The organism is Actinophytocola sp. NPDC049390 (assembly GCF_044466355.1).
In the GTDB taxonomy this organism is placed as follows: Bacteria; Actinomycetota; Actinomycetes; order Mycobacteriales; family Pseudonocardiaceae; genus Actinophytocola.
The window spans coordinates 1-50822 of the sequence record NZ_JBITMQ010000027.1 but is presented as its reverse complement, the minus strand read 5'-3'; the positions used below and the strand labels follow the sequence as shown (position 1 = coordinate 50822).

Sequence of the window (50822 nt, the reverse complement as noted above, 5' to 3'; positions counted from 1 at the left end):
CTGTCGCGTCGTCACCTTCTGCTGGTTCGGCTGTGTCTGGTTTGAGGCCGCCGCCGCCGAAGTTGCCGCCGGATCCGCCGTTGCCATCGGGGGTGTTGAGTGTTGGTGGGGCGCCGAGTGCGCCGCCTGTCGCGTCGTCACCTTCTGCTGGTTCGGCTGTGTCTGGTTTGAGGCCGCCGCCGCCGAAGTTGCCGCCGGATCCGCCGTTGCCATCGGGGGTGTCGAGTGCTGGTGGGGCGCCGAAGTTGCCGCCTGTCCCGCCGCCACCTTCCGGTGGGGCTGCTGGTTCGGCCGCGGCGGGTGTAGGGCCGAAGGTGCCGCCTGTCCCGCCGTCGCCTCCGGGTGCGGCTGCCGCCCCTGGCCTGAAGCCGCCGCCACCCAGGTTGCCGCCGGAGCCGCCCGCGCCGGGGCCCGCGTCGGCCGCTTCCGGTCCGGCGTTGCCGCCCGCGGGTGCGCTGCCACTTCCCGTCGGGCCGAAGGACTCGTCGGTCGTGCCCGGGATGAAGCCGCCCGCCCCGCCGACACCCGCGGCATCGGGCGGTCCCGCGCTGCCGCCGCCCAAGCCGAAGGCCAGCGAGGCCGAGGCCGGCGAACTGGTCGCGCCCGTCACCGGCAAGGCGACCACGCAACCCGAGGCGGTCGTCCCCCAGGAGGCGCGGAAGAAGCCACCCCAGGTCCGCAAGCAGCCGCCGTCCAGGAAGCTCCAACCGGGCGACCTCGTCTGCGGGGAGTGCGGCGAGGGCAACGCGCCCACACGCAAGTTCTGCAGCCGTTGCGGCACGTCTCTCGCCGAGGCGCAGGTCGTCAAGACGCCGTGGTGGCGCAAGCTGCTGCCGCGGCGCGGCGCGAAGGTCCGCAAGGCGGGCGAACGGTCCACACGCCGCGGCCGGGCCGGCAAGAGCAAGCTCGCCGTCGCGGTCAGCGCCACCTTCAAGGTGGTCCGCAGGGTGGTCGCGGTCGCGCTCATCCTGGGTGGCATCGCGTACGGGTTGTTCGCGCCCTTCCGGGGCTGGGTGAACGAACGGGCCGCGGAGGCGAAGGGCACGTTCGAGCGCGTCGTGTTCCCGCAGTACGTGCCCGTGTCCGCCGCGGAGGCGCCGACCGCGTCGGCGGCGCTGCCCAAGCACCCCGCGAACCTCGCGGTGGACGGTGCCTCCGACAGCTTCTGGGCGGCGCCGGTCGGGCCCAAGGAGCCGAACATGGTCGTCACGTTCGACCGGACCGTCGACCTCGCGCGCATCATCGTCCACAACGGCGACGGCGGCGACTTCAAGGCGACCTTCCGCGCCCAGAAGCTGCACCTCGTGTTCTCCACCGGCAAGACCACCGACATCGACCTCCAGGACCTGCCCGATCCGCAGACGCTGGAGATCGAGAACGGTGAGGGCGTGAGCAGCGTGGAGATCCACGTGGTCGGCACGTTCAAGGCGGTCAAGGGCAACACGTTGGCCATCAGCGAAATCGAGTTCTTCGAGGAGGTCTGACGGCTACCGTCGCGGCATGATCCCCGTCGTGCTCCTGCACGCGCTGGGCAGCTCGGCCCGCACCTGGGAAACCTTCGCGGCCGGGCTGCCCCGCACGTCGATCGCGCTCGACCTGCCCGGGCACGGCACCGGCCCGCCCCCGCACGCACCCATGCCGCTCCCCGAACCACCCGCCCGGCCCGCCGAGCCGGTGGACTTCGACTGGGCGGTGGTCGAGCCCGTCTTCCGCACGGTCCGCACGCCCGACCCGGCGTGGTGGGCCGCCCTCGCCGACATCACGGCCGACACGCTGTGGCTGGCCGGTGGGCCGACGAGCCACGTCGACCAGAGCCGCATCCACGACGCCGCGGCACGCATGCCGTCCGCGCGCGTGGTGGAGGTACCGGCCGGGCACCGCATCCACAGCGAGGCGCCGGACGAGTTCGCGGCCGTCGTGGTGCCGTTCCTAACCGAGTAGCGCCCCCAGGTCGATCGCCGACCGCGCGAACCTGAAGCCCTCCGGTGGCACGCCGTCGGGGGAGTTGAGCCAGTCGCCCCTGCCCCGGGTGTGGAACTTCGCGTCGTCGAGCAGCAGGGACACGTAGCAGCCGTAGTCGATGGCGAACCCGTCGTACAGCGCGCCGGGGTGGTTCGGGTCGGCGATCCCCCGGCGCAGCAGGTGGAGCAGCCGCGCGTCGTGGAGGTCCTCGACGACCCCGGCCCGTTCGACGGCGAGCTGGTCCACGACGAACGTCCGCGCCCGCCGGTGCCCGACCACCTCGTCGACCAACGCCCGCAGCGCCGCGCGGGCGGGTTCGTTCGCGCGGATCGCGGTCTGCTTGTCGCGCAGGTACCAGTCGCGGGCCGCGCGGCGCACGTCGGCGACCGTGACCGGCTTGTCGTGCGCGTGCTGCGCGGCGAGCGCGGCGATGTTGATCGCGTCCCTCGGCACGCCCTCGGCGGCACGCACCAGCTCGGGGAACGCGGTGCGGCGGAAGCACTCGTCGACGAACGCGGTCACGTCGGCGGGCGGGTCCTTCACCATCGTCGCGAGCCACACCGCCGTGTGGTTGTGGAACAGCCGCGCGAAGAACTCCCGTGCCCGGGCCGGGCTGTTGTCGAACACGAGGAACTCGTCGAGGTCCACCGACGACGCCGCGTCCGACCCGACCTCGATGCCGACGTACTCGCCGGGCCCGGTCGGCACCGCGAACGCCGCCCGCCGCTCGATCGCGGCGATCTTGACCGTCAGGCCGCCGACCGGCAGCACCGCGCGCCGCAGCAGGTCGGCGAGGAACGGCTGCAGGTCCTTGGGCAGGCTGCTCCACTCGTCGAGCAACAGCCACAGCCGCGCGGGCGCGAGCGCACGCACGATCCCGCGCACGGCCCGCGACAGCGGCCCGAACATCACCTGGTGCCGCTCGACGCCGGTGCGCAGCAACCGGCTCTGCGCGGTGACCGACCGCCGGTGGTTCGCCGAGCCGCGGGCGCCCGGTTTGGGGGAGAGCGACACCTCCGCCGACCGCGTCGCCTCCTCCGCGCCGCTGACCGTGGTCTCCCGCTCGACCTCGCCGACCACCTTGACCGTGGTGGCGGCCTCGGCCAGCGCGTCCAGCTCGCGGAGCAACGCGGTCGGGTCGCCGACGTCCTGTTCCATCGCCACGGTCAGCAGCCCGTCGTGCACCTCCTCGAGCGCGTCGATGAGCAGCTGCGTGCCCCGTTCAGCCGCGGTGTGCGCGCTGTCGGCGTGGATGCCGCCCGCCGACCCGATGGTGCGCAGGTCGACGTAGACGGCCACGTCGCCCATGCCGGCGAGCAGGTCGGCGAGGTGCAGCAACGCGTGCGTCTTCCCGGTGCCGCGTCTGCCGTAGAGGATCTGGTGGTCACTGGAGTGCAGCAGCGCCGCGAACGAACCGGCCTCGACATAGGTCTTGGACACGGTGTGGCGTGCGGAGTTCTCGGCCCGCCGCGGGATCCGCAGCAGGGACTGGTTGAGGTGTTGCTGTCGGCCAGTGACCAATCGCGCTCCCGGGCAGGCTGGACGCATCGGCCTTCCAGCCTGCCCGCGGCACCCGGGTGCCGGGGAACCGCCACCCGGGTGAAGATCAGTTACGGATCACGAAGTCGGCCGGGCTGACGGACGGGGCGACGATCAGGACCGCCTTGGCCGCCTCGATCGGTGGGTCCGTGTCGTCGATGGTCGCGGTCACCGGGTACGTGCCGATCGCTGTCTTCGGCAGGACCAGCAGCATCGCGGTGAACCGGCCGTCGGTGCCCGGCACGGCGGTCGCGTTCTCCGCGAAGGCTCCCATCCTGACCGTCACCGGTTTGCCCGGGGCGAATCCGCTGCCGGTCACCGCGAGCACGCGTCCCGGTGGCGACACGCCCGGCGCCACCTCGATGGCCGGGACGGCCGCCGTGCCGGTCAACCCGATCAGGTGCGGTGTGCCGCCCGGCACGTCGTCGGTGAAGCGGAGCACCGCCGCCCTCGCACCCGACGCCCGCGGCGAGAACGTCACCGCCACCTCGCACGTCCCGCCCGGCGGCACCGGGGTATCGGTGCAGGTGTCGGACTCGATCGCGTAGTCGGCGGGCGCGAGCGGGGACACGACGCCGACACCGGTCACCGTCAGGTCCTCGCCGCCCGTGTTCGTCACCGTGACGGCCTTCGCGGGCGCCGTCGACAGGAGCAGCCGGTCACCGAACGCCAGCGGGTCCGGAGCAGCCGCGAACCGCGCGTCCGGCGGCGGCTCCTCCTCCTCGACACCGGTGCCACGCAACGGAACCGTGAACTCGCGGCCGTCACGCAGCCGCACGGAAAGCGTGCCGGTCCGTTCGCCCGCGTTCTCCGGGGTGAACACGACGGACACCTCGCAGCTCCCGGTCTGTTGCAGCACAACGGTTTCCGTGCCGGTGCAGGTCTGCGCGCCCACGGTGAACTCGGGTGCGTCGATCGTCAGTTCGGTCACTACGAGTGGGCCGAAGCCGACGTGGTCGAGCCGCACCACGCGGTCGAACGTCTCACCGATCGTCACCTCGCCGAACTCCAGCGGGGTCGGGTCGGCACGAAGGTCCGGGCGGAACGTCCGCACGTACACGTCGACGCCCGCGTTGTCGTCCACCGGCTCGGTGACCAGGTCGGCCGCCCACGAGTCGTACGCGATCGTGGAACCGTTGCGGGACAGGGAAGCCGCGGTCGAACTGTACGGCGGCGAGTCGTCGTCGCCGCCGCACGTGGCGTCCTCCGGCAGCGTCTCGGCGCAGTCCCCGCTCGTGCCCGGCGACGCGAGCGTGCCCGGCAACCGCGGCTCCTCGTCGACCAGCCGCTGCCGGTCGACGACCAGGTCCCGCACCACGACCTGGCACACGACCCGCCGGCCACGGTCCTCTGTGGGCGGCGGCAGATCGGCGCGCTTCAGGCCTTCCGACTCCGAGAACGTGCGGCAGCTGTCCGAGTCGCCGAGCGGGCGGTCGACGCCGTCGTGCGCGTTCGCGTTGTCGGTGACGAACGCGAGGAACCGGCCGTCCCCGGACAGCGCCGGGCTGAACCCGTTGACGACCTCGTTGTCGTTGTCCCGCGACATGATCGCGGAGTCGACCGGCGTGCCGTCCTCCTGGACCCGCACCACGTACACCACCGGTTGGTCGGCGACCGAGTACCAGCAGCTGGTCGAGGTGCACCCGTTCTCGTACGCCTCGGCCTCGAACGCGATCGTGCCGCCGTCGCCGGCGATCGCGGGGGCCGCGAGGTACACGGACTCGTCGATCGACAGCGGTGCCACGTCGTCCGGCGTGGTGTTCACGTCCCAGTCGACGCGGAGCACGGCGCCGGTGCTCATGTCCTTGCGGATGACCGCGTGGAACGGGACGTCGACGTAGAACTCGCCGCCGCCTTCGCGACGCACGTAGTCCGCGACCAGCACGACGAAGCGGCCGTCGGCCGACACGTCCGGCTGGCGCTGCGCGGTTGGTCGCAGGTCACCGAGGGTCGTGCCGAGCGCCGCGACCTCGCCGGGGCCGGCCGGGGTGAGCGGCGCGGTGCGCACGACCTGGCGGTAGCCGTCGCTGTCGTCGACGAACGCCCGGTCCTGCCACACGATCCGCGTCGCGTCGTCGGACAGCTTCGGCGTTCTCGGGCTGTCGATGCGGGCGACGTCGCCGTCACCCTGCTCCCACTGCGGCTCGTTCACCCGGAAGTACCGGTAGCTGAGGCTGCCGTCGTCCCGGCGCTCGTCGAACTCGCCGTCACCGTCGGGGTCGCGGTCGCACACAAGCAGGTCCCGGGACGTGTTGTCGTCCTCGACGACGATGTTGTCGGCCCGGGTCACGAACGCGACGTACCGGCCGTCCTCGGAGATCGTCGGTTCCGTGCTGCCCCGGGTGGGCGGCACCTCACCGAACCGCGGCTCCTCCTGCTTCCGCTTGCCGTTCAACGACAGCAACGGCTCCCCGGCCAACCGCGGCGGGACGTACGTCGGGGTCGTCGTGGTGATGGTCGGGGGATCGGGGCGCGTGAACTGGCCCCGGCTGATCATGGTCGTGCGGTTGTTCCTCAGGTCGCGCACGTACACGGCCTCGTAGCCGTCGTTGGACAGGGCGTCGAGCCGTGCCTCGCTCGAGAACACGACGGTCGTGCCGTTCGCGGACAGCTCCTGGTTCTCGCCGCCGCTTTCGGTGCCGTCCTCGCCGTCCGGGGCGGACGCGTCGGCGACGGACGCGCGTACGGTGGAGCCGGGTGCGGTCGCGGCGTGTGCGGTCGTGGTCTGACCGGACAGGGCCACCACGGCGGAAACGCCGACGACCGTCGCGACGACGGCCAGTGCGACGGCACGTTGGGTGCGGAGCGGGGACTCGGGCACGGGGTACCTCCAGATCTACCGCGCCCGACCGTATGGGGGATCGCGGTGCGCCGGTCCCGGCTCGCGGGTGGCGTACCGGACGCCTGGGTGCGCCCGATCGGGCAGTCCGGGCCGCCCCGCCATGCTCCCCGGCGCAAGCTGTCCCCGTCGCCTTTCCTGCCGACACTGCTTGCCCATGGGAGCTACCACGTCGCTGGCGAGCAGGCAGCTGTCCGTGACTCCGGGTCAGGCGGTCGAGGCGACGGTCCTGGTGCGGAACAACGGCACGCTGGTCGACCAGTTCACCTTGGACATAGTCGGTGATTCTCGGGAGTGGACCGAGGTCACGCCGCGCGTCATGAACCTGATGCCGGGGCAGGACGGTCAGGCCACCGTGCGGTTCGCGCCGCCACGGGACTCGTCGGTGCCCGCCGGTCAGGTGCCGTTCGGCGTGCGCGTGCTGTCCCGCGAGGACCCGCCGAACTCGTCGGTCGCCGAGGGGTCGGTCGACGTCGAGCCGTTCATGGACCTGCAGCTGGAGCTGTCGCCGAAGACGTCGCGGTGCCGTACCAAGGCCGTGCACGAGGTCGTCGTCGAGAACTCGGGCAACTACCCGATCCCGGTCGAGGTCGTGACGAACGACCCGGAGGAGCAGCTGAAGCTGTCGCTGGACCACAGCTCGCTCACCGTGCAGCCGGGCACGTCGGCGTTCCTGAAGCTGCGGGCCAAGCCGTACGACCGGTTCCTGCGCGGCGCCGACAAGCGGCTGCCGTTCGGGGTCACGGCGATCGCGCCGGACCAGCCGCCGGTCAACATGGACGGCACGGTCGTGCAGCAGCAGATGCTGCCGAAGTGGCTGCTGCCCGCCGCCGCGGCCGTGCTCGCCGCGGCCGTCGTGCTGGCCGTGCTGTGGTTCACGCTCGTCAAGCCGACCGTGCAGACCGCGGCGCGGGAGGCGGGCAAGACGGCGGCCGAGGAGGCACAGGCCGAGCTGAAGGACAAGGCGGACCTCGCCGAACGCCGTGCCGTCGCGGCCGAGGAGAAGGCCAACGCGGCGCAGAAGAAGGTCGACGACATGGCGGCCAAGGAGGGCGCGGGCGGTGGCGGCGGTGTCGGTGGCCGGGGCGCCACGACCGACGAGAAGGGCGTCGACATCTCGACCGGGTCCGCTGTGGACTTCCGCATCACGACCAGCGCGGACGCGCAGTCCGACCCCGCCGAGTTCGAGTCGTTCAAGGTGCCGGCCGGTGCGATCCCGCCGAACAAGACGCTGGTGCTGACCGACATCATCCTGCAGAACCCGCGCGGCGACAGCGGCACGCTCGCCATCAAGCGCGGCGACGAGGTGCTGTACGCGACCGGCCTGCAGAACTTCCGCGACATGGACTTCCACTTCCTGGAGCCGTGGACGTTCAGCCCGGACCAGCCGCTGACCGTCGAGGTGAGCTGCCAGCTGCCCGGCGCGCCGGAACCGGCGACCGGCAAGTGCACCCCGGCCGTGTCCTTCTCGGGCAGGCTCTCCGGCCCGGCACCCAGTTGACGGTCCGCTAGTCCTTTCGGGGCCCCCGGTTCGTTCGGGGGCCCCGTTGTGTGCCTGCCCGGGCACGGTCCGTGGTTCGGCCGTGCAAAACCGGGACACCGGTCCCATGTGCCTGGGACGCACGTTCGGGCAACCTTCTCCGTGCGCGGGTTCGACGTGCTGGGCGTCGAGTCGGGGGCGCGCTAGAGAGCGGAAGATTCGATGTTGGAGCAAAGCCGTATCCCGGTCGTCGTGCGTGCGACCGACCCCATCCTGCAGAGCGGCGTCCAGATGGCACTGCGCACGCGGCAGGAGGTGTGGCTGGTCGACGAGGACGCCGCGTCCCCGGAGTCCGTCGCGCTGGTGGTGACCGACCGGTTCGACGACCGGGGCGCACAACTGCTGCGCACTCTGCAGGTGCGCGGGTTCACGAGGGTGGTCCTCATCGCGGGGGAGCTGGAGGACACGGAGATCCTGACCGCCGTCGAGGGCGGGGTGTGCGCGGTGGCCCGCCGCGCCGACACGACGCCGGACGTCCTGGTGCGACTGGTCAAGGCCGCCGCCGCGGGTGAGGGCGCACTGCCGCCGGACCTGCTCGGCCGTCTGCTGAACCGCGTGTCCCGGCTGCAACGCCACGTCCTGGAGCCCCGTGGCCTGCACCTGGCGGGCATCACGAACCGGGAGACCGAGGTACTGCGCCTGGTCGCGTCCGGACTGTCCACGAAGGAGATCGCGGACAAGCTCTGCTACTCACAGCGCACCGTGAAAAGCATCCTCCACGACGTGACGAACCGCTTCCAACTACGAAACCGCTCCCACGCGGTCGCCTACGCCCTAAGAGAAGGCCTGATCTAAAACCCCGCGAGTCGCGCCCCCAAACAGGGCGAGTCGCGCCCCCGAGCAGGGCGAGTCGCGTTCTACAACACACCGAGTTGTCGGTCTCGTGCAGGTCATTGAGTTCAAGATCTGCACGAGACCGACAACTCGTTATGCCTGGGAACGCGACTCGCGGTGTCTGGGGGCGCGACTCGCGGTGTTTGGGGGCGCGACTCGCGGTGTTTGGGGGCGCGACTCGCGGTGTTTGGGGGCGCGACTCGCGGTGTTGTCAGTTGGGGGTGTTGCGTTCGCCCAGGCCTGCTTTGCGGGCTCGGACTATGGCCTGGGCTCGGTCCGCCACGTGGAGTTTGGTGAAGATGCTCGAGACGTGGTTGCGGACTGTTTTGGGGGACAGGCACAGTCTGCCGGCGATGGTCGCGTTGCTTTCGCCGTCCGCGATCAGGGCCAGGACCTCGCGCTCGCGGGACGTGAGCTCCGGGAACACCGTGTCCGTCGGGGTCGCCGGGCCGCTGTTGAAGAAGCCCAGCACGCGGGTCGCGATGTCCGGGCCGAAGATCGCCTCGCCACGGCCCACCGCGTGCACCGCGCGCACGATCTCCTCCTGACCGGACCCCTTCAGCAGGTAGCCCCGCGCGCCCGCCCGCATCGCCGCGAACACGGACTCCGTGTCGTTGAACATGGTCAGCACCATGACGCCGGTGCCGGGGCGTTCGCCGACGATCTGCCGGGTCGCCTCGATGCCGTCGATGTCCGGCAGGTGCAGGTCCATCACCACCACGTCGGGGCTGAACGTCCGGGCGGCCGACACGGCGTCCCGCCCGTTCGCGGCCTCGCCGACCACGTCCAGCGACGGCTCGGCCGCCAGCACGGTGCACAGCCCGAACCGGAACAGGGGATGGTCGTCGACCACCAGCACCCGCAGCCTCGGTTCCTGCGCCGACATCAACCGGCCTCCTTCGGCAGGGGAAGCGTCGCGAAGACCCGTGTCCCGCCGTCGGATTCCGCTTCCACCAGACACTCGCCACCCAGCTCCGTCGCCCGTTCCCGCATGGACGACAGGCCCACGCCGCCGTTCGTCACCGCCGGTAGCCCGACCCCGTCGTCGACGACCTCGATGTGCAGGTCGTCGTCCACCCAGAGCCGGACCGCGCACGAGCTGGCCGCCGCGTGCCGGGTCACGTTCGTCAACGCCTCACAGATGATCCGGTACGCCGCGACGTCCACCGGAGCCGGGAGCTTCGGCATCGCCGACGGCACCTCGAGCACGATCGTCACCCCGTCCACCGACGAGTCCCCGCCCGCGCTGCGGCTCGCGAGCGCGCCCGCGTACTCGCGGATCGCGGGGATCAGCCCGATCCGGTCCAGCACGGGCGGCCGCAGTCCGTGTGCGAGCCTGCGTATCTCCACGATCGCCGCCTGCAGCTCGTCCCGCAACCGGCCGAGCAGCTCACCGGTCGGCGACGTGTCACCGACGGTCCGCTTGCTCACGTCCAGCCCGAGCGCGACCGCCGCCAGCGTCGGCCCGACGCCGTCGTGCAGCTCGTGCAGGATCCGCCGCCGCTCCATCTCCCGCGCCCGCACCAGCCGGTCGCGGGACCGGCGCAGGTCGCGGGTGAGACGCGCGGTGTAGACGGCCGCGCCCGCGTGCCGGGCGACCTCCGCGAGCGCGATCCGGTCCGGCCGCGTCAGCTCCCGCTGCGACGACCGCCTGCCCACGACCAGGTTGCCGACCCGCTCACCGTGGAACGTCAACGGCATCCGGTGCAGCTCACCCGTCGGTGTCCCGACGCTCGCCGCGGTCTCGCTGCGGCCACGCGCCTGGATCTCGATCGCCATGTACGGCAGCCGCAGCGCCGCCGACACCGTCTCGACGATCTCCGGCAGCATCGTCGCCGCGGTCGGCGTGTTCTCCAGCCGCGACGCGAGTGCCGACACCACGCGGTACGGGTCGTCCCGTTCGCCGTAGAGCCGCCGGTTGATCAGCGCCTGCAGCCGCCTGCGCACCGGCTGGGACAACACGGCGATCGCGGCCACCACGACCGCCTGCCACCACACGTTGGTGACCGGCCCGAACACCGCGCTCCACGCGGAGACCACCGCGACGTACACGCCGATCGCGCCGATCGTCAGCGCCCCGTACACGACGGTCCTGCTGACCGCGACCTCGATGTTCAGCGCCCGGTACCGCAGCACGGCGGCCGCCATCGCGACCGGCACGGCCATGAACGGCAGCGCCTGCATCTCGTACGGCACCACCGGCGTGCCGGTCGCGATCACCGGCACCACCCAGATCGTGAGGTAGGCGACCACGCTGCCCACGAGCGCCACCAGCAGCCACAGGATGGGCTTGCGAGTCGGTTCCCCGCGCTGCCGGGCGTACTTGCGGACCAGCACGGTCACGATCAGCGGCGGGTAGGTGAACAACGCGGGCAGCACCGGCACCACGAGCACGTGGATCCGCTCGAGCGGCTCGCGCAGGACCACCAGCGTCAGCAGCCACACGAGCCCGTACAGCACCAGCGGCCCGGCGTACCCGGCGGCGATCAGCCACCGCTGCCCGCGCGTGACGGTCGACGCGGGGAAGGCGATCGCGAAGTGCAGCGTCGCGCCCCACAACAACGCGAACGCCACCTGCCCGGTGAAGTGCCGCCAGAACTGGTCCCCGGCGACGAGGTCGACCGCCATCAACGGGAAGAACCCGGCCCCGATGATCGCGACGATCCCGATCGCCGAGGTCAGCAACGTGGCGTGCGCGGCCGGATCGCGCGGCCGGGCCCAGAACACGGTGACACTCGTCGCGACGAGCAGCGTCGCCACCAGCAGCATCGGCCACCAGTCACCGACGGCACGCACGATGGGGAAGTGGTGCAGCGTGACGTCGACCGACAGCGTTCGCCCGGCACGGTCCACCAGGTAGGTCAGCGTGTCCCCGGCCTGCGCAGGCAGCCCGCCGGGCAGGTGCGCGGTCCGCTCGGCGAGCCGCTGCCCGTCGATCGCGAGCACCTCGTCCCCGAGCCGCAGCGCACTCCCCGGCTCCACATCGGACACGATGATGTGCCCGATCGAGACAGCACTGACCGAGGGGCTGACGGTGGCGCCGTCCGTTGGCGAGGTGGCCCTCGACCAGACGCACCAGCCAGCCACCCCGAACAGGATGAGGGTGAGCAGTAGGAGCGAGGCGGGTACACGCCGCGCGCCCGCCGGGCCGATCACGCCAGGATCATCCCGCACCGTTCCTGCTCACGACAGGGCATTTCGGCACCGCTGCCCGATCGTGCGCGATACCGTGACCGGCCGGTTCGTTACTTTCCGTTCTTGTCGTCCTCGGGGGACAGTTCGGGAGCCGGGGGAGCCGCCGGGAAGTCCGACAGCGCGCTCCGCTCACCGGGCACGCCGGGCACCGCCGGGGTGCTGACCGGCTCGGCGGGTGGCGGCGCCGTCTGCGGGTGTGGCGTGCTCGGCGGGGCGGTCTCGCCGGCCGGTCCGCCGGGCGATGTGGGGGCCGCGGGCTCGGGTTCGGTGGAAGTCGCCGGTGGCGTGGGTGTCTGTGGGGATGGTGTGCTGGCCGGTCCGGCGGGCGGTGTGGTGGGTTCGACCGGGGGAGTCGGTTCGGTGGTGGCCACGGGTGCGGAGTGCGGCGGCTGCGTGGCGGCCGCGGGTTCGGTGGAGGTCGCCGGTGGCGTGGGTGTCTGCGGGGACGGCGTGCTCGGCGGGACGGGCTCGCTGGCCGGTGCGGCTGGCGATGTCGCGGCGGGTTCGGCCGCAGGAGCCGGTTCGGTGGTGGCCACGGGTGCGGCCGGGGCTGCCTGTCCGGCGGAGGCGAGCGGAGGCTCGACGTCGGTGGGCTTCTCGGTGACTGGTGTGGCGGGCGGTGCCGCCGGGGGCTCGGCGATCGTGGGCTTCTCGGCGTCGGGCTGGAGCACCGGCTTGCTCGCCGGTGCCGTGGTCTGCGTGTCCGGCACCGACGTCGTCGCCGGGGTGATCGGGGCGGGCGGGGCGACCGGCGCCGGAGGCGTCACCGGGGCGAACGTGCCGCTCGCCGTCGCGCCGCTGACCCGCTGCGTGGTCGTCGCGTCGTCACCGGCGGGCTGCACGTCCGTCGGCCGTTCGGTCACGGGCATCTGCTGCGGCCGGTACCCGTAGGGCGCCGGGAACCCCATCCGCGGCGTGTTCGGCTCCACGCGGACGGCACCCGCCCGCTGCCCCACGTGCGCCAGCACGATCGCGACCAGTCCGAGCACCAGCCCGCCCAGCGGCAGCCACAAGCCGAGACCGGCGGAGAACTCCAGTGACTCGCCCGCTTCCAGTTCCTTCTCGTTGTACGTCGACATCTGGTCCAGCACCGCGATCAGATGCATCAGGGTCGCGCCGGCGAGCACACCGACACCGGCTGTGATCAGCGACCGCGCCCCGGCGACCGCCCCGGAAGCCCGGGAACGAGCGGCGGCGAACGCGAAGACGGCACCCACCACGAGCAGCGTCGCCGCCAGCACGAGCGTGAGACCCGTCAGGATGCTCTCGGGGTCCCGCGTGTTCGAGTCGCTGGTCTGCAGACCGAAGCTCCACCACGTCCGCGAGTGGCCGGACGTCGAGACGTCGCCGTCGATCTCGAACGAGTGGCGGTACGTCGAGACGTCGCCGAAGGAACCGCCGACCGCGAGGCCCGCCACCACCAGCGCCAGCAGGCCGGCCACCATGGTGGTGACACCGCCTCTCGGCGCCTTCGGCTGCGCGGGGGCGCCCATCATGGGCCTCATGGGCTGCTGGTACGGCGGATATGCGGGCTGAGTCACACGCGAATGATGCCAGTGCCCCAATGTGACGCTTTCGTCGCCCGAACGGTCTCCCGCGGCCCACTGCCGGGCGGTCCCGCGACCTGAACTACTGGGGCCATGACCGAGACCACCATCGTGCTCGGCGCCGCCATCGTCCGTGACTTCCGGCTGTTCGTGGCGCGCCGGTCGCAGCCGCCGTCGATGGCCGGGTTCTGGGAGCTGCCCGGCGACGAGCTGGCCGGCGACGAGCGCGGCACGCTGCAGGACCTGTTCACCACCGAGTTCGGTGTCTCGCTGCGCCCCGTCGACCAGATCCTGAGCGACCGGGTGCTGCTGAGCTGGCGGGACGCGCGGAGCAACGCGGTGGACGCGGCGTTGCGGGTGTGGCGTTGCCAGTTCCCGTCGGAGGTCACCTTCGACGAGGGCGAGCCCCGGCCGAACATGTACCGCTACGACGAGACCTGCTGGCTCCCGGTCGACGAGCTGGACGCCGTCGGGCCGTGGCGGGACGAGGCACGCATCGCGGCGGGCGAGGTCGTCGACTGGTTTCTCAGCGACGTGCCGTGGCAGAACGCCGACTGAGCGCAAAGAGTTGCGCGAGCAAACGTCACGTTTCGCGTTCGATGCCCTCTTCTCTGTCAGCGAGGTGAGCGGCCCGAGCGAGGGCCGGGCCGCTCACCCGCCTTCCACCCTCGGCCGGTTGGCGAACTGGTCCAGCACCAGTGACTTCCACTCGGTCAGCAGCGCGGTCCGGCGCTTGGCGTCGCCGCCGATCATGGCGTCCAGCGCCAGCCCGCGGATCAGGTTCACGGTCAGCAGGAGGAGTGTCTCGGCGCGCTGTTCGTCGAGGTCCGGGCCGACGATCTGGCGGTAGAACCGCAGTGTCGCGTGGCCCAGCGCGCGGTCCACGGGCAGCAGGCTCTTGCGCAGCTCGGGGTCGGTGCGGGCGGCCACCCACAGCTCGACGGCCGCGGTCGACAGCGTCCCGGAGTAGGCCGACCACAGCTGGTCGATGCCGACCTCGATGCGCTCCGGCCCGGGCGGCAGCTCCGCGGTGGCGTTCAGTATCTGTGCCGACAGGCGCGCGAACAGGTGCTCCAGCGCGCTCGTCATCAGCTCGGCCTTGGTCGTGAAGTGGTGCTGCTGCGCGCCCCGCGACAGCCCGGCCCGCTGGCAGATCTCCTGCACCGTGGTGTGCGCGTAACCCAGCTCGACCAGGCACTCGACGGTCGCGTCGAGCAGCAGCTCACGCGTGCGTTCGCTGCGTTCGGCCTGCGTCCGGTGCTTGCGGGCGGTCGGGGTGGCCATGGTGCTCCTCCGCTTTACGTGCATGTCTGCACGCAGGTACATTCAAGCCAGACTTTACATGCCGACCGGATTGTTTTTGGAGTCCTCATGCCGCTGACGCAGCGTTCTTCCTGGTTGGACCCCGATCTCGACTCGTTCCGCGAGCTCGCGCACTCGTTCTGCCAGAAGGAGCTGGCGCCCAACCACGAACGCTGGTCCGAGCAGAAGCAGGTGGACCGCGAGCTGTGGAACAAGGCGGGGGAGGTGGGCCTGCTGTGCCTGTCGATCCCGGAGGAGTACGGCGGCGGGGGCGGCACGTTCGCCCACGAGGCGATCCTCCTGGAGGAGCAGGCCAAGGCCGGTGACGACGCCTGGGGCAACTCGGTGCACTCCGGGATCGTCGCCCACTACCTCAACTCGTGCGGCACCGAGGACCAGAAGAAGCGGTGGCTGCCGAGGCTGGCGTCCGGCGAGCTGGTCGGCGCGATCGCGATGACCGAACCCGGCACCGGCTCCGACCTGCAGAACGTCAAGACCAAGGCGATCCGGGACGGCGACCACTACGTCCTCAACGGCGCCAAGACGTTCATCACCAACGGCGCGCAGGCCGGGCTGATCATCGTCGTCGCGAAGACGGACCCGAACGAGGCCGCCAAGGGCGTGTCGCTGCTGGTGCTGGAGACCGAAAACGCCGAGGGCTTCCGCCGCGGCCGCGTGCTCGACAAGGTCGGCATGCACGGCCAGGACACCTCCGAGCTGTTCTTCGACGACGTGCGCGTGCCCGAGGAGAACCTGCTGGGCGGGCAGGAGGGGCTGGGCTTCATCCACCTGATGCAGCAGCTGCCGCAGGAACGCCTGATCATCGCGGTCGCCGCGGTGGCGGCCATGGAGAGCGCGGTCGAGCAGACCATCCGCTACACCAAGGAACGGACCGCGTTCGGCCGGGAGATCTTCAAGTTCCAGAACACCCGGTTCAAGCTGGCCGAGGCGGCGACCGAGGTGGCCGTGACGAAGGCGTACCTGGACCAGTGCATCGAGCGGCACCTGAAGGGCGAGCTGGACGTCACCGGCGCGGCGATGGTCAAGTGGTGGACCACCGACCGGCTGTCCCGGGTCGCCGACGAGTGCCTGCAGCTGTTCGGCGGCTACGGCTACATGAACGAGTACCCGATCTCGCGGGCGTGGACGTCCGCGCGCGTGCAGCGGATCTTCGGCGGCACCAACGAGATCATGAAGGAAATCATCTCCCGCTCGCTGTGAGGGGCCTCCATGGGACCGCTGAACGGACTGAAGGTCGTCGAGCTGGCCGGTCTCGCGCCGGCCCCGTTCGCGACGACGGTGCTGGCCGACCTGGGCGCGGACGTCGTCCGGGTCGACCGCGCCAAGCCGGGCTTCGACGTGCTGACCTTCCCCAACGACCCGCTGTCGCGCTCGCGGCGGTGGATCGGCGTCGACACGAAGAACCCCGAGGGCCGTGACGTCGTGCTGCGGCTGGTCGAGGACGCGGACGTGCTCATCGAGGGCTTCCGGCCGGGCGTGACCGAACGGCTGGGCATCGGCCCGTCCGACTGCCTGGCCCGCAACCCGAGGCTGGTCTACGGCCGGATCACCGGCTGGGGCCAGGACGGCCCGCTCGCGCAGGCCGCCGGGCACGACATCAACTACATCGGCCTGGCGGGCGCCCTCGAACCGATCGGCCGCGAGGGCGAGCGTCCGGTCCCGCCGCTGAACCTGCTGGCCGACTTCGGTGGTGGCGGCATGCTGCTGGCGATGGGTGTGCTGGCCGCGCTGGTGGAGCGGTCCGTGTCGGGCCGCGGCCAGGTGGTCGACGCCGCGATGGTGGCGGGCTCGGCGCTGCTCACGGCGGGGCTGCACGGCCTGCGGAACATCGGCATGTGGAGCCGCGGGCGCGGGCGGAACATGCTGGACGGCGGCGCCCCGTTCTACGACACGTACGAGACGTCCGACGGCAAGTACGTGGCGGTGGGCGCGATCGAGGAACGCTTCTGGGGTGACCTGTGCAAGGTCCTGGAACTCGACCCCGAGTCGGTGGCCGAGCGCCTGAACCCCGAGCGGTGGGCGGCCGTCCGCGAGGTGCTGGCGGCCAGGATCAGGACGAAGACCCGTGACGAGTGGACCGCGCTGGCGGAGGGCACCGACGCGTGCCTGACCCCGGTGCTCGACACGACCGAGGCGGCGGCCCACCCGCACAACGTGGCGCGTGAGACGTTCGTCTCGTTGGACGGGCACACGCAGCCCGCCCCGGCGCCGAAGTTCTCGCGAACCGTGCCGGAGACGCCGAAAGCCCCGGTGGAGCCCAGGTCGTCGACCACGGACGTGCTCACCGAGCTGGGCTACGCCCCGGCGGAGATTGACCGATTGCGCACGAATGGGGTGGTTGCGTAGGTCTCAGGGTCGTACCCCGATGTGTGAACGGGATGTGTCGACATAGTCTCCGCGTCATGACGTACACAGGGCCCCGGCCGGTGACCATCTCTGTCGACGGCAAGTCCGGCATCAGTGTCACCGGCACCCTCGACACGACGACGTTGGCCGAGCTGAACCGCTCGGTGACCGAGTTCTTCGAGGAGGCGGACCTGGCGGAGCTGGACGTGCTCACCCTCGACCTGAGCACGGTGTCGTTCTGCGACCACGCGGTCTCCGCCGCCGTCCGGCACGCGCAGTCGGTGTGCGCCGAACAGGCGGTGGCCTTACGCGTGGTTCCGAGCGAGGCCGTACGCCAGGTCATGACCGCCCGCCGCTGACCCCGGTTCGGCGGCCCCCGTCGTGCTCGCTGGACTGGATGAGTGCTCGTAAGCTGGTGCCCGGCGCGGTGCACGCACCGTAAGGTGGGGGCCAGCCATCTGCATGAACGGGCGGACCGGTGGGGTAGTGGCGGACGGAGAGTCTGATGAACGCGAAGAAGGCCATGATGCTCGTGGGCGTGGCGCTGATCCTGTTCTACGTGATCACCCAGCCCTCGCAGGCTGCGGAAGCCGTGCAGGGCATCCTCGGCTGGCTGCGTGACGGCGCCGAGGCCATCATCACCTTCGTCAAGAACGTGTTCGCCTGACCCTGTAGCACCACGAAGCGCCGCGCGGCAAGGCCGCTGCGGCGCTTCGTCGCGTCGCGGGCCGAAGCGGATCACGGAACGTGACTGTTTTTGGTCAGCCTACGCGCCACATTGGACCGTACGGGTGGATTCGGGGTCCGAACGCCCTGTTGGCGGGCTTTCGTCGAGATCAGGTCTGGCGAATTGTCGGTGGTGGCCTTTACGGTTCCGGCATCGCCTTCGCGAACGAGTCGCGAAGGGATCAGCAGACACAGTCCGCGGGGCAGTCCGCAGTTCTCGAAGGAGGCAGGATGCTCGACGATCCCGGTGTGGATGACCTGGTGCGGCAGTGGACCGAGGACCACTCGAAGGCCGCCGAGTCGGACGAGATCAACCGCATCGCGTCCGAGTGGCTCGCGGAAGTGCCGGTCCAGCCGCAGGGGATCCCCGGCCAGCGCGCACGCGGTGGCAGCAACCCCTGGGCCGCCGTCGAGGCGACGGACCCACGGTTCTTCGCGGCCATGCGTGAGCGGCTGCCCGACGTCCCGGCCGAGCTGATCTCGGCGGCCGCGGGCTGGTGGCAGATGGTCGGTGGCCTCGCCGAGGCCAAGGAGTGGTGGGACGCCGGCATCAGCCCGCTCGACCAGCGCGCCCTCGACTACCGTGCCGCCGGTCTCGCCCCGTCCGACCTCAAGCGCAGGCTCGGTCCCCTCACCGTCCTCGACCACCTCCGCCGCGGCAGCGCCCCGGCCTGGTGCGTCAACCGGCTCCAGCGCCAGAACGAGCGCCGGTCGGCCTGATCTTCGTAACGTTGTGGCACGGCCGTCGTTGACCTGGTGTGACCGACGGCCAGCTACCTGACATTCGAGGCGTGCTCCTCCGCGCCGGCCTCGTCCTGCTGGTCATCGCTGTGGCCGGTGGCGGCGTCTGGCTGTTGAAGGCGGCGACGGAACCGGAGCAGAGCCCCATCGAGGTCCCGGCCGCGTCGGTCCCGGTCGCTGATGTGCGACCCGGAGCGGTGGCCCCACCGCAGCCCCAGGCGGGCGCGGTAGGCGAGGACCCACTCAAGACCTGGGCAAGCCGCGTGGCCGGTGCCATCGACGTGCCCGCCAGGGCTCTCATGGCGTACGGCAACGCCGAACTGGTGCTCCGGTCCGAACAGCCGGCCTGCCACCTCTCCTGGGCGACACTCGCGGGCATCGGCCGCGTCGAGTCGAACCACGGCCGCTACGGCGGCGCGCGGTTGAACGACGACGGCCGCCCCTCGAAGGCGATCATCGGTGTCCCGCTCGACGGTTCGGTGGGCGTGAAGGCCATCGCCGACACCGACGGCGGCCGCTACGACGGCGACGCCACCCACGACCGCGCGGTCGGCCCGATGCAGTTCATCCCGTCGACGTGGCAACGCTGGACGGCCGACGCCAACCTCGACGGCATCGGCGACCCGCAGCAGATCGACGACGCGGCGCTGGCCGCGGGCCGGTACCTGTGCGCGGGCGGCCGCGACCTCGCCACGCCGAAGGACTGGTGGGCCGCGGTCTTCTCGTACAACAACTCCGTGCCCTACGGCCAGAAGGTCTTCGGCCTCGCCGACGACTACGCGCGCACGGCCGTCTGACCGGGATTCCCACTCGTACCCTCCCGGCTGCGATCATGCTGTGATCGTTCGAGCACGGGAGGTAACCGGGGTGACGCCCACGTTCCGGCGGCGGCGCCTGGCGCGGCGGCTGCGGCAGATGCGTGAGCAGGCGGGGCTGACCCTGGAGGAAGCCGCGCGGCTGCTGGACAAGACCCGCAGCTCGCTGGGCCGCATCGAGACGGGCGAGTCGCGGGCGGACGTCCACCTGGCACGGTCGATAATGGACTTCTACGACATCTACGACCCGGAGCTGCTCGACCTCGTCCGCGAGGCCAACCGCCCGGGTTGGTGGAAGAAGTTCGGCATCGACGACTACGGCTTCATCAGCGCGGAGACAGAAGCGTCGGCGTTGCTGGAGTTCGGCGTGATCAACGTCCCCGGTCTGCTCCAGACAGAGGCTTACATGCGTGCGCTGTTCGCCGCGCACGGGTTGCCCGCCCACAAGATCGAGAACGAGGTGGCCGCCCGGCTGCACAGGCAGCGGCGGCTAGAGGACGAGGAGTTTCCCCTGGAGTTGGCCGCCGTGATCGATGAGGCGGCTCTGCGGAAGCGCGTCGGAGGGGTAGGGGTGATGCGCGCTCAGTTGCGCCACCTTGCCAAGTGCGCGGAGTTGCCTACGGTCAACATCCAGGTGTTGCCTGATGCCGGGGGCGCTCACACCGGAACGACTGGCGCGTACACGATCCTGAGTTTTCCCGGCGGGGATCCCGCTCTGCTCCACGTGGCGTACGTGACCGGTGCCCTCCAGATGGAGAAACCCGAGGAACTCGACCAGGCTAGACTGAGGTTCGATCAGCTGCGATCTGAAGCGCTGAGCCCGACAGAGTCCGTGGCGCTCATCGAGCGGCTGGCCCGCGACCTGTAGTCCTGAGAAGGAAGTGCCCACGGTGGAGTTTTCCGGCGCGGTCTGGCGCAAGAGCAGCCGCAGCAGCGGGGCGGTCAACGACAACTGTGTCGAGGTGGCGTTTGTGGCCGACACCGTCGGGGTGCGGGACTCCAAGAACGTCGAGTCCGGCCACCTCACGTTTGGTGGTGCGGCATGGGAGGCGTTCACCGGGGGAGTGTTAGCGTCGAAGGCGTGAATGGCGGAGTGCTGGCGCGCCGCGCGGGGATCGTTCTTCTCTGTGTGGTGGTCTTCCTCGGGTGCCTGGGGCTGGCCTGGTGGCAGTGGAGCCGCTTCATGGCCGCCGGTGGTGACTGGCAGAACTTCGGCTACGCCCTGCTCTGGCCGCTCTTCGGGCTGTTCCCGGCGTTCATGTTCTGGCGGATGCGCACGCTGCGGACGCGCGCTCCTGCGGAGCAAGCCGCGTCACAACCCGCACCCCCACCTGAACCGGACAAAATGCCGGTCCGGCAGTATGCGGTGCAGGACGCCGAGGACGATCCCGAGCTGGCCGCGTACAACGCCTACCTCGCCCAGCTCAACGCGCGACACGAGCAGGAGACGCGATGACCGCCGAGTCCCCCGTCACCGACGAGGAGAACCCCGCCCAGGCCGTCGGCGACGCGGGTGTCAAGGGTGCGCTCGCCCGGTTCCGGGTGCTCGCGTACATCGTCGGTGTCGGCCTGCTGGCGCTGTGCTTCGCGATGGTCATGAACTACGTGTTCGACGAGCCGATGTACTCGGCGATCGTCGGGCCCGCGCACGGCTTCCTCTACATCGTCTACCTGGTGACGATCGTCGACCTCGCGCTGAAGGCCCGCTGGTCCCTCAAGGGCACGGTCCTGGTGATGCTGTCCGGCGTGGTGCCGATCGGCTCGTTCTTCGCCGAGCGCTCGGTGACGCGGAAGGTCCGCCGCGGCGAAGCCATCTAGGTGATCACGCCGCGTCAGGCGGCGTCATTCGATAGGCCGTACGGCCGCATTAGGCGGCAGTTCCGCCGCAATGTGTCAGACCGTCTGCGGTTGTCACATATTTTCTGACCGACTCTCGGATGCGTGTTCGCGTAACCGTCAGGAGGTCGGATGGCCAAACACATCAACCGCAGGACCTTCTTCGGCGCGGTGGGGGTGACCGCCGCCGCCGTCGGCGGGCAGGCCCTCGTCGCGCCAGAGGCTGCGGCCCAGCTCGACCTGCCGCTGATCGGACCGATCGGCAGCGGCGACCACATGAACGTCATGACCTACAACCTGCGCGTGCCGGTCGACTCCGAATGGCGTGCGTGGAGCCACCGGATCGACCACATCGACTGGCTCTTCCACAAGGAACAGCCGACGATCATGGGCACCCAGGAGGCCCATGTCTGGCAGATCATCCAGCTGATGGACAAGGTCAGGGCCCGCTTCGGCGACCGGTACCGCGCGATCCGGCGTGGCGTCTACGCCGACGGCACCGGGCCGAGCAACGGCGTCATCTACGACAACGACCGGCTCCGTCTGGACGAACACGGTCACTGGTGGTTCTCCAACACCCCCAACGTCGCCGGCTCGAAGTCGTGGGGCAACGACCAGCCCAGGATGATGGCGTGGCTGCGTTTCCACGACCGGCGCACCGGCCGGGACTTCGTGCACATCAACACCCACCTGGACCACCAGTCGTCGGAGTCGCGCAACAAGAGCGCGGCGATGATCAAGGACAAGATCCCGGGGTTCGGCCGCCCCGTGGTGGTGACCGGCGACTTCAACGCCGAACCGGGCTCGCCGGTGCACGCCAAGATGGTCGACGGCGGCACCCACGACTCCTGGATCACCACCGCGCAGCGGCTCACCCGGCAGTGGAACACCACGAACGGCTGGAGCACCGCGCTGCGCGACACCGGACGCCGGATCGACTGGATCATCGGCACCGCCGCCGTCGACTTCCGGCAGGCCGGGATCAACCACTGGTACCCGCACGACCACCTCCACGTCGCGTCCGACCACTGGGCCTACCAGGCCAAGCTGCGGCTGACCTGAAAGGGACTGTCATGATCAAACACCTGGCGCGGCTGCTCACCGCCGCCGCCGTCGTCGCGACGTGCGTGACCGCGGGCGTCGCGCAGGCCGCGAACGAGTCGCCGTTCCCGCTCGCCGACCCGGACACCGTGCTCGCCAAGGACGGCCGGTACGTCACCTACGGCACGACCGTCGGCGCCGGCGTCGGCAAACGCTGCGGCGCGACGGGCAAGTTGTTCGTGCCGGTGCTGGTGCACGGCTCCGGCAACACGGTCGGCATCACCGACTGCGCCTCGGGCGACGCCCTGCCCAACGGTCCCGGCTCGTGGGCGGAGGGCAACATCTGGGCGCCGGGCGTGGCGAAGTTCGGTGACCGCTACTTCATGTACTACACGGCGTCCAAGCGCGGCACCGGGCAGAAGTGCATCGGCAGGGCGGTCTCCTACAGCGCCCGCGGCCCGTTCACGAACCCGGGCGAGTGGGCGTGCCCGCCCGGCGGACGCTGGGCGATCGACGCCAACCCGTACCTCTCGGGCGGTGTCCTGTACGTGACCTACCGGGACGACGCGATCACCTCGGGCGCGGAGACCGGCATCTCCGCGGTGCGGACCGGCTCGAACGGCTGGGCGATCTGGTCGTCCCGCCGGGACCTGCTGAAGAGCACCGACATCACGTGGGACACGAGGGGGACCAGCGGCGGCACGCACGTGATCGAGAACCCGTCCATGTTCAAGTCGGCCGACGGCTACTGGTACCTGGCCTACTCGGGGAACAACTGGGACAGCGCGCGGTACTCGACCGGCATCGCCAGGTGCGGCACCGGCCCGATCCCCTCGAGCAGGTGCACACCGCGGGCGAACGGGGTCGAGCGGCCCTACTTCGGGTACACGGGCACCGGTGGGCTCAACCCGTACCGGGGACTGCCCGGTAACCACCGCGGCCCGGGCGGGATGGACTTCTTCAACGCGATGGACGGCAGCTACCGCGTGGTCTACCACTGGTGGGACGGCACCCGCCGGTTCCCGATCACGGCGGCCGTGTACCGCAACTCGGGTGGCTTCTACATCTCCTAAAGGCCGACCCGGCGCAACGCGAGCGTGACGAAGCCCCGCATCGAGCGGTCCCAGCCAGGGGGCGCCGGTGGCGGGGCTTCGTCGACGAGCAGGTCCAGTGCGGACTCGGGCAGGTCGGCCCCCAACCGGAAGGCGAGCGCGACGGCGGCGGTCATCCGGACGTCCCGCGACGACGACGCGAGGGCCGTGGTCAGGTGGGTGTCCACGGACGGGAAACCGTGCACGTACCCCAGGGTGAGGTTGGCGCTGGCGGGCGCCGCGGACGCCAGCAGCGCGTCGACGACCTGTTGTGACGCCGGGAAGTACGCGAGCAGCTCCGCCGCCTGGGCCGCGACGAGGGGATCGGCCAGCCAGGAGGCGTAGGAGCCGACGTGCTTCCTGGCGGCGAGGAACGCGTCGTCGGGTTCGAAGTCGTCGGGCAGCGGGAGGTCGACGTCCCGCAGGGCGATGTCGTGCAGCAGGCTGACCAGCGACTCCCGGTCGGGGGTGGCCGGGTCGTCGATCAACGCCACGAGGAAGTCGACGACGGCGGCGCCCGCCGTCGAGCCCGGCACCTTGGCGAGCCAGGTCAGCGCGCCGGAACGGGTGTCGAGGTGCTCGGACCGGAGCATCCGCAACCGGTCGGGCACGTCCGCCGCGACACCGTCAGCATGGTTCAACTGCCGCCACGGCACATCGGCCAGGCCCGCGAGTGGGTCACGCACACCACGTTTCTACACCGGTGGAGGGTGTTCGTCAGTGAACGCTTCGCCACGTGCGCCTGAAACGTGCGGCCCGCGGTATGGGAATGCCCTGGCAGTGGGGGGATGTGGCCGCTGCCAGGGCACGTTCTCGGGTGCTCACCTCACGAGCGGATACCCGTCAGCGAGCGGACCGCCATCTCCTTCTGCAGCGCCGGGTCGGCCTGCTCCTTCGACAGCATCGTGCCGAGGTAGCCCGCCAGGAAGGAGATCGGGATCGACACGATGCCCGGGTTCGTCAGCGGGAACAGGTGGAAGTCCATCCCGGAGAAGATCGACGTCGGGGCGCCCGACACGACCGGGGAGAAGAACACCAGCAGCAGGCACGAACCCAGCCCGCCGTACATGCCCCACAGCGTCCCGGTGGTGTTGAACCGCTTCCAGAACAGCGAGTACAGCAGCGTCGACAGGTTCGCCGACGCCGCGAACGCGAACGCCAGCGCCACCAGGAACGCCACGTTCTGCCCGTTGGCGAGGACACCGCCGATCATGGCGAGCACGCCGACCACGACCGCGGTCAGGCGGGCCACCTTGACCTCCGAGCGAGGCTCCGCCTTGCCGCCGCGGAAGATGTTCGCGTACACGTCGTGGGCGAAGGACGCCGACGCGGTCAGGGTGAGGCCCGCGACCACGGCGAGGATCGTCGCGAACGCGACCGCCGCCACGATGCCCAGCAGCAGGGTGCCACCGACCTCGAACGCCAGCAGCGGCGCCGCCGAGTTCTCCTTGCCGGTCGACGCCAGGATCCGCTCGGAGCCGACCAACGCCGACGCGCCGTAGCCGATCACCAGCGTCGCCAGGTAGAACACGGCCATGCAGCCGATCGCCCACACCACCGACCGGCGCGCCTGCCTCGCGTTCGGCACGGTGTAGAACCGCATCAGGACGTGGGGGAGTGCCGCGGCGCCGAGGAGCAGGGACAGCGACAGCGACACAAAGTCCAGCTGGGTGATCGCCGTCCTGCCGTACTGGCCGCCCGGTTCGAGCACGCCCTGCCCGTTGGTGTTGTTGGCCGCGGCGTCCTCGAGCAGCGCGGAGATGCTGAACCCGAACTTGCCGAGCAGGAACACGGTCATCAGCACGACGCAGAGCACGAGCAGCGTCGCCTTGATGATCTGCACCCACGTCGTGCCCTTCATGCCGCCGACGAGCACGTAGAAGATCATGATCAGGCCGACGACGCAGATCACCAGCGCCTGCCCGCCCTTGCCGTGCACGTCGAGCAGCAGCGCGACGAGACCGCCCGCGCCCGCCATCTGCGCCAGCATGTAGAAGAACGAGATCACGAGCGTCGACGTGGCGGCCGCGGCACGCACCGGGCGCTGGCGCATCCGGTACGCCAGCACGTCGCCCATCGTGAACCGGCCCGTGTTGCGGACCAGCTCGGCGACCAGCAGCAGCGCCACCAGCCACGCGACGAGGAAGCCGATCGAGTACAGGAAGCCGTCGTAGCCGTGCACGGCGATCGCGCCCGCGATGCCGAGGAACGACGCCGCCGACAGGTAGTCGCCGGTGATCGCGATGCCGTTCTGCGATCCGGTGAACGCGCTGCCCGCCGCGTAGTAGTCCGCTGTGGACGTGTTGCGGTGGCTCACCCGGTACACGACGTAGAGCGTGATCGCGACGAACCCGGCGAACACGGCCAGGTTCAGCAGCGGGCTGCCGACCTGGCCGGACTGTGCGGAGATCATGTGTCGGAAACCCCCACCTCGGCACGCAGCTGGGCGATCGCCGGGTCGATGTTCTTCCGCGCGAACCGCACGTAGGCGGCGGTGATCGCGATGGTCGACGCGAACTGGAGCAGGCCGAACACGAGGCCCACGGTCACCAGCCCGAACAGGCGGTGGCTCATGAACCCGTGCGCGTAGGCGGCCAGCAGCACGTAGGTGAGGTACCAGCAGACGAACAGCGCGGCCATGGGGAACACGAAGCGCCGGAAGCGGCTGCGCAGCGCCGCGAACTGCGCGCTGTCGTGGATCGCGGTGAAGTCCGGGGCCCCCGAGGGGACCGGGGGAGTGTGCGGGTGTCCGGTGATTCCGCCGAAGCTCACACCGGTTTGTTCCGGGGCGCGCGCCGTTATCGGGGTGTGCACCACCTGGGTCATGTGTTCCTCCGTTGAAGTGGCCGCGGACATTTACGAGCGGCCTGATTTCAATGTGGAGACGAAGCCGTTGGAGAACCGGCGGGCGTCATAGTAACCACGACGCTGATGAACTCCCAACCGCTCCCGAACGGTGGCGTTCTCGATAAACGCGCCACCTCTCGCGTGACCGAAGTAGACACTACAGAGCGGGCCGTGTCCAGGCGTTCACACCTCCTGGTGAATCTGCACGTGACGTTGCGTTGCGAAAGTTGCACACCGCAGGATCGAGGTGACGGATCGTGATCACGATGGCCGGTTGTGCCGTGTGCACAGTACTCCTGGATGACGGCTCCACCAGCACGTCACGCGTCCGGGTGAAGCTCGGTCACGCCCTGTTTGTGCTGCTGGTGGCGTTGCGGAGGGTCACTGCACGTGCATCCGCACCCCGCTCGGAGGACGCGCCATGATCGCCGGCAAGGGTGTCACCAGTGGACTTCAGGGCAACATAACCCGATCGGGGTATTAAGGCAGTCCTGTTCCGACACACAGTAGACACGCCATGATCGAAAACCCTCAGCGCGTGGGCGGCGGCCCCTTATTCGATCGCTTTGCGGGTGGTTTTCGCAGGTCATGACCGGTCTTTTCGAAGGCTTTCGTGATCGGCGAACTGAGGTACGATCGATGCTCAGTTCTCGCTGCGGCGGCGGCCCTGACCCGAGCCGCGTGGTGTGCTCGACTGGAATTGTCGTCTCCTCATTCTGAAATGAGGCGCTGTCTTGAAAGCTGCGACACAAAGCGTGTCAACCGAGCAGGGGAACGCGGGCGCGGATCGCGCCGACGAACCCACGTCCCGGTGGTCGACGCTGGTGAGCGTGCTCGCGAACTGGCGGGACTGGAACATCCCCGTAAAGCTCGCGGCCGTCACGCTCGTGCCGGTCGTCTTCGCGATCGTGCTCGGCACGATGCAGATCTCCGACCAGGTCGACAAGGCGAGCTCCTACCGCCGCGTCGACCGGCTGGTCGTGGTCAACGAAGAGCTGCGCGGACTGGTCGGCGCACTGCAGCGGGAGCGCGGAGCGGCGAGCGTGCTGCTCTCGGCGCGCGCCGAGGACGCCGTGGCCCGGATGGCCGACGAACGGCGGGCCACCGACGCCGCGCAGGCCGCGTTCCTGCGCGCGGCGGGCCGCGTCACGCTCGACCACGAGGCCGCCGCCGCCCGCTACGCCGACGTCGAACGCTGGCTCGGCGAGCTCGCGAACATCCGCGACCAGGTCGCGCGGCCCGGCTTCGACGCGGCCAACGCGGTCACCCGCTACTCCGCGGTCGTCGACGCGCTCCTGCGGTTCGACCGGACCATGGCGTCCGAGGCGATCGACCCGACGCTCGCGTCGACCGCGGCCGCGCTGTACGACCTCGAGGAGATCAAGGAAGAGGTCTCCTACCAGCAGGCCGTGATCGCCGTCGGCATCGCGCGGGGCAGCCTCACCAGCCCCGAGGTCGAGGCCCTCACCGCGTCCGTCGGCAGGCAGGCCGACCGGCTCGCCGACTTCTACTCGCTCGTCGGCGAGGACCGCGCCGAGCGGTACGACACCACCGTCTCCGGCACCGGCATCGCGGGCCGCAACAACGTGGTCGCCGCCGTGATCGGCAACCGGCCCGGCACACCGCTGCCGACCACCGCCTCCTCCTGGCAGGAGGGCTCGACGCTCACCGCGACGCGAATCGGCGACGTCGCCGCCGTGCTCGCCGAGGACCTGAGCGACCGGTCCGCCGCGCTCCAGGACGAGGCGAGTGACGGCGCGGGCCTCGCCGCGGTCATCCTGCTCGTGGCGCTGGTCGTCGCGATCGCGGTGATGTTCGTGGTCGGCCGTCACCTGCTCGGCTCGCTCAACGCACTGCGCAACGGCGCGCTCGACGTGGCGGAGCGCGCGCTGCCCGCCGCGGTCGTCCGCATCCGGGACCGGGGCGAGCACGCGGGCGACATCGAACTGCCGCCGATGCCGGTGACGTCGATGGACGAGGTCGGGCAGGTGGCCCGCGCGTTCGACGCCGTGCAACGCCAGGCGGTCCGGCTCGCCACCGAACAGGCCGGCCTGCGGGCCACCTACTCGTCGGTGTTCGTGAACCTGTCGCGCCGCAGCCAGGGGCTGGTGCAGCGCCAGCTGCAGCTCCTCGAACGGCTCGAGCGCGACGAGGAGGACTCCGACCAGCTCGCCACGCTGTTCCAGCTCGACCACCTCGCCACCCGCATGCGCCGCAACAACGAGAACCTCATGGTGCTGTCGGGCAGCGAGGGCGGCAGGCGTTCGCAGCGGCCGGCGAACCTGGCCGACCTGCTGCGGGCGGCGGTCTCGGAGATCGAGCAGTACCAGCGGGTCGTGCTGCTGCCGCCGCCGTCGGTGCAGGTGGTCGGGTACGCCGTCGGCGACCTGGTGCGCCTCACGGCGGAGCTGCTCGACAACGCGACCGCGTTCTCCGCGCCGGACACGCAGGTGACGATCGCGAGCCACTCCTTCGAGGACGGCTCGGTCTGTATCGCGGTGCTCGACGAGGGCATCGGCATGAACCAGGCCGAACTGGACGAGGCGAACGCGAAGCTCGCCGACTCCGGCCTGATCGACGTGGCGACGTCGCGACGCATGGGCCTGTTCGTGATCGGCCGCCTCGCCGGACGGCACGGCATCGAGGTCCGGTTGAACGGCGGCACCGACGTCAAGGGCGTGCGGGCGACCGTCACCGTGCCTTCGGACGTGATCGTGCAGGTGGCGACCCCGGCCGAGCCGAGGAAGGAGAAGACGCAGGCGAACGGCACCAGCCTGCTCGCGCCGTTCTCGCTGGCGGGCGAACGTGTGCACACCAACGGCGCCAACGGCACGCACGTCAACGGAACGAACGGCCACAGCAACGGGCACACGAACGGCCAGACCAACGGCCAGACCAACGGGCACAGCAACGGGCACAGCAACGGCCACGCGGGCGGGCTCAAGCCCGCGCCGCTGCCGAAACCCGCACCGCGGGAGGAGCCCGCACCGACCGCCGACGACGGGCCCGCGGAGTCCACACCGGACGAGCAGGCCGGCGGCCACACGCCGCTGCCGCGCCGCTCGCCGGGCGGGAAGGTCCCCGGCCCGCGTGCCAACCCCGTGGGCCCGAAGGACATCGCCCGCCCACGCGGCCCGTTCGAGCCGCCCGCACGCCAGGCCCACGGCGCGGGGCTGTTCTCCTCGCCGGGCGACGAGCAGGACAACGGCAGCGGGTGGTGGACCGCGGGCACCCCGGTCGACCGGTCGGCGATCGAGGAGACGACGCCGATCTTCGACGAGATGGTGTCGGCCTGGTTCCGCGCGGTGTCCGACCCGGCGGTGGACGACGCCACCGCTGCCGCCATGCGACCCGACCCCCCGAGCAAGGACGATCAGCAGAGCGGTGGCGACGCGTGGAACTTCGCCGCCGACTCCGGCTTCGACGCCGCCCGTGCCGCGTCGAAGACCGAGCCGTCCGACTTCACCTCGGGAGGGCTGCCGCGCCGCAGCCCGAGGCAGAACCTGGTCCCCGGCAGTGCCGCCACCGGCACGACCGACGGACCGCCTCGGCACGGGCGCGATGCGGACGACGTTCGCAGCCGGTTGAGCGACTACCGGCAGGGCGTCCGCAGGGCGCGGGATCACCGGGGCGGCGGCGAACCCCCCTCCCCCAACGCCGCTCCGGTGACCCCGCCCCGTCCAGATCGACCGGCCGGACCGCCGCCGGTGTCCACTGGGGACACCACACGGCTCGACCTGTCCGGCGCCGGCTGGCGGTTCGCCGCGGACATCGGCTGGCGGGCCGCGAACCAGGTGTCCACGGCGACCCCGGTGGACTTCACGTCCGGCGGCCTGCCCCGGCGAAGCCCCCGGCAGAACCTGGTGCCGGGCAGCGTTTCCCATTCCGGGAACGGAAACGGTGCGGCGCCGTCACCGAGGGCGGGCCGTGCCGAGGAGACGCGCGGGCGGCTCGCCGGCTTCCAGAAGGGGCTGTCCCGCGGGCGCAGGAGCCTGGCGGACCGCGGTTCCGCGAACGGTTTCGACCACAAGCAGCAACAGGAGAGTGAATGACTTCGCCGCAGACCCAACCAAGTCAGTTCGGATGGTTGGTCAACGACTTCGCCGAGCGGGTCCCCGGTGTCGCGCACGCCGTCGTGGTGTCCGCGGACGGGATGCTGCTCACCTCTTCCGCCCGGCTGCCGATCGACCGCGCGGACCAGCTGGCCGCCGTCGCGTCCGGCCTCGTGTCGCTCACCCAGGGCGCGGCCCGCTGTTTCGAGGCGGGTGGCGTCAAGGAGACCATCGTCGAGATGGACGGCGGGATCATGTTGCTGATGGCCATCAGCGACGGGTCGGCGCTGGCCGTGCTCGCGTCGCCGCTGTGCGACATCGGGCAGGTCGCGTACGAGATGACGCTGCTCGTCGACCGGGTCGGCCAGATCCTGACGCCTGAGCTCCGGGCGCAGCTCCAGGGAGCCGCCGGGAGGATGGTTGGGCTGCCGGCGTGAGCACCGACGGCACGGATGACGGCTTCGCCGACGTCCTCAACGGGCTGACGCTCGGGGGCGGGAAGCGCAAGCGGAGGAGGAAGGGCGCCGAGCAGGTGGCCCAGCCGCCGCCGACGGACCCGTCCGGCCAGGAGGTCGTCGACCGGGCGGCGTGGTCGTGGACCATCCCGTCCTCCGCGCCGGTCGTGACCCCGGCGATCTACCCGGTCACCGACGAGGACCTGGTCGCGGACGCACAGATGGTGCGCCCGTACGCGTGGACCCGCGGCCGTACCAAGTCCACAGTGGACCTGCGGATCGAGACCATGGTGTCCACGAGCGAACACGGCGAGAACATCGACGCGCTGACGCAGACCGAGCACCGGAGTGTTGCCGAGCTGTGCGCGGAGCCGAGGTCGGTCGCCGAGGTCGCCACGCTGCTGGCCGTGCCGCTCGGGGTGGCGAAGGTGCTGCTCGGCGACATGGCCGGGCTCGGACTCGTGATCGTGCACAAGACCGCCACCGGTGGCGCGAACAAAGCACATCTCATGTTGATGGAAAGGGTTTTGAGTGGACTCCGTCGGCTTTGACGCCCCGTCGCTCACATCGGTGAAGATCGTCGTCGGTGGCGGCTTCGGCGCGGGCAAGACCACGTTCGTCGGTTCGGTGTCGGAGATCATGCCGCTGACCACCGAAGCGGTCATGACCTCGGCCAGCGTCGGCGTCGACAACCTGGATGCCGTGCCACGCAAGCAGACCACCACGGTCGCCATGGACTTCGGCCGCGTGTCGCTGGACAAGGACCTCGTGCTCTACCTCTTCGGCACGCCGGGCCAGGAACGATTCTGGTTCATGTGGGACGACCTGGTGCGCGGCGCGATCGGTGCCGTGGTGCTCACGGACACGCGCCGCCTCGCGGACTCGTTCTCCCCGATCGACTTCTTCGAGGACCGCGCGCTGCCGTACGTCGTCGCGCTGAACTGCTTCGACGGCAAGCAGACCCACGGCGTCGACGAGGTCCGCGACGCCCTCGCCATCTCCGAGGAGGTCCCCATCGTCCGCTGCGACGCCCGCGACCGCGACTCGGTGAAGAACACACTGATCACGATGGTCGAGTACTCGATGGAACGGTGGGTGGCCGCACACGGCGCCGGGGTGAGCTGACTCGTCGCAGCGTGGCGGGCTCGTCCGCGCAAGCCGACGAGCCCGCTCAACTGATCGGTCACCACAGGTGGGCCACGTCGACGACCACCCTGCCCGGCAACGTGAACACGCGGAACGGCAACCGTGCGCGCACCCCGAGGCCGACCGTCGTCAGACCCTCGAACGACCCTGCCCACGCGACCTGCCGGAACGTCCGGTACCCGGTCACGTTGACCAGCTCATTGCGGTTCGAGTACCGATAGGTCGGCCGACCGGCGGAGTCGTACGCGGGCGCGTGCACCGTGACGGACAGTTTCGCGCCGCCCCGCAACGGGATCACGCGGCCGGTCGGGTCCTCGCGCATCGTGTTCACATAGGACACGTGGTACCCGCGGGGGTTGCCGGACACGTCGAAAACCAGACGGTCGTAACAGTCGTGACGGCCTGATCTGATGTTCGTCAGGGTGCCCGTTCCCGCCATCGGGGCGGACTTCGTGAGTGATCCCCACGTGATGCCGCAATACGGTGCCGCCGTGGCGGTCGTCGCGGGCAGCAGTGCGATCATGATTGCCAGCAGGGAAACCAGTAATCCGGTTCTTCGTAACATTTTCTCGGCTCCCTCCCAATAGGGCTTTCGTGGGAGGACGTGTCACGTTCGCGCGCGTTGCGTCGGCCACAAAGGTGGGTGTTCTCGGGTGCGCAGCGTGACAGTGCGCGCCGCACAGGGCGGTTGGGCGGAGCGGACGGTCTTTCCAGCCGTGGTCACCGCCGCGCCCCGGATGACCGTAAGGTGCAGGTCATGGACTTGTCGCTCACCGAAGAGCAGGCCGCGCTGCGGGAGCTCGCGCGGGACTTCGTCGACCGGGAGGTCGTGCCCCACGTCCGTGACTGGGACCGGGCCGAGCAGGTCGACCGGGCGATCGTCGGCAAGCTCGCCGGCGTCGGGTTCCTGGGGCTGACCATCCCGGAGGAGTACGGCGGCTCCGGCGGGAACCACCTGTCGTACTGCCTGATGATGGAGGAGCTCGGCCGCGGCGACTCGGCCATCCGCGGGATCGTGTCCGTCTCGCTCGGGCTCGTCGGCAAGACGATCGGCACCTACGGCACCGAGGAGCAGAAGCAGCGCTGGCTCACCCGCCTGTGCGCGGGCGAGTCGCTCGCCTGCTTCGGACTGACCGAACCCGACACCGGTTCGGACGCGGGCAACCTCGCCACCAAGGCCGTCCGCGACGGCGACGGGTGGGCGCTGTCCGGCTCGAAGATGTTCATCACCAACGGCACCTGGGCCGACGTCGCGCTGGTCTTCGCCCGCACCGGTGAGCCGGGGCCGCGTGGCGTGACGGCGTTCCTGGTGCCCACCGACTCCGACGGGTTCACCCACCACGAGATCAAGGGCAAGCTCGGCCTGCGCGGCCAGTCGACCGGGGAACTGGTCCTCGACGGCGTCCGGGTCGGCGACGACGCCGTGCTCGGCGAACCGGGGCAGGGCTTCAAGATCGCGATGGCCGCGCTGGACAAGGGCCGCATGTCGGTCGCCGCGGGCTGTGTCGGGCTCGCGCGGGCGGCGCTCGAGGCCTCGGTGAAGTACGCGGGGGAGCGGCACCAGTTCGGCAAGCCGATCGCCTCGTTCCAGCTGGTCCAGCAGATGCTCGCGGACATGGCCGTCGGCACCGACGCGGCCCGGCTGCTGGTGTGGCGGGTGGCGGACCTGGTCGACCGGGGGCTCCCGTTCAACACGGAGGCCTCCATGGCGAAGCTGTACGCGAGCGAGAACGCGGTCACGGCGGCGAACCTCGCGATCCAGGTGTACGGCGGCTACGGCTACCTCGACGAGTACCCGGTCGCCAAGATCCTTCGCGACGCCCGCGTGATGACCCTCTACGAGGGCACGAGCCAGGTGCAGAAGCTCCTGATCGGCCGCAAGCTCACGAACATCAACGCGTTCGTGTGATGCCCTGAACGACGCTTTCGGGACGTTGGGTGTCCCGAAAGCGTCGTCCAGGGCAGTTGGCCTCAGCGGGCAGCCGGCGACCCCCAGTCGTCGGCAGTCCGCGCTCTCGGCCCTCTCACAGCAGGATCAGCAGGAAATGGCTTTCCATCGCGGGCCTCCTTATTACCTCGCGTCAGGCGTGGAGGCCGATGAAGAGTCCGCACACGACTCCGGCCAGGAACATCCAGAACCCCAACCGGAATGCCGCGGAAACCGTGCAGATGTATCTCATGTCCGCCTCCCCGCCCCGGCATTTCCTTTTAGCCGGGCAAGGAGTAGCGTGCGCTCTACGCGGGGTTTGTTCGACGACCCATGGCACTTTCGCTATGTGCCGTTTGGCATGTTCCCGGAGAACGAGCGCAACACGCCGGGGGCGGTCAGCACGAACGCGCGGCGGCCGGTGATCAGGATCCCGCGCTCGCGGAACGTCGCCACGGCACGGGCGACGGCACGCAGCGAACCACCGACGCGGTTCGCGATGTCCTGCTGTGTCAACGGCATCCGCACCTCGACGCCGCGTTCGGTCATGGTGCCGTGCATGTCCGCGAGGTACACCAGGTACGCCGCGACCCGCTGCGCGACGTCCATGGCCGCGAAGTCGTAGCGCGCCGCGTCGGAGTCACGCAGCCGCACCGCCATCTGCTTGAGCAACGCGAAACCCAGCGCGGGCCGCTCGTGCACGCACGCGAGGAACTCGTCGCTGCGGTACTGCACGAAACCCGTGTCCTGCATGGAATCCACGGTCGCCGTGCGCGGGAAGTCCAGCAGCGCCGCGATGTCGCCGATCACGTCGCCCGGCCCGCGCAGCGCGAGCAGCACGACCTGACCGTCCGGTGTGGTCCGGTAGACCCGCACCCAGCCCGACAGCAACACCAGCACGTGGTTGGTGGGGTCGCCCTCGTGCATGAGCACCGTGTCGGCGGGCCGCGTGCGGGTCTCGCCCCGGCCGAGCAGGAAGGCGTGGTCGTCGCGGCCGAGGTAGCTGAGGAACGTCTCGGGAACCAGCTCGCCCTGCGTCACAGTGCCGCCCATCGCAGGCCGTAGCTCAGCCCCTGTTGCAGTCGCGAGAACTCGAGCGCCACCTCACCGAACCGGTCGGCGGGCACCAGCGCGTCGTCGGGCGCGAAGTCGTCGATGGTGCGCGACGGGATGCCGTCGACCCGCCAGATCTGCTTGGGCACGTCGGTGCCGAACCGGACGCGGAGGTTGAACTTCGCGCACGGCTGCAGCGGCGTCAGCACGTAGAAGGGCGGCATGATCGCGCGCGGGCGCGCGTTGAACCGCACGCCGTACTCGTGCTGCCCACCCGCCCGCAGCGGCGCGGGCAGCCGCAGCGCGAACGTGCGGTGGCTCGGTACGACGCTGTCGGTGCCGGTGATCTCCCCGCCGTACAGGACGCTGGCCGTGATCGGGTTGGCTGTGCGGTCGTCGTCCCTGCCGTGGGCGGAGAACCGCAGCTCGACCTCCTCCAGCCCGTCGGCGGTCGACACGATGGTCCGTTCCTCGAGCACCTGCGGCGGGTCGACGTCCATTCGGAGCAACGCGCGCAGCGAGCCGGTGTGCCAGCCCTGGTTGATGCGCGGGTCGTCGACGAGGTCGTCGAGCTGCTCGGCGATGATGCCGAACCCGACCTTCATCCGCCGGATGGCGGCCCTCGGGTGGTCGCGGTTGATCTGCCGGGCGGCCCACCCCATCCGGTCCTGCATGAACTGGTGGTCGGCATCCGGGTGCAGCGCGAGCGCCGCGAGGACGGATGTCCGCAGGTCAGCCGGCAGTCTGGCGCACAGCTCGGTCAGCCGGTCGCCGACCTTGCGCCGGACGATCGCGGGGGAGTCCTCCGGGGTCACGCCGCACGCGACGCGCAGCCCCGGCCCGATCCGTTCCGCGACGTCGTTCGCCAGCATCCCGCGTCCGCGCGGTATTTCCAGCAGTTCGTCGTACGTGCTCGCCGCCACCTGACCATGGTTACAGAACGTGTATTGTCAAGTCCACCGGCGAAGTGTCCACAAATTGTCTCCGGACATATCTTTGACAAATCCGGGTCGTTTCCTGGCCGCGAAATCAATCCCCGCTACGGTCGAAATCATGCCGAGGGAACCCGCTCCGCCCACGGCTTCGCCGTACCCGCCGGCGAGGGGGCGGCGGGTACGCGACGACCGGCTCGGGTTCGCGGTGGACGTCGTCAGCTACGGACAACGCACCGAGCAGGCACAGCAGCGCCTGCGGGACCGTCTGCAGGCGCTGCTGACGCAGGTGGTCACGGACCTGGGTGACGCCGTCGACGAGGTGGACCACGAGGGCGGCGCCGGTGACGGCACCGTGGTGTGCCTGCCCACCCGCGGCGACCCGACGATGCTCCTGCCCACGGTGTTGCGTTCCGCGGCCACCCGGCTCGCGGCGGACAACGCCGTCCACGGGGACCGGATCCGGCTGCGGATGGTCGTCGGGTCCGGTCCCGCGGGCGGCAACAGCCTCGCCGGGCCGCTCGTGATCAACATCAGCAGGCTCGTGGACAGCGAACCGCTGCGCCGCGTCGCCGCCACCAACCTCGAGGCCGACCTGGTCGTGCTGGTCATCGGCATGGCGAACGGCCGGTTCCTGGCACCGGGCTACCTGCCCGTCACCGCGGACCGGGTGCGGCTGGTCGACGTCGCGATGAAGGAGTCCGTGCAGCGGGCGTGGCTGTGGGTCAGCACGCCTCAGGGCCGGTAGGTGCCGAACGACCACAGGTTCCCGTCGAGGTCGCGGGCGGAGTACTCGTGCGACCCGTAGTCCGTGTGCTCCGGCTCGCGCACGATCTTCGCGCCCGCCGCGGCCGCGCGCTCGCGGTGCGCGACCGGGTCGTCGACGACGGCGTACAGGCTGATGGTCGAGGCGAGCGGGGCCGCGGCGGTGCTCCCGAGCCAGCCGGGCTCGCGCGGGCCGCTGACCATGATCTTCCCGGTCCCCAGCGACAGCACGGCGTGCTGGACCACGCCCGCGTCGTCGTGGAAGACGTCCTCGGCGGTGAACCCGAACGCTGTGCACAGCCAGTCGACGGCGGCGTTGGGCTCGGTGTAGTTGACGGCGGCGTAGATGTTCATGCCCGGGGACGCTAGGTCGCGCGCACCCACGGGTATTGGACGGAAGGGAACCGGGCCAGCCACGCGCCGGGCGTGGTGCCCGCGAACTCGCGGAAGTCGCGGTTCATGTGCGCCTGGTCGTAGTACCCGCACGCCGCCGCGGCCTCGGCGAGTTCGGTGCCGGGCAGCCGCCGCAGCAGCTCCTCGAACCGCAGCACCCGCGCGAGCGTCTTGGGCGCCAGGCCGGTCTGCGCGCGGAACCGGTTGACCAGGTGCCGCCTGCTCCAGCCGACCTCGGCGGCCAGGGCCGCGATCGGGGTGTTCCCGTGCGTGCCGTGCAGCCGCCGCCACACCCACGCGACCTCGCCCGCCGGTTCCGGGCCGGCGTCGGCGAGCCGCAGCAGGTCCTCGTCGAGGCGGCCGGGACGCAGGTCGGCCAGTTCGGTGAGGTCGACGACCTGGTTGGTCAGCTCGGACACCGGCAGCCCGAACAGGCGGTACGCGCCCAGCGGCGTGAGCTTCAGCTCGACGCAGTCGATCTCGCCGTCCATCGTCACCACGTCACAGGCGTCGGACGGGCCCGCCACGAACGCTTCGGGCAGGCCGCCGAACGCGTCGCCCATGTTGATGATCACAGTGACGGCGGTCGACGGCGGCGCCAGCCAGGCGGCGCCGTCCTCGGTGGGCTGGCGGAAGCGCACGTAATCCCTGGTCAGCAGGGGGCGCAGCCGCTCGTCCGGCGGAATGGCCGACGTCATGTCACCCAGCGTATGCCGGATAGTTGTTGCCACATACTGGCGATTGCGGGTGATTGGTATCTAGGCTGGCCGACGTGTCCGCAACCGTAGCCATGCACATGAGCGACGGCCTGATCAACGCCCCCACCTCGCTGATCTTCGGCGGGGTGGCGGTGGTCGGCATGGCCGTGGCCATGGTCGGCGCTCGCCGTGACCTCGACGACCGCACCGCGCCGATGGCCGGTCTCGTCGCCGCCTTCGTGTTCGCCACCCAGATGCTCAACTTCCCGATCCTGCCGGGGGTCAGCGGCCACCTGCTCGGTGGCGCGCTCGCCGCGATCCTCGCCGGGCCGTACGTCGGCGCGCTGTGCGTCGGCATCGTGCTGCTCGTGCAGGCGCTCGTGTTCGCCGACGGCGGGCTGACCGCGCTCGGCGCCAACATCACGAACATGGCGCTCATCGGCACCGCCGCGGGCTACCTGGTCGCGGTCACGCTGCGGTCGTTCGCCACGCGCGGCAGGGCGGGGCTCGCCGCGGTCGCGTTCCTGGCCGCGTTCGTCAACACCGTGGCCGCGTCGCTCGGGTTCGTGCTCCAGTTCGCGATGGGCGGTGACGCGACGTTCTCCCTGGGCGGGGTGACCGCCACCGTGGTCGGGCTGCACGCGCTGATCGGCATCGGCGAGGGGATCATCACCGCGCTCACGGTCACCGCGGTCGCCGCCGCCCGGCCCGACCTCGTGCACCTGCTGCGGGGCACCGGGAAGCCACTGGAGATCCGGAGCGCGGCATGAGCACCACGACGAGGAAGACCTGGCTGTTCTTCGCGGCCTTCGCGCTCGTGGCGCTCGTGTTCGCCGGGGTGCTGTCCTACTTCGCCGACGCCGACCCGGACGGTCTCGACTCGGCCACGCTCGAGGGGTGCGAGGTCGTGGAGACCGACGCGGGGGAGGAGCTGACCGGCGACTGCATCGCCAGGAACGCGGAGGACCACGACCTCGCGGACGGCCCGCTGGCCGACTACGCGGTCGGCGGTGACGACCGGTTCACCGGCGTCGCCGGGGTGCTGGGCGTCGTGGGCACGCTGGTCGTCGCCGGTGGCCTGTTCTGGGTGCTGCGCCGCCGCCCGGCGAAGCAGGACGACAGCCGCGAAGAATGAGCGCTGGTCACGCGGGCACGCACGTCCTGCACCACCCGGGGGACTCGCCCGTCCACCGGCTGCCCGCCCAGGTCAAGATCGTCGCCGCGCTACTGACGGTCATCGGCGTGGTCGCCACCCCGCGCGAGGAGTACTGGGCGTTCGGGCTGTACCTCCTGCTGATCGTCACCGTCTGGCGGATCGCGCGGGTGCCCGTCTCGCACGTCGCGAAACGCGCGCTGATCGAGGTGCCGTTCGTGGTGATCGCGCTGCTCATGCCGTTGTTCGGGGGAGTGGCGGGTGCGCTCGCCGGGTGGAACATCCTCGCCAAGGGCACGCTCGGCGTCCTCACCTCGCTGACCCTGGCGGCGACGACCACCCCGCGTGAGCTGATCGTGGGCCTGCAGCGGCTGCGCACGCCCGCCGTGCTGACCACGATCGCGACGCTGATGCTGCGGTACCTGGAGGTCATCGCCGCCGAGGCGCGGCGGATGCGGCTCGCCAGGATCTCCCGGGGGCACGACCCCCGGTTCCTGTGGCAGGTCGGCGCGACCGCACGCGGCATCGGCGCCCTGTTCATCCGCAGCTACGAACGCGGCGAGCGGGTGCACCTCGCGATGGTGTCGCGCGGCTGGACCGGCGCCATGCCCGACCGCGGCAGGCCCGCCCGCCTCGCGACCTGGCTCGCCGGCCTCACTCCGGTGCTGGTCACGGCCGCCGTGCTCGCCACGGCAGTATGGGTCCCGTGACACCCGCGCTGTCGGTCAAGGGCCTCGCCTTCGCCTACCCGGACGGGCACCAGGCGCTCTACGGCATCGACCTGCGGGTCGAGCCGGGGGAGCGGGTGGCCGTGCTCGGCCCGAACGGCGCGGGCAAGACCACACTGGTGCTGCACCTCAACGGCGTGCTGACCGCGGGCGCGGGCACCATCGAGGTCGCCGGGCTGCCGGTGGAGAAGGCCAACCTGCACGAGATCCGCCGCCGCGTCGGCATCGTGTTCCAGGACCCCGACGACCAGCTGTTCATGCAGACCGTCCGCGAGGACGTCGCGTTCGGCCCCGCCAACTTCGGGCTGCGCGGCGCCGAGCTGGACGCACGGGTGCACCAGGCGCTCGACGCGGTCGGCATGACCGCGCACATCGACCGGTCACCGCTGCACCTGTCGGGCGGGCAGCGTCGCCGCGTCGCGCTCGCCACTGTGCTGGCGTGCGACCCGGAGATCCTCGTGCTGGACGAACCGTCGGCGAACCTGGAGCCGGTCGCACGCCGTGAGCTGGCCGAGGTGCTGCTGTCGCTGGGCGCCACCATGCTGATGGTCACCCACGACCTGCCGTACGCGCTACAGCTGTGCCCGCGCAGCGTGCTGGTCGACGACGGCGTGGTGGTCGCCGACGGCCCGACCCGCGAGCTGCTGGCCGACGCCGAGCTGCTCGCCGCGCACCGGCTGGAGCTCCCGTTCGGATTTCGTCTCGACTAGAGGCAACCTCGTCGCATCCGGGCCGCGTTCCTGATGTTGTAGAGGGACGACACAGGAGGTCACCGGGGTGAAACGCGCCGAGGAGAACACGTACCGCGAGTACGTGGTGGCTCGGATGGAGACCATGCGGCGCACCGCGTACCTCCTGTGCCGGGACTGGCACACCGCGGACGACCTCGTGTCGATCACCATCAGCAAGCTGTACCGGCACTGGCCGCGGATCGGCGGGACCCCCGGCATCGACGCGTACGTCCGCAAGGCGCTGCTGCGCACCTGGCTGGACGAGAAGCGCAGGCCGTGGCGGCGTGAGCAGGTCGCGGAGGAGCTGCCCGAGCTGCCTTCGGCCACGGAGTTCGCGGTGGTCAGCCGGGCCCAGCTGCTCGACCTGCTCGACGGGCTGCCGCCCAGGCGCAGAGCAGCGGTGGTGTTGCGCCTCTACTGCGATCTCTCGGTGGAGGAGACCGCCGAGATCCTCGGTTGCTCGGTGGGCACCGTGAAGAGCCAGACCGCGCGGGGGCTCGACACGTTGCGCACCAAGGCAGCACGGGCCGACTAGCGCGAAAGGTGCGGAATGGACAAGCAACTGTTCGACGACGCGATCGGGGAGGTGCCGCCGTCCACGGTCGACGTGGACGCGGCCATCGCCCGCGGCCGCCGCGCGGCCAGGGTTCGCCAGATGGCGAACCCGGCGGTCGCGACCGGGGTGGCGGTCGTACTGCTGACCGGGGCCGTCGCGTACACGATGACGCGGGACGACGACGGGAGCCCGGCCGTCGGCGTGGCGGCGCCGACGACCACGACCTCGTCGGCGCCGCCCTCGTCGAGGACGGCGCCGCCGCCCCCGACGGGGACGTCCAGTGCGTCCACCGACGTCGTGGGGGTCCCTGTCGGGGGCGACGCGGTGCCGCCACCGGCGTGCGAGAGGGAGGACCTGGAGTCCGCGGGGGAGGCGGCCGACCGCCTCCTGCAGGCGGCCACGGACGCGGTCATGGCGCAGCGGCCGGACCTGGCGCTGTCGCCGAACCACGAATACCCGAAGGGCACGACACGCGGGCCGCTCGAGTTCTACCAGATCGTCGAGCCCGGCGAGGAGCTGCCGATCTGCGACGCCCAGGGGCGCCTGGAGTCCACCGCCACCACGACGGCGCCGGATGGCGACGGCAACCTCCTGATGCTCGTGGAGCCGGACTTCCACCCCGACGAGCGCGGCTCGTGCGACGGGATCGGGCTGCCGAACCGGACGTTCTGCGCGGCGGAGACCGGCCCGAACGGTGAGGAGATCGTCAAGCAGACGGTGGGTTTCGAGGGCGGCGTCGTCATGCACCGGGTCGTGGCCGTCCGCGACGACGGGACGTCGATTCTGGTCCAGGCCGAGAACGTCGCCACGTCCAGCAAGTACAACACGCCCGCCACGGCGACCGCGCCACCGCTCACCCTCGATCAGCTGGTCGAGATCGCCATCGACCCGGCCATGACGCTGTTCCCCTAACGCGCGAGGAAGTGCCACCCGAGCCAGCCCCAGACGAGCACCGTCAGGACCCGGCCGGCTCGGGTGGCCACCAGCATGGCGAGCAACTCGGCGGCCAGCGCCGGACGTCTCAGTTGCACAATGAGACCAACCAGGCCGAGCAGCACGAAACCAGCACCGAAGATCATCGTCGCACCAGGAGCCAGCCGCCCCACAGCCAGAGTGCCCAGCCCGCGACCCGCACCGGGTAGATCGCCAGGACCGGGTCCATGAGCAGGCTGATCGTCAGGTCGCCCGCGAACAGCGCGGCCAGCTCCCAGACGCCGAACGCGAGCACCCAGAGCAGCCAGGGCAGGTGGGTGCGCACCGGTCTCGCGGCCGGTGCGCGGGGGCGGCGCAGCACGAGGACCGCGGCCAGCACGGCGGTCGCCGGGACCAGCACGGCGACCAGCGCACCCGTGCTGTGGCTGGCGAAACCCGCGCCGAACGCGGCGTAGGCGAGACCGGCGACGAGCGGCGCGGCACGCCGGATACCCCCGTTGTTCCGGGCGGGCGTCCCAGCGGGCAGGATCGGGGTCATGAGCACACTGTCGCCGCTGCACGAGGTGCATTCCAAGCTCGGTGCGTCGTTCACCGACTTCGCTGGCTGGTCGATGCCGCTCCGGTACGGCAGCGAACTGGCCGAGCACAAGGCCGTGCGGGAGGCCGCCGGCCTGTTCGACCTGTCGCACATGGGGGAGATCGAGCTGACCGGCCCGGAGGCGGCGCGGGCGCTCGACTACGCGCTGGTCGGCAAGCTCTCCGCGGTCAAACCGGGCCGCGCCAGGTACACGATGATCTGCGACGGCGAGGGCGGCGTGCTCGACGACCTCGTCGTGTACCGGATCGGCGAGGACCACTTCATGGTGGTGGCGAACGCGTCGAACGCCGCGGTGGTGTTCGCCGAACTGAGGTCGCGCGCCGAGGGCTTCACGGTCGAGGTGACCGACCGGTCGACCGACTGCGCGCTGATCGCCGTGCAGGGCCCGGCCTCGGCGGAGATCATCGGCGCGGTCTGCGACGCGGACCTGTCCGCGTTGCCGTACTACGGCAGCGTCCCGACCCGCGTCGGCGGGCACGACGTGCTGCTGGCCCGCACCGGCTACACGGGCGAGGACGGGTTCGAGGTGTACGCGGAGGCCCCGCACGCAGCGGACGTGTGGGAGACGCTGTCGGCGGCGGGCTCGTCGCACGGTCTCCTTCCCGCGGGCCTCGCGTGCCGCGACACGCTGCGCCTGGAGGCCGGCATGCCGCTGTACGGCAACGAGCTGACCGCCGACATGACCCCGTTCGACGCCGGTCTCGGCCGCGTGGTCAAGTTCGACAAGCCCGCCGACTTCGTCGGCCGCGCGGCGCTGGAGCGGCGCCGCGACGCGGGTGACGCGGTGGAGCAGGTGCTGGTCGGCCTGGTCGGCGAGGGCCGCCGCGCCGCCCGCCACGGCTACCCGGTGATGGACGGCGACACGCAGGCCGGCACGGTGACGAGCGGCGCCCTGTCCCCGACGCTGGGCCACCCGATCGCGATGGCGTACGTCCCGCCGTCGCTCACCGAACCCGGCACGAAGCTGACCGTCGACATCCGCGGCAAGGCGATGCCGGTGTCAGTGGTGAAGCTCCCGTTCTACAAGCGCGCGTGACCGGCCCTGAAAGACGCTTTCGGGACGCTCAGTACCCCGAAAGCGTCTTTCGGGGCGTTACGACGCCGCGGCCGTGCTCTGCGCCTCCGCGACCGCCTTCGCCAACTCGTCCCGGTTCATCTTCGAACGGCCCTTGACGTCCAGTTCCTTGGCGAGCTTGTCCAGGTCGGCCTTGCTCATGTCGTCGAGGTCCGAGGCCTTGGGCGCCGCGGTACGGCCCTTCTTGCGGCTCTCGACACTCCGCGACAGGGCCTCGAACAGGTCGACCACCTTCGTCGGCTCCGACGGCTCCTCCGCGGCGACGACCTCCTGGCCCTCGCGCTTGGACTCGATGAGCTTCTCGACCTGCTCGGTGTACGTGTCGTGGTACTCCTCCGGCCGCCACTCGTCGGACATCGACTCGACGAGGCTCACCGCCATGTCGAGCTCCTTGCCGCGCGCGGACGTGATCTCCGGCAGCGACTTCAGCTCCTTCGCCGGGTCGCGGATGTCCTCGGGGAACAGCAACGTGTTCAGCACGAGCAGCCCGTCACCGGCGCGCACGGCCGTCAGGTACTCCTTGCCCCGCATGACGAACGACGCGATCCCCGCCCGGTTCGTCTTCTCCATGGCCTGCAGCAGCAGCGAGTACGACCGCCCGTACTCCTCCTTGGCCGGCGCGAGCCAGTAGGTCTTCTGGAAGTGGATCGGGTCGATCTCCTCCAGGTCCACGAACGAGTTGATGTCGATCGTGCGGGAGCGGCCCGGGGCGATCTGGTCCAGCTCGTCGGGCTCGATGATCACGTACTCGCCGCCGCCGACATCGGCCCCCTTGACGATGTCGGAGAACGCCACCTCCTTGCCGGTCCGCTCGTTGATGCGCTTGTACCGGATCCGGTCGGACGTCCCCCGCTCGAACTGGCGGAAGCTGATCGTGTGGTCCTCCGTCGCGCTGTAGAGCTCGACGGGGATGGTCACCAACCCGAAGTTGATGGCACCGCTCCAGATCGGTCGCGCCACTGCTACTGCCCTCCCCTTGGCCGTTGCGTCATGGTCATGATGGCCCTTTCCTGGGACGACGCACCAGTCCGCCACTTTCGCGACACGAAGTTTGCTCCGTGAACCACCCGGGTACCACCCCGGCGAACAGGTCAAGCGCGAAGGTATGGAGGAGCCAGCCATGGTGGACGTCTCCCGGCTGCCCGGTCCGATCTCCGAAACGTGGGACTGGCAGCGCCTTGCCGCGTGCCGCGGCCGCAACAGCGACATGTTCTTCCACCCCAGGGCGGAACGCGGCCAGGCACGGGAGGAACGGGTGGCACGGGCCAAGGAGATCTGCCGGTCGTGTCCGGTGATCGTCGAATGCCGTCACCACGCGCTGACCGTGTACGAGCCGTACGGCATCTGGGGCGGCCTCGACGAGTCCGAGCGCCGCGCGGCGTACGCACACCGGAAGAAACTGCAGGTCAGCGACGCGAGTTGACCAGTTCGAGCACCGCGCCGACCACTTGCGACCCGGCCAGCAGGACCGGGTCGTTGTGGTCGGTGTCCGGTATCTCGACCGCGTCCCCGTCCCGGGCGGCCGACGCGACCGCCCGGCTCTGGTCCGGGGGCACGATCTCGTCGGTCGACGAGTAGACGACCGTGACGGGCACGTCGAGCCGCCGGACGTGCTCGACCACGGGGAACCGGTCCCGCAACAGCATGCGCACGGGCAGGAACGGGTAGTGCTCGGCCGCGGTGTCGGCCAGCTCGGTGAACGGTGACCGCAGCAGCAGCCCGGCGGGCGGGTGTTCGATCGCCAGCTCGGCGACCACGGCGCCGCCGAGGCTGTCGCCGAAGTAGACCAGCCGGTCCTGCGGCACCCCCAGCTCGTCGACCAGGTAGGCGTGTGCCGCGCGCACGTCGAGCGCGAGGCCCTCCTGCGTCGGGTCGCCCGGGTTGCCGCCGTAGCCGCGGTAGTCGAACAACAGCACTGATAACCCCTCGGCACGCAGGGCGGCGGCCAGCTCGGCCCGGTGCGACCGGTCACCGCCGTTGCCGTTCGCCACCAGCACGGTGAACCCCAGGTCAGGGCCGGTCGGCGGGACGTACCAGGCGCCCAGGGCAAGCCCGTCGGCGGTGGTCAGCCGCACGTCACGGGCACCGGGCAGCACCTGCGACGCCGACGGCACCGGCCCACCCGACGGCAGGTAGATCAGCCTGCGCTGGAAGAGGTACGCGAGCGCGAGCACGACCACCACCACGACGACGACCGCCGTCGCGCTCACCACCAGCCATCGAGGCACCCGCCCAGTGTTCCCGAAGGGCCGGTCATTAGGGTTTTGTGGGTGCTGACCATGCAGGACGCGTTGCTCGCCTTGACCAAGTACTGGACCGACCGGGGTTGCATGATCGTGCAGCCGTTCAACACCGAGGTCGGTGCGGGCACGCTCAACCCCGCGACCATCCTGCGCGTGCTTGGTCCGGAGCCGTGGCGGGTGGCCTACGTCGAGCCCAGCGTGCGGCCCGACGACTCCCGGTACGGCGAGAACCCCAACCGGCTGCAGACGCACACCCAGTTCCAGGTGATCCTGAAGCCCGACCCGGGCGACCCGCAGGAGCAGTACCTGCAGAGCCTGGCCGCGCTGGGCATCGACATCGAGGCCCACGACATCCGCTTCGTCGAGGACAACTGGGCCAACCCGGCCACCGGCTCGTGGGGGCTGGGCTGGGAGGTCTGGCTGGACGGGCTGGAGATCACCCAGTTCACGTACTTCCAGCAGGCCGGCGGCATGAGCCTCGACCCGGTGTCGGTGGAGATCACCTACGGCGTCGAGCGCATCATCATGGCGCTGCAGGGCGTGAGTCACTTCAAGGACATCCAGTACGCCCCGGGCATCACCTACGGCGAGGCGTTCGGCCAGGCCGAGTACGAGATGAGCCGCTTCTACCTCGACGACGCCGACGTCGAGACGCAGAAGCGCCTGTTCGAGGACTACGCCGACGAGGCGCGCCGCATGTTGGACGCGCGGCTGCCCGTGCCCGCCCACCTGCACGTGCTCAAGTGCTCGCACACGTTCAACGTGCTCGACTCCCGCGGCGCCGTCTCCACGACCGAGCGCGCGAAGGCGTTCGCGCGGATGCGGGGCCTGGCCCGCGAGGTGTCGGCCCTGTGGGCGGAGCGCCGCGAGGAGCTGGGCCACCCGCTCGGCCTGTCCGCGCTGCCGGAACCCGCGGCGGCCCCGGCGGAGTTCGGCGAGGTGACGGCCCCGGCGCCGCTGCTGTTCGAGATCGGCACCGAGGAACTGCCGCCGCACGAGGTGACCCGCAGCGCGGAGGCGGTCCGCGCGGCGGTGGCGACGAAGCTGGCGGCCACCCGTCTCGACCACGGCGACGTGGTGGCCCACGCGACCCCGCGCCGCATCGTGGTGCTGGTCGACGACGTGGCCCCGCGTGAGCCGGACGCCGAGCGGTTCGTCCGCGGCCCACGTGCCTCGGCGGCGTTCGACGCGAACGGTGAGCCGACGAAGGCGGCGCAGGGCTTCGCCCGTGGTCAGAAGATCGACCCGGCCGTCCTGGAACGTGTCGAGCAGGACGGCGTCGAGTACGTCGGCGTGACGAGGACCGACCTCGGCCGCGGCGCGCTGGAGGTGCTGAGCGGCGTGCTCGGCGAGGTGGTCGCGGAACTGCGCGCCGACAAGAACATGCGGTGGAACGACCGCAAGCTGTCGTTCACGCGGCCGGTCCGCTGGCTGGTGGCGCTGCTCGGTGACACGGAGGTCCCGGTGACGGCGTCGTCGCTGGCCGCGGGCCGCACGACCCGCGTGCACCGCACGGCACCCGAACCGGTGGTCTCCGTTCCGTCCGCCGCGGGCTACCTGGAGTTCCTGTCCGGGCACGGCATCACCGCGTCGACGACCGCCCGCCGCGAGCTGATCCTGGCCGCGGCCCGCGAGCTGGCCGCGACGGTCGGCGGCACGATCGACGAGCAGGCCGAGGCCGGGCTCATCGACGAGATCACCAACCTGGTCGAGGAACCGAACGCCATCCTGGGCGGCTTCTCCGAGACGTACCTGGAGCTGCCGCAGGAGATCCTGACGACGGTCATGCGCAAGCACCAGCGCTACCTGCCGGTGCGTACCGCGTCGGGTGAGCTGCTGCCGCACTTCGTGGCGGTGGCGAACGGCGCCTGCGACCAGGACGCGGTCCGCGCGGGCAACGAGGCCGTGCTCCGCGCCCGCTACGAGGACGCGAGCTTCTTCTGGCGCGCGGACCTGAAGGTGGCGCCGGAGACCATGAAGGCGGGCCTCGGTCGCCTGGCCTTCGAGGAGAAGCTCGGCTCGATGGCCGACCGCGCGGCGCGCATCGCCGCCGTGGCAGGGGATCTGGGCACCGGACTGTCCGACGTGGACCGATCCACTTTGGACCGTGCGGCCGCGCTGGCGAAGTTCGACCTGGCGTCGCAGATGGTGATCGAGCTGACGAGCCTGGCCGGTGTCATGGCGCGCGAGTACGCGGCCCGTTCCGGTGAGCCGCAGGCGGTGGCCGAGGCGCTGTTCGACATGGAGCGCCCGCGGTCGTCTGCGGACCGGACCCCGGCCACGGCGCCGGGTGCGGTGCTGGCGCTGGCGGACCGCTTCGACATGCTGGTCGGGCTGTTCGCGGTGGGTGCCGCGCCGACCGGCAGCTCGGACCCGTTCGGTCTCCGCCGGGCGGCGGCGGGCGTGATCGCGATCCTGCGCGCCCACCCGGCGCTGTCGGACGTCACGCTGTCCCGGGGCCTCGCGACGGCGGCGGCGCACGTGCGTGCACAGGGGATCGAGGTCCGCGAGGAGACCCTGGCGGAGGTGGAGGAGTTCGTCGTCCGCCGCTACGAGCAGCAGCTGCTCGACGCCGGTCACGACCACCGCCACGTGGCGGCGGTCCTCCCGCTGGCCGGTGCGCCGGCAGCCGCGGAGGCCACGCTGCGCGAGATCGAGCAGCGGGTCGGGGACGCGGAGTTCGCGGCACTGGTGGCGGCGTTGCAGCGGGTCCGCCGCATCGTCCCGGCCGACACCGAGGCGACGTACGACCCGGCGAAGCTGACCGAGCCCGCGGAGGCCGCGCTGCACCAGGAGCTGGTGAAGGCGAAGGACGCGATGGCCACCCCGGCGCTGGCGGACTTCGTCCTGGCGGCCACGCCGCTGACAGCGCCGATCAACACGTTCTTCGACGACATCCTCGTGATGGCCGAGGACGCGGAGGTGCGGGCGGCCCGCCTCGGCCTGCTGGCCACGATCCGCGACCTGGCCGCACCGGTGCTCGACTGGCAGGCACTGGGCACGAGCTTCGCGACCGAGTAGGCCCGCACGCACCGAAGGACCCCTTCGGCGCGCGCCGCTTGTGCTGAAGGCCCCCTTCGGTGCGCGCGGTTGTGCTGTAGGGCCGTTCAGTGCGCTGGTGGTCCTTGAAGGGCCCTTTTGGTGCGTTGCGGGTGCTGAAGTGCTCGTTCGGTGCGCGCTTTGGTGTGCCGAAGGACCCCTTCGGTGCGCGCCGCTTGTGCTGACGGCCCCCTTCGGTGGGCGCGGTTGTGCTTAAAGACTCCTTCGGTGCGTTGCGGGTGCTGATGGGGTCCTTCAGTGCAGGCCCCGGTGTCGAAGGGGTCCTTCGGTGCGTTGGCGGTGGTGAAGGGGTCCTTCAGTGCGGGCGCGTTGTGTCGATGGGGTCCTTCGGTGCGCGCCGGGCGTTGGTGGGCAGAAGAAAAGCGGGCCTGCCGAGCAGAACCCGCTTGCCACGCATCGTCGTCGTCAGAGGAGCACGACCTCCCGGGACCCCTCGTCGCCCTTCACGATCAGCTGCTCCCGGTTCTCGCGCACCGCGCGGTACACGAAGTCCCCGTACCCGATCAGCCGCCGGAGCGCCTCCGTCAGCGTGACGCCCTCCCGCTCGATCACGTTCTCGAGAGCACGCACGGTGTCCGGCGAAACAGCGACGTTGATCCGCTTCGGCTCCGCCCTGGCGGAGGTCTGCTGTCCGGCGGGTTCGGTCGGCGCGCCCTTGGCTGTCATGGTCACATCCTGTTTGCAGGGGTTGGGGCAATCGGGTTAAGTGTATGTGCGCTGCTGGCGCGGATGCAACACGGAAGCTACACGTAATCGACACTTACGGAGTGTTGTCATACTGTCTCCGGAGGGTTACGCTCAAGGTGGGCCGACAGTGCTGACCTGCATCGACGGCCCGCCGGGAGGCGCGAAACACATGCCTGACACCAGCTCCGCCGCGTACCGACGGCACGCGGAGCGGCCGCCGTGGCGCGTCAGTGGCCTCGAACCCCTCGATGGCACATGGTTCGAGACCGGGAACACCCCGCCCGCCGACAAGCCGCTCATCCTGCTCGTTCCTGTCCAGTCCGGCGTCACTGGTCCCGGTCGAAGCGATTCGGATTGATGTTCGCGCCGGCGCCGAAGAAGGCGCCGACGATCGTGGCGGCGGCGCCGAGCAGGATGGGCAGCATCGTGCGGGCGAGTTCCGTGGCGATCGACGGCGACAGCGCGCCGACCCACAGTCCCACCACCAGCGCGAGAACCGTCAGCAGTATCAACGCGCCCACGCCGATCAGCACCCACTTCTGCATGCGCAGGTAGTGGCGGCGCGCGGCCTTCTTCGCCTCCAGTTCGGCCTGGCGTTCGCGCAGTTCCAGCTCGCGGCCGCGGGCGATCAGCTCACGGTTGCCCGGCGGCGAGCGGTCCACCCACGTGCCGTCGTCGGTGAGCTCGCCCGGCCGGTTCCTGCGGATCATGTCAGGTCCGGGAGCGGGATCAACGCGATCAGCGGCTCGTCGGCAGGCTGGTCGTCACCTTCCTCGTACCACGTGACCGCCGCGCAGGTGTCATCCCAGGCGTCACCGCCGCCGACGCGGCCGGGCGCCGGCTCGTCGTCGCGCGGCGTCCTGGCCGCGGGGCTCGTGTCCTGCATGACGCCGTTCCTTCGTGGGGACCGGAATGTGCCGTTCGCTCTGCGAACATCACTCTACAGAGCAGGGTAACTCCTCATTGCCACATAAACAACGGTGATCGTGTGCATAGAGGCTGTTGCTTATGTGTATGCCGCGTGCCAAACTTGACGAACCGGGGCCGACAGAGGAAGTGATGTGGTCATGCTGGGTAATCGCCCGGAGGTCGAGGAAGCACCCGACGGCCGCCTCACCACCGAGCCGAAGCGGATCAACGTGGCGATCTCACCGGAGATGGTCCGCGCACTCGAGTACGTCATCGAGCGCGAGGGCGTGACGCTCACGGAGGCACTGCGCCGCCTGGTCGGCTACGGCGACTTCGTGTACCGGGCGGTACGCGAACGTCGCGAGCAGCTCCTGTTGTCCGGTTCCGACGGCACGAAGGAAGTGGTCCTGCTCTAGGCCGTGTTTCAGAGCTGTGACCAGCGGGATGTTGCCTGGTGTTGACTTGTTTGGCGTGTCGTTGATCGAAATAGGGCGAGGTCTCCGGTA

The 50822-nt window shown here is 70.6% G+C and carries 54 protein-coding genes; 33 read left to right on the top strand and 21 right to left on the bottom strand.

Annotation, left to right across the window (positions count from 1 at the left end; genetic code table 11):
* Positions 1 to 314: 314 nt before the first annotated feature.
* On the top strand, positions 315 to 1484 hold the full coding sequence (locus ACIBVP_RS43825) for a zinc ribbon domain-containing protein (protein ID WP_396112488.1): 1170 nt from the start codon (positions 315 to 317) through the stop codon (positions 1482 to 1484).
* A gap of 16 nt (positions 1485 to 1500) precedes the next feature.
* Complete coding sequence (locus tag ACIBVP_RS43820) at positions 1501 to 1941, top strand: alpha/beta fold hydrolase (protein ID WP_396112487.1); 441 nt, start codon at positions 1501 to 1503, stop codon at positions 1939 to 1941.
* On the opposite strand, the gene ACIBVP_RS43815 is transcribed toward ACIBVP_RS43820, so the two are convergent.
* A complete protein-coding gene (locus ACIBVP_RS43815) occupies positions 1930 to 3483 on the bottom strand; it encodes a hypothetical protein (protein WP_396112486.1) in 1554 nt (517 codons plus the stop codon). The genes ACIBVP_RS43820 and ACIBVP_RS43815 overlap by 12 nt on opposite strands.
* An 85-nt stretch (positions 3484 to 3568) precedes the next feature.
* Complete coding sequence (locus ACIBVP_RS43810) at positions 3569 to 6322, bottom strand: choice-of-anchor D domain-containing protein (RefSeq protein ID WP_396112485.1); 2754 nt, start codon at positions 6320 to 6322, stop codon at positions 3569 to 3571.
* 175 nt (positions 6323 to 6497) lie between these two features.
* Between ACIBVP_RS43810 and ACIBVP_RS43805 the strand changes: the two genes are divergently transcribed.
* A complete protein-coding gene (locus ACIBVP_RS43805) occupies positions 6498 to 7841 on the top strand; it encodes a hypothetical protein (protein WP_396112484.1) in 1344 nt (447 codons plus the stop codon).
* Positions 7842 to 8042: 201 nt separating this feature from the next.
* The gene (locus ACIBVP_RS43800; RefSeq protein ID WP_396112483.1) at positions 8043 to 8675 is read left to right on the top strand and encodes a response regulator transcription factor; all 633 of its coding nucleotides are present in this window, start codon (positions 8043 to 8045) and stop codon (positions 8673 to 8675) included.
* A gap of 250 nt (positions 8676 to 8925) precedes the next feature.
* Here ACIBVP_RS43800 and ACIBVP_RS43795 read toward each other — a convergent pair whose 3' ends face one another.
* From ACIBVP_RS43795 to ACIBVP_RS43785, 3 genes are all read right to left on the bottom strand, one after another.
* Positions 8926 to 9600, bottom strand: coding sequence for a response regulator (locus tag ACIBVP_RS43795; protein ID WP_396112482.1), 675 nt, complete (start codon positions 9598 to 9600; stop codon positions 8926 to 8928).
* Positions 9600 to 11888 carry a histidine kinase gene (locus tag ACIBVP_RS43790; protein ID WP_396112481.1) on the bottom strand — a complete coding sequence of 763 codons (2289 nt, stop codon included), beginning with the start codon at positions 11886 to 11888 and terminating at the stop codon, positions 9600 to 9602. Before ACIBVP_RS43790 ends, ACIBVP_RS43795 begins: the two co-directional genes overlap by 1 nt.
* 71 nt (positions 11889 to 11959) lie before the next feature.
* Positions 11960 to 13414, bottom strand: coding sequence for a hypothetical protein (locus tag ACIBVP_RS43785; RefSeq protein WP_396112480.1), 1455 nt, complete (start codon positions 13412 to 13414; stop codon positions 11960 to 11962).
* Positions 13415 to 13549: 135 nt separating this feature from the next.
* Here ACIBVP_RS43785 and ACIBVP_RS43780 point away from each other — a divergent pair, with 135 nt between their 5' ends.
* Positions 13550 to 14014 (top strand): hypothetical protein, encoded by a 465-nt coding sequence (locus ACIBVP_RS43780; RefSeq protein ID WP_396112479.1) that lies wholly within the window; start codon positions 13550 to 13552, stop codon positions 14012 to 14014.
* 93 nt (positions 14015 to 14107) lie between these two features.
* Here the strand turns inward: ACIBVP_RS43780 and ACIBVP_RS43775 are convergent, their stop codons facing one another.
* On the bottom strand, positions 14108 to 14740 hold the full coding sequence (locus ACIBVP_RS43775; RefSeq protein WP_396112478.1) for a TetR/AcrR family transcriptional regulator: 633 nt from the start codon (positions 14738 to 14740) through the stop codon (positions 14108 to 14110).
* 87 nt (positions 14741 to 14827) lie between these two features.
* Between ACIBVP_RS43775 and ACIBVP_RS43770 the strand changes: the two genes are divergently transcribed.
* The 12 genes from ACIBVP_RS43770 to ACIBVP_RS43715 all read left to right on the top strand — a co-directional run bounded on the left by ACIBVP_RS43770 (position 14828) and on the right by ACIBVP_RS43715 (position 23357).
* Positions 14828 to 15979 carry an acyl-CoA dehydrogenase family protein gene (locus tag ACIBVP_RS43770; RefSeq protein ID WP_396112477.1) on the top strand — a complete coding sequence of 384 codons (1152 nt, stop codon included), beginning with the start codon at positions 14828 to 14830 and terminating at the stop codon, positions 15977 to 15979.
* A 9-nt stretch (positions 15980 to 15988) separates the two neighbouring features.
* On the top strand, positions 15989 to 17125 hold the full coding sequence (locus tag ACIBVP_RS43765; protein ID WP_396112476.1) for a CaiB/BaiF CoA transferase family protein: 1137 nt from the start codon (positions 15989 to 15991) through the stop codon (positions 17123 to 17125).
* 56 nt (positions 17126 to 17181) lie between these two features.
* On the top strand, positions 17182 to 17484 hold the full coding sequence (locus ACIBVP_RS43760) for an STAS domain-containing protein (RefSeq protein WP_396112475.1): 303 nt from the start codon (positions 17182 to 17184) through the stop codon (positions 17482 to 17484).
* A 146-nt stretch (positions 17485 to 17630) separates the two neighbouring features.
* Positions 17631 to 17792: a hypothetical protein gene (locus tag ACIBVP_RS43755; RefSeq protein ID WP_184814265.1), complete on the top strand. Its 162-nt coding sequence runs from the start codon at positions 17631 to 17633 to the stop codon at positions 17790 to 17792.
* A gap of 290 nt (positions 17793 to 18082) precedes the next feature.
* Complete coding sequence (locus ACIBVP_RS43750; protein WP_396112474.1) at positions 18083 to 18571, top strand: helix-turn-helix transcriptional regulator; 489 nt, start codon at positions 18083 to 18085, stop codon at positions 18569 to 18571.
* A 71-nt stretch (positions 18572 to 18642) separates the two neighbouring features.
* Entirely contained in the window at positions 18643 to 19389 is a 747-nt protein-coding gene (locus ACIBVP_RS43745) for a murein transglycosylase (protein ID WP_396112473.1), read from the top strand.
* A gap of 70 nt (positions 19390 to 19459) precedes the next feature.
* On the top strand, positions 19460 to 20275 hold the full coding sequence (locus ACIBVP_RS43740) for a helix-turn-helix transcriptional regulator (protein WP_396112472.1): 816 nt from the start codon (positions 19460 to 19462) through the stop codon (positions 20273 to 20275).
* 13 nt (positions 20276 to 20288) lie between these two features.
* On the top strand, positions 20289 to 20492 hold the full coding sequence (locus ACIBVP_RS43735; protein ID WP_396112471.1) for a DUF397 domain-containing protein: 204 nt from the start codon (positions 20289 to 20291) through the stop codon (positions 20490 to 20492).
* Positions 20489 to 20863 carry a hypothetical protein gene (locus ACIBVP_RS43730; RefSeq protein WP_396112470.1) on the top strand — a complete coding sequence of 125 codons (375 nt, stop codon included), beginning with the start codon at positions 20489 to 20491 and terminating at the stop codon, positions 20861 to 20863. The genes ACIBVP_RS43735 and ACIBVP_RS43730 overlap by 4 nt, the downstream gene beginning before the upstream one ends.
* Complete coding sequence (locus tag ACIBVP_RS43725; protein ID WP_396112469.1) at positions 20860 to 21225, top strand: DUF3817 domain-containing protein; 366 nt, start codon at positions 20860 to 20862, stop codon at positions 21223 to 21225. The genes ACIBVP_RS43730 and ACIBVP_RS43725 overlap by 4 nt, the downstream gene beginning before the upstream one ends.
* 150 nt (positions 21226 to 21375) lie before the next feature.
* Positions 21376 to 22305, top strand: a complete 930-nt coding sequence (locus tag ACIBVP_RS43720; protein WP_396112468.1) for an endonuclease/exonuclease/phosphatase family protein — start codon at positions 21376 to 21378, stop codon at positions 22303 to 22305.
* An 11-nt stretch (positions 22306 to 22316) separates the two neighbouring features.
* Positions 22317 to 23357: a family 43 glycosylhydrolase gene (locus tag ACIBVP_RS43715; RefSeq protein WP_396112467.1), complete on the top strand. Its 1041-nt coding sequence runs from the start codon at positions 22317 to 22319 to the stop codon at positions 23355 to 23357.
* Here the strand turns inward: ACIBVP_RS43715 and ACIBVP_RS43710 are convergent.
* The 3 genes from ACIBVP_RS43710 to ACIBVP_RS43700 all read right to left on the bottom strand — a co-directional run bounded on the left by ACIBVP_RS43710 (position 23354) and on the right by ACIBVP_RS43700 (position 26201).
* The gene (locus ACIBVP_RS43710; RefSeq protein WP_396112466.1) at positions 23354 to 24061 is read right to left on the bottom strand and encodes a hypothetical protein; all 708 of its coding nucleotides are present in this window, start codon (positions 24059 to 24061) and stop codon (positions 23354 to 23356) included. The two genes, ACIBVP_RS43715 and ACIBVP_RS43710, sit on opposite strands and share 4 nt — an antisense overlap.
* A 140-nt stretch (positions 24062 to 24201) precedes the next feature.
* On the bottom strand, positions 24202 to 25788 hold the full coding sequence (locus tag ACIBVP_RS43705; RefSeq protein WP_396112465.1) for a cation acetate symporter: 1587 nt from the start codon (positions 25786 to 25788) through the stop codon (positions 24202 to 24204).
* Positions 25785 to 26201 (bottom strand): DUF485 domain-containing protein, encoded by a 417-nt coding sequence (locus tag ACIBVP_RS43700; RefSeq protein ID WP_396112464.1) that lies wholly within the window; start codon positions 26199 to 26201, stop codon positions 25785 to 25787. Before ACIBVP_RS43700 ends, ACIBVP_RS43705 begins: the two co-directional genes overlap by 4 nt.
* Positions 26202 to 26977: 776 nt before the next feature.
* On the opposite strand from ACIBVP_RS43700, the gene ACIBVP_RS43695 reads away from it, so the two are divergent.
* The 4 genes from ACIBVP_RS43695 to ACIBVP_RS43680 are packed head-to-tail and all read left to right on the top strand — an operon-like array spanning position 26978 to position 31854.
* On the top strand, positions 26978 to 30274 hold the full coding sequence (locus tag ACIBVP_RS43695) for a nitrate- and nitrite sensing domain-containing protein (protein WP_396112463.1): 3297 nt from the start codon (positions 26978 to 26980) through the stop codon (positions 30272 to 30274).
* On the top strand, positions 30271 to 30711 hold the full coding sequence (locus ACIBVP_RS43690) for a roadblock/LC7 domain-containing protein (protein WP_396112462.1): 441 nt from the start codon (positions 30271 to 30273) through the stop codon (positions 30709 to 30711). Before ACIBVP_RS43695 ends, ACIBVP_RS43690 begins: the two co-directional genes overlap by 4 nt.
* Positions 30708 to 31280, top strand: a complete 573-nt coding sequence (locus ACIBVP_RS43685) for a DUF742 domain-containing protein (RefSeq protein ID WP_396112461.1) — start codon at positions 30708 to 30710, stop codon at positions 31278 to 31280. The genes ACIBVP_RS43690 and ACIBVP_RS43685 overlap by 4 nt, the downstream gene beginning before the upstream one ends.
* Positions 31261 to 31854: a GTP-binding protein gene (locus ACIBVP_RS43680; RefSeq protein ID WP_396112460.1), complete on the top strand. Its 594-nt coding sequence runs from the start codon at positions 31261 to 31263 to the stop codon at positions 31852 to 31854. Before ACIBVP_RS43685 ends, ACIBVP_RS43680 begins: the two co-directional genes overlap by 20 nt.
* 58 nt (positions 31855 to 31912) lie before the next feature.
* On the opposite strand, the gene ACIBVP_RS43675 is transcribed toward ACIBVP_RS43680, so the two are convergent.
* Entirely contained in the window at positions 31913 to 32398 is a 486-nt protein-coding gene (locus ACIBVP_RS43675; RefSeq protein ID WP_396112459.1) for a hypothetical protein, read from the bottom strand.
* Positions 32399 to 32632: 234 nt separating this feature from the next.
* Between ACIBVP_RS43675 and ACIBVP_RS43670 the strand changes: the two genes are divergently transcribed.
* Positions 32633 to 33784, top strand: coding sequence for an acyl-CoA dehydrogenase family protein (locus ACIBVP_RS43670; RefSeq protein ID WP_396112458.1), 1152 nt, complete (start codon positions 32633 to 32635; stop codon positions 33782 to 33784).
* A gap of 363 nt (positions 33785 to 34147) precedes the next feature.
* On the opposite strand, the gene ACIBVP_RS43665 is transcribed toward ACIBVP_RS43670, so the two are convergent.
* Positions 34148 to 34855 carry a Crp/Fnr family transcriptional regulator gene (locus ACIBVP_RS43665; protein WP_396112457.1) on the bottom strand — a complete coding sequence of 236 codons (708 nt, stop codon included), beginning with the start codon at positions 34853 to 34855 and terminating at the stop codon, positions 34148 to 34150.
* Positions 34840 to 35778, bottom strand: coding sequence for a hypothetical protein (locus ACIBVP_RS43660; RefSeq protein WP_396112456.1), 939 nt, complete (start codon positions 35776 to 35778; stop codon positions 34840 to 34842). Before ACIBVP_RS43660 ends, ACIBVP_RS43665 begins: the two co-directional genes overlap by 16 nt.
* Before the next feature lie 130 nt (positions 35779 to 35908).
* Here ACIBVP_RS43660 and ACIBVP_RS43655 point away from each other — a divergent pair, with 130 nt between their 5' ends.
* Positions 35909 to 36535, top strand: a complete 627-nt coding sequence (locus tag ACIBVP_RS43655) for a hypothetical protein (protein WP_396112455.1) — start codon at positions 35909 to 35911, stop codon at positions 36533 to 36535.
* Here the strand turns inward: ACIBVP_RS43655 and ACIBVP_RS43650 are convergent.
* Complete coding sequence (locus tag ACIBVP_RS43650; RefSeq protein WP_396112454.1) at positions 36523 to 36906, bottom strand: VOC family protein; 384 nt, start codon at positions 36904 to 36906, stop codon at positions 36523 to 36525. The genes ACIBVP_RS43655 and ACIBVP_RS43650 overlap by 13 nt on opposite strands.
* An 11-nt stretch (positions 36907 to 36917) precedes the next feature.
* Positions 36918 to 37643 (bottom strand): helix-turn-helix domain-containing protein, encoded by a 726-nt coding sequence (locus ACIBVP_RS43645; RefSeq protein ID WP_396112453.1) that lies wholly within the window; start codon positions 37641 to 37643, stop codon positions 36918 to 36920.
* A 74-nt stretch (positions 37644 to 37717) separates the two neighbouring features.
* On the opposite strand from ACIBVP_RS43645, the gene ACIBVP_RS43640 reads away from it, so the two are divergent.
* From ACIBVP_RS43640 to ACIBVP_RS43615, 6 genes are all read left to right on the top strand, one after another.
* Positions 37718 to 38413, top strand: a complete 696-nt coding sequence (locus ACIBVP_RS43640; protein WP_396112452.1) for an energy-coupling factor ABC transporter permease — start codon at positions 37718 to 37720, stop codon at positions 38411 to 38413.
* Positions 38410 to 38778, top strand: a complete 369-nt coding sequence (locus ACIBVP_RS43635) for a PDGLE domain-containing protein (RefSeq protein ID WP_396112451.1) — start codon at positions 38410 to 38412, stop codon at positions 38776 to 38778. Before ACIBVP_RS43640 ends, ACIBVP_RS43635 begins: the two co-directional genes overlap by 4 nt.
* Complete coding sequence (gene cbiQ / locus ACIBVP_RS43630; RefSeq protein WP_396112450.1) at positions 38775 to 39506, top strand: cobalt ECF transporter T component CbiQ; 732 nt, start codon at positions 38775 to 38777, stop codon at positions 39504 to 39506. Before ACIBVP_RS43635 ends, cbiQ begins: the two co-directional genes overlap by 4 nt.
* A complete protein-coding gene (locus ACIBVP_RS43625; protein ID WP_396112449.1) occupies positions 39494 to 40234 on the top strand; it encodes an energy-coupling factor ABC transporter ATP-binding protein in 741 nt (246 codons plus the stop codon). Before cbiQ ends, ACIBVP_RS43625 begins: the two co-directional genes overlap by 13 nt.
* Positions 40235 to 40301: 67 nt before the next feature.
* Complete coding sequence (locus ACIBVP_RS43620) at positions 40302 to 40790, top strand: SigE family RNA polymerase sigma factor (protein ID WP_396112448.1); 489 nt, start codon at positions 40302 to 40304, stop codon at positions 40788 to 40790.
* A gap of 15 nt (positions 40791 to 40805) precedes the next feature.
* A complete protein-coding gene (locus ACIBVP_RS43615; protein WP_396112447.1) occupies positions 40806 to 41723 on the top strand; it encodes a hypothetical protein in 918 nt (305 codons plus the stop codon).
* Here the strand turns inward: ACIBVP_RS43615 and ACIBVP_RS43610 are convergent.
* On the bottom strand, positions 41720 to 41890 hold the full coding sequence (locus ACIBVP_RS43610; RefSeq protein ID WP_396112446.1) for a DUF6186 family protein: 171 nt from the start codon (positions 41888 to 41890) through the stop codon (positions 41720 to 41722). The genes ACIBVP_RS43615 and ACIBVP_RS43610 overlap by 4 nt on opposite strands.
* Complete coding sequence (locus ACIBVP_RS43605; protein WP_396112445.1) at positions 41887 to 42282, bottom strand: hypothetical protein; 396 nt, start codon at positions 42280 to 42282, stop codon at positions 41887 to 41889. The genes ACIBVP_RS43610 and ACIBVP_RS43605 overlap by 4 nt, the downstream gene beginning before the upstream one ends.
* On the opposite strand from ACIBVP_RS43605, the gene gcvT reads away from it, so the two are divergent.
* The gene (gene gcvT, locus ACIBVP_RS43600) at positions 42281 to 43378 is read left to right on the top strand and encodes a glycine cleavage system aminomethyltransferase GcvT (protein ID WP_396112444.1); all 1098 of its coding nucleotides are present in this window, start codon (positions 42281 to 42283) and stop codon (positions 43376 to 43378) included. The genes ACIBVP_RS43605 and gcvT overlap by 2 nt on opposite strands.
* A 57-nt stretch (positions 43379 to 43435) precedes the next feature.
* On the opposite strand, the gene ACIBVP_RS43595 is transcribed toward gcvT, so the two are convergent.
* A complete protein-coding gene (locus ACIBVP_RS43595; RefSeq protein ID WP_396112443.1) occupies positions 43436 to 44377 on the bottom strand; it encodes a Ku protein in 942 nt (313 codons plus the stop codon).
* A gap of 160 nt (positions 44378 to 44537) precedes the next feature.
* Here ACIBVP_RS43595 and ACIBVP_RS43590 point away from each other — a divergent pair, with 160 nt between their 5' ends.
* A complete protein-coding gene (locus ACIBVP_RS43590; RefSeq protein ID WP_396112442.1) occupies positions 44538 to 44840 on the top strand; it encodes a WhiB family transcriptional regulator in 303 nt (100 codons plus the stop codon).
* On the opposite strand, the gene ACIBVP_RS43585 is transcribed toward ACIBVP_RS43590, so the two are convergent.
* Positions 44824 to 45645 (bottom strand): alpha/beta hydrolase, encoded by an 822-nt coding sequence (locus tag ACIBVP_RS43585; protein ID WP_396112441.1) that lies wholly within the window; start codon positions 45643 to 45645, stop codon positions 44824 to 44826. The genes ACIBVP_RS43590 and ACIBVP_RS43585 overlap by 17 nt on opposite strands.
* 51 nt (positions 45646 to 45696) lie before the next feature.
* Here ACIBVP_RS43585 and ACIBVP_RS43580 point away from each other — a divergent pair, with 51 nt between their 5' ends.
* A complete protein-coding gene (locus tag ACIBVP_RS43580; RefSeq protein WP_396112503.1) occupies positions 45697 to 48681 on the top strand; it encodes a glycine--tRNA ligase in 2985 nt (994 codons plus the stop codon).
* A 444-nt stretch (positions 48682 to 49125) separates the two neighbouring features.
* Here the strand turns inward: ACIBVP_RS43580 and ACIBVP_RS43575 are convergent, their stop codons facing one another.
* From ACIBVP_RS43575 to ACIBVP_RS43565, 3 genes are all read right to left on the bottom strand, one after another.
* The gene (locus tag ACIBVP_RS43575; RefSeq protein WP_396112440.1) at positions 49126 to 49386 is read right to left on the bottom strand and encodes a hypothetical protein; all 261 of its coding nucleotides are present in this window, start codon (positions 49384 to 49386) and stop codon (positions 49126 to 49128) included.
* Between the two features lie 347 nt (positions 49387 to 49733).
* Entirely contained in the window at positions 49734 to 50117 is a 384-nt protein-coding gene (locus ACIBVP_RS43570; RefSeq protein ID WP_396112439.1) for a hypothetical protein, read from the bottom strand.
* Positions 50114 to 50293: a hypothetical protein gene (locus ACIBVP_RS43565; protein WP_396112438.1), complete on the bottom strand. Its 180-nt coding sequence runs from the start codon at positions 50291 to 50293 to the stop codon at positions 50114 to 50116. Before ACIBVP_RS43565 ends, ACIBVP_RS43570 begins: the two co-directional genes overlap by 4 nt.
* 181 nt (positions 50294 to 50474) lie before the next feature.
* Here ACIBVP_RS43565 and ACIBVP_RS43560 point away from each other — a divergent pair, with 181 nt between their 5' ends.
* Positions 50475 to 50732: a hypothetical protein gene (locus ACIBVP_RS43560; RefSeq protein WP_396112437.1), complete on the top strand. Its 258-nt coding sequence runs from the start codon at positions 50475 to 50477 to the stop codon at positions 50730 to 50732.
* The last annotated feature ends 90 nt before the right edge of the window (positions 50733 to 50822 follow it).

Coding starts and splice junctions, on each gene's coding strand:
- ACIBVP_RS43820 (WP_396112487.1), top strand. CDS start 1,501: ATGATCCCCGTCGTGCTCCTGCACGCGCTGGGCAGCTCGGCCCGCACC.
- ACIBVP_RS43805 (WP_396112484.1), top strand. CDS start 6,498: ATGGGAGCTACCACGTCGCTGGCGAGCAGGCAGCTGTCCGTGACTCCG.
- ACIBVP_RS43800 (WP_396112483.1), top strand. CDS start 8,043: ATGTTGGAGCAAAGCCGTATCCCGGTCGTCGTGCGTGCGACCGACCCC.
- ACIBVP_RS43795 (WP_396112482.1), bottom strand. CDS start 9,600: ATGTCGGCGCAGGAACCGAGGCTGCGGGTGCTGGTGGTCGACGACCAT.
- ACIBVP_RS43785 (WP_396112480.1), bottom strand. CDS start 13,414: ATGAGGCCCATGATGGGCGCCCCCGCGCAGCCGAAGGCGCCGAGAGGC.
- ACIBVP_RS43780 (WP_396112479.1), top strand. CDS start 13,550: ATGACCGAGACCACCATCGTGCTCGGCGCCGCCATCGTCCGTGACTTC.
- ACIBVP_RS43775 (WP_396112478.1), bottom strand. CDS start 14,740: ATGGCCACCCCGACCGCCCGCAAGCACCGGACGCAGGCCGAACGCAGC.
- ACIBVP_RS43770 (WP_396112477.1), top strand. CDS start 14,828: ATGCCGCTGACGCAGCGTTCTTCCTGGTTGGACCCCGATCTCGACTCG.
- ACIBVP_RS43765 (WP_396112476.1), top strand. CDS start 15,989: ATGGGACCGCTGAACGGACTGAAGGTCGTCGAGCTGGCCGGTCTCGCG.
- ACIBVP_RS43760 (WP_396112475.1), top strand. CDS start 17,182: ATGACGTACACAGGGCCCCGGCCGGTGACCATCTCTGTCGACGGCAAG.
- ACIBVP_RS43755 (WP_184814265.1), top strand. CDS start 17,631: ATGAACGCGAAGAAGGCCATGATGCTCGTGGGCGTGGCGCTGATCCTG.
- ACIBVP_RS43750 (WP_396112474.1), top strand. CDS start 18,083: ATGCTCGACGATCCCGGTGTGGATGACCTGGTGCGGCAGTGGACCGAG.
- ACIBVP_RS43725 (WP_396112469.1), top strand. CDS start 20,860: ATGACCGCCGAGTCCCCCGTCACCGACGAGGAGAACCCCGCCCAGGCC.
- ACIBVP_RS43720 (WP_396112468.1), top strand. CDS start 21,376: ATGGCCAAACACATCAACCGCAGGACCTTCTTCGGCGCGGTGGGGGTG.
- ACIBVP_RS43715 (WP_396112467.1), top strand. CDS start 22,317: ATGATCAAACACCTGGCGCGGCTGCTCACCGCCGCCGCCGTCGTCGCG.
- ACIBVP_RS43705 (WP_396112465.1), bottom strand. CDS start 25,788: ATGATCTCCGCACAGTCCGGCCAGGTCGGCAGCCCGCTGCTGAACCTG.
- ACIBVP_RS43700 (WP_396112464.1), bottom strand. CDS start 26,201: ATGACCCAGGTGGTGCACACCCCGATAACGGCGCGCGCCCCGGAACAA.
- ACIBVP_RS43690 (WP_396112462.1), top strand. CDS start 30,271: ATGACTTCGCCGCAGACCCAACCAAGTCAGTTCGGATGGTTGGTCAAC.
- ACIBVP_RS43675 (WP_396112459.1), bottom strand. CDS start 32,398: ATGATCGCACTGCTGCCCGCGACGACCGCCACGGCGGCACCGTATTGC.
- ACIBVP_RS43670 (WP_396112458.1), top strand. CDS start 32,633: ATGGACTTGTCGCTCACCGAAGAGCAGGCCGCGCTGCGGGAGCTCGCG.
- ACIBVP_RS43665 (WP_396112457.1), bottom strand. CDS start 34,855: ATGGGCGGCACTGTGACGCAGGGCGAGCTGGTTCCCGAGACGTTCCTC.
- ACIBVP_RS43655 (WP_396112455.1), top strand. CDS start 35,909: ATGCCGAGGGAACCCGCTCCGCCCACGGCTTCGCCGTACCCGCCGGCG.
- ACIBVP_RS43650 (WP_396112454.1), bottom strand. CDS start 36,906: ATGAACATCTACGCCGCCGTCAACTACACCGAGCCCAACGCCGCCGTC.
- ACIBVP_RS43645 (WP_396112453.1), bottom strand. CDS start 37,643: ATGACGTCGGCCATTCCGCCGGACGAGCGGCTGCGCCCCCTGCTGACC.
- ACIBVP_RS43635 (WP_396112451.1), top strand. CDS start 38,410: ATGAGCACCACGACGAGGAAGACCTGGCTGTTCTTCGCGGCCTTCGCG.
- cbiQ (WP_396112450.1), top strand. CDS start 38,775: ATGAGCGCTGGTCACGCGGGCACGCACGTCCTGCACCACCCGGGGGAC.
- ACIBVP_RS43625 (WP_396112449.1), top strand. CDS start 39,494: ATGGGTCCCGTGACACCCGCGCTGTCGGTCAAGGGCCTCGCCTTCGCC.
- ACIBVP_RS43615 (WP_396112447.1), top strand. CDS start 40,806: ATGGACAAGCAACTGTTCGACGACGCGATCGGGGAGGTGCCGCCGTCC.
- ACIBVP_RS43610 (WP_396112446.1), bottom strand. CDS start 41,890: ATGATCTTCGGTGCTGGTTTCGTGCTGCTCGGCCTGGTTGGTCTCATT.
- gcvT (WP_396112444.1), top strand. CDS start 42,281: ATGAGCACACTGTCGCCGCTGCACGAGGTGCATTCCAAGCTCGGTGCG.
- ACIBVP_RS43605 (WP_396112445.1), bottom strand. CDS start 42,282: ATGACCCCGATCCTGCCCGCTGGGACGCCCGCCCGGAACAACGGGGGT.
- ACIBVP_RS43590 (WP_396112442.1), top strand. CDS start 44,538: ATGGTGGACGTCTCCCGGCTGCCCGGTCCGATCTCCGAAACGTGGGAC.
- ACIBVP_RS43580 (WP_396112503.1), top strand. CDS start 45,697: ATGCAGGACGCGTTGCTCGCCTTGACCAAGTACTGGACCGACCGGGGT.
- ACIBVP_RS43575 (WP_396112440.1), bottom strand. CDS start 49,386: ATGACAGCCAAGGGCGCGCCGACCGAACCCGCCGGACAGCAGACCTCC.
- ACIBVP_RS43570 (WP_396112439.1), bottom strand. CDS start 50,117: ATGATCCGCAGGAACCGGCCGGGCGAGCTCACCGACGACGGCACGTGG.
- ACIBVP_RS43565 (WP_396112438.1), bottom strand. CDS start 50,293: ATGCAGGACACGAGCCCCGCGGCCAGGACGCCGCGCGACGACGAGCCG.
- ACIBVP_RS43560 (WP_396112437.1), top strand. CDS start 50,475: ATGCTGGGTAATCGCCCGGAGGTCGAGGAAGCACCCGACGGCCGCCTC.